This is a genomic window from Mesorhizobium sp. LNHC232B00 (assembly GCF_000502435.1).
Lineage (GTDB): Bacteria > Pseudomonadota > Alphaproteobacteria > Rhizobiales > Rhizobiaceae > Mesorhizobium > Mesorhizobium opportunistum.
Window position 1 is genome coordinate 1 of sequence record NZ_AYWP01000003.1, and the last position, 55,345, is coordinate 55,345.

A 55,345-nucleotide genomic window follows, 5' to 3' on the forward strand; every position below is an offset into this window, starting at 1 on the left:
CTTTCCTTCTATGCCCATCCCCTGGGCATCATCGACACGAGGCGCATGAAGCTCGTCCGCCGCAGCGCCGCGCCAGCCAAACCGCTTGGCGCTGCGGCGGACGAATAGAGGGGAGAAGTGTTACCTATGTATCCGGTTCAAAGTGTTACCTATCTATCGGCTGGACAGCCTGCCGCCAAGGGTTTCGCCAAACTACGCTCGATCGATGATCACATGCGTGGCAAGCGCTGTCGCCACCTGCTCCGTGCACCGATAGCCAAGCTTCACCATATCCAGGCCCGCGAAGAGGTTCTCGCCTGTTCCCAGCAGCACCGGCGAGATCGCCAGGTGCATGGTGTCGATAAGCTTCTCCTGCAGGTATTGCCGGATGGTCGAGACACCGCCGCCGACCCGCACGTCCTTGCCGCCAGCCGCCGACCTTGCCCGCTCGAGCGCCGAATGGATGCCGTCGGTGACGAAGTGGAAAGTGGTGCCGCCCTCCATCGTGATGGGTGCTCGCTTGAAGTGTGTCAGCACGAAAACCGGCACATGGTAGGGCGGGTTGTCGCCCCACCAGCCCTTCCAGGTCTCGTCGGGCCACTCACCGCGGATCGGTCCGAACATGTTTCGTCCGAGGATCCACGCGCCGACATTCTCGAAGCTGCGTGCCGCGAATGCCTCGTCGGCGTCAGTGGTGCCGCCGTCTTGCCCGAGCACCATCTTGCGGAAGGTGCGGGTGTCGACAAACCACTTGTGCAGGGATTCCCCACCAATGCCGAGCGGATTTTGCAGATCCTGGTCGGGACCAGCGCCATAGCCGTCGAGCGATAGGGTGAAAGCGTTGACACGCAGCTTGGACATGAAACCTCCTCGATAACCAGTTGTATTTTGCAAGTGGTTGCCTTGTAGCAAACCGATTGCGAATTGCAAGTGGTATTTTCTACGGCGAAGAAACACGTACCCCGGACCTCTCCGCCATTTGGCGGGAAGTCCTTGCCTGTAAGTTCCTTATGGAAGTCGCGGATGCCGTTCATGGACGACCATGTCGCTGACTTGGCCGAGGGAGGGCGAGAACCTACCCCTTCAGCATCGTCGCCACTTCAGGTGCGAAATAGGTCAGAATACCGTCGCAGCCGGCGCGCTTGAAGGCAAGCAGGCTCTCCAGCATCGCTTTCTCGCCGTCGATCCAGCCATTGGCGCCCGCCGCCTTGATCATCGAATATTCGCCCGACACCTGGTAGGCGAAGGTCGGCATCTGGAATTCGTCCTTCAGCCTGCGGATGATGTCGAGATAGGGCAGGCCGGGCTTGACCATCAGCATGTCGGCGCCCTCGGCAATGTCCTGCTCGGCCTCACGTACGGCTTCGTCCGAGTTGGCATGATCGATATAGTAGGTCTTCTTGTCGCCCTTGAGCAGCCCGGCGGTGCCGACCGCCTCGCGGTAGGGGCCGTAGAAGGCCGAGGCGAATTTGGTCGCGTAGGACATGATCGCCACGTCCTGAAAGCCGTTGGCATCGAGCGCGTCGCGGATGGCGCCGATACGGCCGTCCATCATATCGGACGGCGCGATGATGTCGGCGCCGGCCGCCGCCTGGATGACGGCCGCCGCCGCGACCTGATCGACCGTCTCGTCGTTGACGATGATGCCGTCGCGCAAGATGCCGTCATGGCCGTGGCTAGTGAACGGGTCGAGCGCGGCGTCGGTGATGATGCCGATCTCGGGCACCGCGTCCTTTATGGCGCGGGTGGCGCGGTTGATGACATTGTCGGGGTCTAGGATATGCGAGCCGGTCTGGTCGCGTAAGGCCAGATCGACGTTGGGGAAGGTGGCGAGCGCCGGAATGCCGAGCTTGGCGGCGCGTTCCGCCTCCCTGACAGCCAGATCCACTGACAGGCGGAAGACGCCCGGCATGGCCGCAATCGGCTCGCGCACATTTTTCCCCTCGACGACGAAGATCGGCCAGATCAAATCATCGACGGTGAGCCGGTTCTCCTGCACGAGCCGGCGCGACCAATCGGCCTTGCGCATGCGGCGCAGGCGGCGGCTGCCGGTGACGTCGTCGACGCTGCGCGCGCCGGCTGGCTTTGTCGGGGTGAATCTGTTCATTGCCAAAACTCCGGATCAACGGCTTTTACCACGAGCCCTCGATGCTGACCAATGCGACACGTTTGTGCCAGCGGTCGAAGCTGACAATTTCCCCCCTTGTGGAGAGATGCCCAGCAGGGCAGAGGGGCGCGCTATCCCTCCTGCCTATCCAGTCAAGGCTGCCCATTACCCGAAAGAATCTGCACCGCGCCTCTGATGGCCACACGAAACGCCTCGTCGAAGCTGACGCCACGCGCCTGCCAGCGATAGGTCTTGCCGCGGTCGGCTAGCCGCCAGTCGGCGATCCAGCCGAGCTCCTTGTCGCTCCATACGATGCTGCCGGCGAGCGCTTGCGCGCCACCTACTTGTTTGGCTTGCCGATCCAGCCTCGCCATGTCGGCGGCGCGCAGCGCTTTTTCGCCCAGGCCGGCAAGCTGCGCAGCCTTCGGAAATGCGACATGGATCAGCATTGGACCGGTAGCATTGACGAAGGATTCGCGCATCGTTTCGCTACGCTGCTCCTCGGCGCTTAGGACGAAATGTCGGGCACCCTGTTCGGCAACGAGAAAGACCGCGAGCGTCGGCCGGTCGCCCAGCCAGGGCCTGCTGCCCAGCGACGCCAGCACCTTGTCGATCACCTCAGGCTTGTAGAAGCAGGTCAGATCATGCGGCCGGTCATGTGTGCCTTGCTCGTCATGGATCGGAATGCCCTCCAACCGGTCATGGTAGCGGAAAGCATCGACGAAACTGCCGGCTTTGTCGCGCAGATCCGCTATCTCTGGTTTGTCGAGCAACCGCTGATCGCCCGAAACCCTGACCAGGACCCTGTCCAGGCAATCCCTGAAGCCTGTCTGGCGGTTCTCCTCGCCTTGGCCGGTGACGATGGTCTGCGACTGGTAGATCTCGTCCAGCGTGGTTGCCAGCACAGGATGGGCGGCCAGACATCGACCGATCAGCCCGATTGCCACCAGCGCAAGGCGTAAAAATCGAGCCATGAACAACGTCCGCCGTCCAGCATTTGCCGGTCGATTTCTAACATCGACCACGGACGCGAGCCAAGAGGCGGTACCGGCCGTGTGGCGTTGACGCGTCCTTGCGGCACGCTAGGTCCGCATGGCGACGGAAGGAGCAAGCCATGGTTTTCGTCTGGTCCATCTATGCCGCCTGGCTCGTGCTGATCGTCTATCTGACCGTTTCGGCGTTCGGTGTGAAACAGGATACCGAGGAGCACATGCCGCAGCGACTGGGGCTGATGGTCGCCATGATCGTCGCTTTCCTGCTTCCGCGTGTGCCGATGTTCCGGTTCGTCAACTTCGCACCCGTGAACGCCGTCTTGAGCAGCATCGGTGTCATCGTGGCCGTTGCCGGAATGGCCTTCCTGGTCTGGGCGCGGCAAACCCTCGGCAGCAATTGGAGCCAGATCGTCTCCGCCAAGCACGGCCATGAACTGGTGACGTCAGGCCCTTATCGGTATGTCCGCCACCCCATGTACACAGGCGGCCTCGTCGCATGCATCGGTTCGGCGATCGTGGTGGGCGGTGGTTTCGTCTTTCTGCTGATCTTGCTGGGCGTGATCTTCCTATGGCGTGTCGGTGCGGAAGACAGGCTTCTGGCACGGCAATTTCCCGACGAATTCCCAGACTATGCGCGTCGCACGAAGGCGTTGATCCCGTTCGTGTGGTAGCAATTCCAACCGATCATGCTTCTTGTCCCGGCACACGACAATTGACGTTCGCCCGGTCGCCGCTTAGCACTTCAGTCCCGCAGGCGCGGGGGAGGGATTCTCTGGCGATGGATTTTGGTGGAGGCGACGAAATTCGCTTCGAACGGTTGGGCAGGGCTGGTGTCGTCACGCTGACGCGGCCGCAGGCGCTCAATGCCGTCACCCATCGCATGGTCAAGGCGCTGGGCAAAGCCCTGCGTTCCTGGGAGCGCGACGACGGTGTCGACATCGTGGTCCTCAAGGCCGAGGGCAGGGCGTTTTCGGCCGGAGGCGACATCCTGGATATCTACGAAGCCGGCCGGGCCGGAGAGCCGCCGGTCGCATTCTTCGCCGACGAGTACCGGCTCAACGCCTACATAGCGCGCTTCAAGAAACCCTACGTGGCGCTCATCGACGGCATCGTCATGGGCGGCGGCGTCGGCATTTCGTTCCACGGCTCGCATCGGGTGATGACCGAGAATGCCCAGTTCGCCATGCCGGAGGTCGGCATCGGGTTTTTCCCCGATGTCGGCGCCAGCCATCTGCTGCCCGATCTTGGCGGCTCTTTCGGCATGTATCTGGCGCTGACCGGCAACCGCATCCGCTATGGTGACGCGCTGTGGTCGGGGCTGGCCACTCATACCATCAAGGCCGAGGACCAGGCGAGCTTCCTCGATCGGCTGGTACTGACCGGCGATCCGGAATCGGTGCTGCGCGGTTTCTTCGTCCAGGCAAAGCGGGAGACCGACAGGCCGATCCTGGAAGCGATATCGCGTCATTTCGCCCAACCATCGCTGCAAGATGTCGTCGACAGCCTGGAACGCGCGGCGGGCACGGACGAATTCGCGGCAAAAACGCTGGCGACGATCCGCATGCGCTCGCCGACCAGCCTTCGTGTCGCCTGGCGGCAGATCAACGCCGGGCTGACATTGTCGATGGACGATTGCATGAAGATGGAATTCCGCATTCTCAACCGCATGCTAGCCGGACACGATTTCTATGAAGGCATCCGCGCCGCCATCATCGACAAGGGGTCAAAGCCGCAATGGCGGCCGGCAAGTCTCGACGCGGTCAGCGAGGCCGATGTCGATCTCTATTTCGCCCCACTCGGTGAACGGGAACTCCCGGTATGAGCGAGGTGACTTCGAGACGCGTGGTGCTTCAGCCCTCGACGGTCGAGGTCATCTTCGCCTGGTTCCAGCGCGTCATCGCCGGCTACTGCCTGTTGTTCGGCATCCTGTACTGGGTCAAGCTGATCGGCTTCTATCCAGGTTCGCTGTGGCGCTTCGACCTCATGCCGGTGCACTGGCAGGTGGCGGCGGTGATGCTCGCCGTGTTCTTCCCCTTTGCCGCGGCGGGGCTGTGGATGCTGGCCTCCTGGGGGCCGGTGATCTGGTTCATTTGCGCGGTCACCGAGACAGTCATGTATGCCGGCTTCCCCGAGCTTTTCGGCCATCGATTGCTGATTGTCGTCTCGCATGCGGCGGTGGCGCTGCTCTATATCGTCTTTCGCGTCGTCATCTGGCTGCAGAAACGCCCCGTACGGCACTAAGCCGTTGAGGGCATTGATGACTTCGTGACCGCCCCGAACCGGCCCCACGAGAGGCGCCTAAGCCTTTAGGTTAATTATCCTTACTCGGGTGACCGTTCGTTAAGCCTCTTCCGAAACCTATTACCGGTAAGCTCTTGTTAGCCCTAGCGTTTAAGTCGAATTTTATGAGTATTCGATAGTGTCGCGATCAAGGTGAAAAACAAAAAATCACCAGGGCGACAAACGAGAGGCAAAGACAATGATCAATTCGCGTCCGGCGGCGAAGACCGCCAACGTATCCGACGATCGCCGCGAGGCTATCCGTTCCCTGTACATGGAATCGCTGCAGCTTGTTGAGCGGCTGCACCGCCGCCTGCTTGATGTGATCAAGGACGAATTCGACCGCAACGGCCGTTCCGACATCAACGCCATCCAGGCGCTGCTGCTGTTCAACATCGGCAATTCCGAACTGACCGCCGGCGAACTGCGCTCGCGTGGCTACTATCTCGGCTCGAACGTGTCTTACAATCTGAAGAAGCTGGTCGATCTCGGCTTCATCAACCACCAGCGTTCGCGCATCGATCGCCGTTCGGTCCGCGTCTCGCTGACGCCGAAGGGCAACGAAGTGGCCGATGTGGTCGCCGGTCTCTATGAGCGCCATGTCGGCTCGATCGAGCAGGTCGGCGGCATCAACACCGACGAGTTCAAGCAGATGAACCGTGCCCTGCAGCGGCTCGACCGCTTCTGGAACGACACCATCGCCTATCGCATGTAAGGCGTCCGTCGCATCGGATCTGGCCCGCGCCAAAGAAGCGCGGCCGCAAGAGCGACCTTCAGTCAGGGCCGGTGCCGAAAGCACCGGTCCATTTTCTTGTGGCGGACGGCCGTCCCGGCCCAAGCTTTGCTTTCGCCTCCGCAGTGCCTAATGTCACCACACGAGGGAGGCATGATGGGACGAGAGGGGCGTTTCAGGATCTGTTCTGTCGCTGCGGCGCTTGCGATGGTGTCGCAAATGGCTTTCGCCGAGGACTGGTGGAAAGATTCCTTCGCCACCGAGGGCAGCAGTCCGTGCGACAACAATGACTCGATCGTGACAATTACCGACAAGTCCGTGGACATGTGGGAGGTCGGCTGCAGGCTGGACAAGGTTCAGAAGATCAATCGCCTGGATGCCGTCATTCTGGACATGACCTGTACGGACGATGAGCAGGGCGCTGAAAAGAGGCGGGAATTGCTGCTCAAACTGGACAACAAAGTCCTGCGTTATCCTCAAAACGAAGTGTTGCAGCGCTGCTCGGAACTGAAGGCGCAGCCAGGTCTGACGCCAAAGCCAGGTCTGGATCCAAAAGCACGTCCGGACCCAAAAGGCTGAGGCTTCTCGCACGACGGTGACGGTCGAGGACGAGGTTGGCTTCGGACTGGATATCTGCGGATCGGGATATCTGGATTGTCACCGGTGCCGAAAAGCACCGGTTCTTTCTTTTCGCGGTGTCGCCCGAAGCATATTGCGGGCCAAGGCCACGTTGCCGCCATAATCGCGGTGGAAGCGAGGATGCGGGTGATGCTGCCGGCCAGCGCTTGCGCTCACTTGAACCCGCATCGCGACAGCGCCTTTGACGCCTGTGCGATGCAGGTCATGGTTGGCTAATTCTTAACATTGCCAACCCTAGACTGCGGGCTCAATCGCCCGTTGAGAGCAAACCGAGCGAGATCGAACACAGCAAGAATGTCTGGAACGTCCATGAGAACCAGCCGCCGTTTTTTCCTTTCTGGAGCCTCAGCGCTCGCCGCCGCCATGGTGGCCGGCCGCGCGAGTGCGCAGGATGTGATTGGGGATATCCTGAAATCCTCGGCTCGCGGCAATTGGGATGATCAGTTCGACGCCCGCGCCAGCGAAGGCGGCAAGGTGGCCTCGACACTGCCGATCTTCAGCCTGCAGACCGTTGCATTCACCGAACAGGCTGTGGCGCAATACCAGAACATTGTCGGTCAGGGCGGCTGGGTAGATGTTCCCGCCACCAAGAAACTGGAACTCGGCGTCGATGACCCGGACGTCGTGCCGCTGCGCAAGCGCCTTATGATTGCGGGCGACCTGTCGCAGAGCGCCGGCATTTCGACGGCCTTCGATTCCTATGTCGACTCCGCGGTCAAGCGCTTCCAGTTGCGCCATGGCCTGCCGGCTGACGGCTCGATGGGCAAATACACCTATGCCGCGATGAATGTTTCGGCGCAAATCCGGCTAGGTCAGTTGCAGACCAATCTGCAGCGGCTGAAGGAGAAGGCCGGCACGCTCGGCAGCCGCTATGTGCTGGTAGACATTCCGGCGGCGCAGATCGAAGCGGTCGAGAACGACCGCGTCGTGCTCCGCCACACGGCAATCGTCGGCAAGATCGATCGCCAGACGCCGATCGTCAATTCCAAGATCAACGAGATCATCGTCAACCCGTATTGGAACGCGCCGGTCTCGATCGTGCGCAAGGACATCATTCCCCTGATGCGGAAGGATCCCGACTATCTGAAGAACAGCCATATCCGCCTGTTCGCGCCGGATGGCAGCGAAGTCGATCCGATGAACGTCGACTGGTCGACGGACGATGCCGCCAAGTACCGTTTCCGCCAGGATCCGGGTTCGGAAAACGCCATGGCGTCGGTGAAGATCAATTTTCCGAGCCCGGATGGCGTCTATATGCACGATACGCCGCAGCAGAGCCTGTTCGGCAAGATGATGCGTTTCGATTCCTCAGGCTGCGTGCGCGTCCAGAACGTGCGCGACCTCGTCACCTGGATCCTGCGCGACACACCCGGCTGGGACCGCCAGCATTTCGAGGCGGCGATCAAGACGGGACAGAACACGCCGATCCAGGTCACCAACCCGGTCCCGGTGCACTTCCTCTATCTGTCGGCCTGGTCGACCGGCCCCGGCGTCGTCCAGTTCCGCGACGACGTCTATGCGCTCGACGGCAACAGCGAGCTGCAGATCACGTCTTCGCTCTAAGCGCCTGATAATTTTGACGAAAAGCCGCCTTTGAGGCGGCTTTTCTGTTTGCGGCGCAGCCGCTGATTGGCCAGCGGCGCCAAAGCTTCCGCACGATTGACGGCGCCGAGCTCGGGGCTGGCCTTTGGTCATCTCGGTGCCGGCGCGGCCTGGCTGGACGCGGCGCCGGCGATTGCGCATGGTCCCCCGACAGCCGGAATCGCGCCATGCAAACCGCCATCTTCATCCTTATCGTGCTCGTCTTCGTCGCCGTTTCCGGCGCGCTGGTGCGCCTGGTGCGGGTGCCGCTGCCGGTGCTGCAGATCGCCATAGGCGCAGCACTTGCCTGGCCGGTGCGCGGCATCCATGTCGAGATCGATCCGGAACTGTTCCTGCTGGTGTTCATTCCGCCGCTGCTGTTCAGCGACGCCTTTGGCGCGCCCAAGCGCGAACTCATCGCCTTGCGCCGGCCTATACTCGATCTCGCCATCGGCCTCGTCTTCTTCACCATCGTCGGCTTCGGCTATGCCTTGCACTGGCTGGTGCCGAGCATTCCGCTGGTCGTGGCCTTCGCACTCGCCGCGGTGCTGTCGCCAACGGATGCGGTGGCTGTCTCCTCGATCGTCGACAGGAACGTGGTGCCGGCGCGGCTGATGCACATCCTGGAGGGCGAGTCGCTGCTCAACGACGCGTCGGGCCTGGTGATGTTCCGCTTCGCCGTCGCGGCGGCATTGACCGGCAGTTTCTCCTTCGCCGCCGCCTCGCTCAGTTTCCTCTATGCCGTGGCGGTCGGCATCCTGGCCGGGGTAGCGGCCCTGTTCGTCGCCGCCAAGATGCTGCAACTCTTGAACCGCATTGGCGGCGTGCCGGCCGAGGCACAGGTGCTGATCACCATCCTGCTGCCCTTCGTCGCCTATCTCGCGGCCGAGCATTTCGGGGCTTCGGGTATCCTGGCCGCGGTCACCGCGGGCCTTTTGACCGGGAGCACGGGCGTATTCCGCTTCCTTGGCGTCTCGGCGCGCATGCAGACCATCTCGTTGTGGACGACGTTTTCCTTCGTCTTCAACGGCGCGCTGTTCATTGTGCTCGGCCTGCAGCTTCCCGAAATCATCCGCAACGTGCCGGCGGAACTCACCGGCCACTATCCCGTCCTCCAGCCGGTGCTGACTGTTCTGGCGCTGACACTGTGCCTGATCGCGCTTCGCTTCGTCTGGATCTGGATCGGCGACATCACGGCGGGGATCGCGGCGCGGCTCGGCAAGCGCGAGGCCGAGCCATTCGGCCTGCGCGTGCGGTTGGCCGGATCGGTGGCGGGCGTGCGCGGCGCCATCACGCTGGCCGGCATCCTGTCGCTGCCGCTGGCCTNTGTCGCTGCCGCTGGCCTTGCAGGACGGCTCGCCATTCCCCGCGCGCGACCTGGTCATCTTCCTCGCCGCCGGCGTCATCATCTGCTCGCTGGTGATCGCCAGCCTTGCCTTGCCGGTGATCGCGCGCGGGCTGGTCGAGCCGGGAGAAGATGCCGGCGCTGCCGAGGAACGCATGGCGCGCGTCGGCGCGGCGAAGGCGGCAATCGCCCACCTCGAGAGCATCACGCAGACGGACGAGGAGGAGGGCGACGTGCCTGGCATCAGGCTCGCCGCCGCCAACGGCATTGTCGCCGCCTATCGGCGGCGCATCGCGGCGGCCGACGAGGCCGACGAGGCGCGCGCCGAAGTGCGGGAGGCTGGCAGGCTGGAGATCGACCTCAGGCTTGCTGGCATCGCCGCCGAGCGCGATGCCCTGCGCGCCATGCTGCGCCGTGGAGAGATCAACGACCACACGGCGCGGGCGTTGTTCACCGAGATCACCCTCACGGAAGCCCTTTTGAACGGCAGACAGACACGGAAGTAGGAATTGCGGAAGCCTGAAGCCGCGGATTTGCAGTCCCTGCCGCAAAACGGCCAGCAAATTTCGCGCTGCAAACGTGGCGAGGCCAAAACAACTGTGTTAATGGCGCGGCAATGCGTGTCGCCCGGAACTGCGCAGCGATTTTGGGGCAACGACATGCAGAAACAAATTGCCCCGAACCAGAGGATTTTTCAGGCCATGGCAACTGCAGCGGCAGCGTCGAACAAATTCGAATCTTTCTTCGAGACCACGCTTGCCGATGCCGATCCGGAGATTTTCGGCGCCATCCGCAGCGAACTCGGTCGCCAGCGCCACGAGATCGAACTGATTGCCTCGGAGAACATCGTCTCCCGCGCGGTGCTTGAGGCGCAGGGCTCGATCATGACCAACAAATACGCCGAGGGCTATCCGGGCAAGCGCTACTATGGCGGCTGCCAGTTCGTCGACGTGGCCGAGGAACTGGCCATCGAGCGGGCGAAAAAGCTGTTCGGCTGCAACTTCGCCAACGTACAGCCCAATTCCGGCAGCCAGATGAACCAGGCGGTGTTCCTGGCGTTGCTGCAGCCCGGCGACACCTTCATGGGCCTCGACCTCAATTCCGGCGGCCATCTCACGCACGGCTCGCCGGTCAACATGAGCGGCAAGTGGTTCAAGGTCGTGTCCTATGGCGTGCGCAAGGAAGACCATCTGCTCGACATGGACGCGATCGAAAAGACCGCGCACGAGACCAAGCCGAAGCTGATCCTGGCCGGCGGCACCGCCTATTCGCGCATCTGGGACTGGAAGCGTTTCCGCGAGATTGCCGATGCGGTCGGCGCCTATCTGATGGTCGACATGGCGCATATTGCGGGCCTCGTCGCCGGCGGCGTGCATCCGTCGCCCTTGCCGCACGCGCATGTGGTGACGACCACCACCCACAAATCGCTGCGCGGCCCGCGCGGCGGCATGATCCTGTGCAATGACGAGGACATCGCCAAGAAGATGAATTCCGCGGTGTTCCCCGGCTTGCAGGGCGGACCGCTGATGCATGTCATCGCCGCCAAGGCGGTCGCCTTCGGGGAAGCGCTGAAGCCGAGCTTCAAGATCTATGCCGAGAGCGTCGCCGCCAACGCCAAGGCTCTGGCCTCCAGCCTTCAGGAAACGGGCCTCGACATCGTGTCCGGCGGCACCGACAACCATCTGATGCTGGTCGACCTGCGCCCCAAGAACGCCACCGGCAAGCGCGCCGAGGCAGCCCTTGGCCGCGCCAACATCACCTGCAACAAGAATGGCATCCCTTTCGACCCGGAAAAGCCCTTCGTCACCTCGGGCGTGCGGCTCGGCACGCCGGCCGGCACCACGCGTGGCTTCGGCCAAGCCGAATTCCGCGAGATCGGCAAGCTGATCGCCGAGGTGCTGGACGGTCTCAAGGTCGCCAATTCCGACGATGGCAACGCCGCGGTCGAGGCGGCCGTCAAGGCCAAGGTGGTGTCGCTGACCGATCGTTTTCCGCTCTATCCTTATCTCGGTTGACCATCCTTATCTCGATTGACCAGCCCCTTATCTCGATTGACCAGACCCTTATCTCGATTGACAAGACCCTTATCTCGATTGACCAGACGCGAAGCGTCATCTTTTATCCGCCGGCAGCGCGTCACCCCTGGTCGGGTGGCGCATGGAACTGGAGAATTGATGATGCGCGATTTTCGTCTTGCCTCACTCGGCGCTCTGGGCTGGCTGGCTGCTTGCGGGTCCGCCTTGGCGCAGACGCAGCCGGCCCCCGACATGCCTGCCACCAGCACGTTCGGTCTATGGACAACCATGGTCGATACGCTCGACACCGGCCAGGATGCGCGCAAGACCTGCGCGGCTTCGACGGCGTTCTACGATGCGGGTGGCAATTCGGGCACGCTGACCTTGTCGATCTCGAACGGCGATGCGCTGCCGCCGGATGCCTATCCGGCCGTCATGATCACCATCGACAACAGGAGCCTGCAGACCGGCAAGAAGATCGCGGCGATTTTCGGCGATCCCGGCGTCAAGGTTTCGACGACTGTCTATTCCAACGACGCGGTCAACGGTCGTCCGACCTGGACGGTCGACAATCAGCCCAAGACCAGTCTCGCGCTGCTGCGTGCCATGCGCCAGGCCACCTCGCTCGACGTGACTTTCGGCAAGCAGGCTATCGCCAGCATCCCGATGGACGGCTTTACCAAGGCCTATCGCAGCCTTGGTGTATCCTGCGGCTTCCCGACCAAGGACGTTGCGCCGTGACACGGACAACCGGATCGGCATAGGCGCCGCTGGCAATCTTCCTCGTGCCTCGCTATCTCTGACGCAGCAGGCCGTCGAAGACACGGAACCGCTTCAATCCCGGCCGGAAAGGCTCTAAGCCTTTCGCCTCACCAGATTCGCGAACCCAAGGCTCTCCATGCGCTGTCCCTATTGCCAGTCCGAAGATACGCAGGTGAAGGATTCGCGCCCCGCAGAGGACGGCGCGGCGATCCGCAGGCGGCGTGTCTGCCCCGATTGCGGTGGCCGATTCACCACCTTCGAGCGCGTGCAGCTGCGCGACCTCGTCGTGGTCAAGAAGTCGGGGCGAAAAGTGCCGTTCGACCGCGACAAGCTGCTGCGCTCGGTCGAGATCGCGGTGCGCAAGCGCAATGTCGATCCCGAGCGCATCGACCGCGCGGTGACCGGCATCGTGCGCCAGCTCGAAAGCTCCGGCGAGACGGAAGTGGCCTCGGGCGAGGTCGGCCGACTGGTCATGGAGGCGCTGAAGTCGCTCGACGATGTCGCCTATGTGCGTTTCGCCTCAGTCTACCGCAATTTCCGCGAGGCCAAGGATTTCCACGAGTTGCTGGGCGAACTGAAGGGCGACGAAGACAAGAGTGAAGAGGAAGCCGGCTGAGCATGGCAGGATCGCGACAGGGCGAGGCCGCACAAGCGGCCCTTGATCACCGTTTCATGGCCGCTGCGCTACGGCTGTCGCGCAGGAATGCCGGCAGGACCTCGACCAACCCTTCCGTCGGCACGCTGATCGTGCGCGATGACGGCGCCGGACCGATGATCGTCGGCACCGGAGTCACGGCAGTCGGCGGCCGGCCGCATGCCGAGACAGAGGCGCTGGCCGAAGCGGGCGAACTCGCGCGTGGTGCTACGGCCTACGTCACCCTGGAACCTTGCGCTCATCACGGCCGCACGCCGCCTTGCGCCAATGCGCTGGTCAATGCCGGCGTCGCGCGCGTCGTCGGTGCCGCCAGCGATCCTGATCCGCGCGTCTCCGGCAAGGGCTATGCTATTCTGCGAGCTGCTGGCATCGAGGTGGTCGAAAAGGTACTGGCGGCGCAAGCCGCCGAGCAGATGGCCGGCTATCTCATTCGATCACTCAGAAAACGTCCGGAAGTGATTCTGAAGCTTGCGCTTTCCAGTGACGGCAAGATCGGCAGGGAGGGCGCCGGCCAGGTCGCGATCACCGGCGACATGGCCCGCCGCGAAGTCTATCTGATGCGGGCCGAGGCGGACGCTATCCTGGTCGGCATCGGCACGGCGCTGGAGGACGACCCGGCGCTGACGGTCCGCTTGCCCGGGCTGGAGAACCGTTCGCCGGCGCGCATCGTGCTGGACCGGCAGATCAGGCTGCCGGAGGCTTCGAAACTGGTTTCGGGCGTGGATCGCGTGCCGCTTTACGTCGCGGCTTGCCTGGAGGCCGATCCGCAGCGCAGGGCGGCCCTCGAGCGCGCCGGCGTGCGCTTCATCGGCACGGAAACCCATGAAGGCGGCGTCGCATTGCCGGAGCTGCTCGAGGATCTGGCGGCGCTCGGCATGGCAAGCGTGCTGGTCGAGGGCGGCGCCAGGGTGGCGAGCGCCTTCCTGGCCGACGGGCTGGTGGACCGTATCGTGCTGTTCCAGGGACCGGAAGCGATCGGCGAGGGCGGCATTGCATCGCCCATCGACGCTGACCATATCCCGGCAGGCTTTCACAAGCTGCGCGAGATGCGCTTCGGCGAAGACGGTTACGCCGAGTGGATTAGAGACCTCTAGACCATGATCCCGAAAAGTGGGACCCGGTTTTCGGACAAGATCATGGCCAAACAGGATAGACCATGATCCCGAAAAGTGGGACCCGGTTTTCGGACAAGATCATGGTCAAACGGGATAGACCATGATCCCGAAAAGTGGGACCCGGTTTTCGGACAAGGTCATGGTCAAAACGGGAAGACAACATCGATGTTTACCGGAATTGTCACCGATATCGGCACCGTCGCGGCTATCAAGTCGCTGAGCGAAGGCGTCGGCTTGCGCATCGACACCGCCTATGATCCCGCGACCATCGCCATCGGCGCGTCGATCTCCTGCGGCGGCGTTTGCCTGACGGTCACGGCTTTGCCCGACAGCGGCTCGAACGCGCGCTGGTTCGAGGTCGAGGCGTGGGAGGAAGCCTTGCGGCTGACCACCGCCTCTGGCTGGAAATCCGGCACCAAAGTCAATCTCGAACGGGCGCTGAAGATCGGCGACGAACTTGGTGGCCATATCGTTTCGGGCCATGTCGACGGCACCGCCGAGATCGTGGAACGTAAGGATGAGGGCGACGCGGTGCGCTTCACGCTGGAAGCGCCGCGCCATCTGGCGAAATTCATCGCGCCGAAAGGCTCCGTCGCGCTCGACGGCACCTCGCTCACCGTCAACAAGGTCGAGGGGACCCGCTTCGACGTGCTGCTGATCCATCATTCGCTGACCGTGACCACCTGGGGCGAGCGCAAGGTCGGTGACCGCGTCAATCTCGAGATCGACACCATGGCCCGCTATGCCGCGCGGCTGGCGGAAGCGGCGAAAGAGGGACTTTGAGTGCTGCCTGCTTGAACCTCGACTTAGTCAGTATTAATCGCTATGATTAAGTCTGATTGTGAGGCTCAGATGGACACAAAAGTAATCACCGCTCACGTTCCGCTGCCGCTAGCAGAAAAGGTGGATCAGCTAGCTGCTCGCCTCGATCGCCCGCGCGGCTGGATCATCAAACAAGCTCTTTCCGCGTGGGTGGATTTGGAGGAGGAGCGCCGACGTCTCACGCTTGAAGCACTGGCCGATGTGGATGCAGGACGGGTCATCGATCACCAGGCCGTGCAGGCGTGGGCTGAGAGTCTTGGCACCGACAAGCCACTACCGGTGCCTCGTTGATGGAGCTGAAATGGACCAATAAGGCTTTGTCCGACTTGGTCCGGCTCCACGATTTTCTCGCGCCAGCAAATGGCCCGGCGGCCGCACGCGCCGTGCAGGCGCTTGCTGCCGCGCCGGCACGGGTAGTCGAGTATCCGCGCATCGGTGAGAAACTAGAAGAGTTCGAGCCACGAGAAGTGCGCCGCATTTTGGTAGGCAGCTACGAAATTCGTTACGAAATACAGAACGCGACAATTTCTGTGTTGCGCCTGTGGCATACGCGAGAGGATCGATAGGCCCGGCGGCCCTCCGCCAATCTTCCGCTTGCGATCAACCCGGCTTCGGCCTAAGTCACCGGCAACCCCCCGGAGACTTTTATGGCTGGTACCTCCCAATACGGCAAAGCCTTCATTCGCCCGAAGGCGAAGGCGCACTTGCTTATCATCGAAGCGCGCTTCCACGACGGCCTTGCCGACGCGTTGCTTGATGGCGCGACAAGCGCGCTCGATGAAGCGGGCGCGACCTACGACGTCGTCACCGTTCCAGGTTCGCTGGAGATTCCCGCGGTCATCACCTTCGCGCTGGACGGCGCGGCGGAAGGCGGCACGAATTACGACGGCTTCGTTGCGCTCGGCACCGTCGTTCGCGGTGATACATATCATTTCGACATCGTCGCCAATGAATCCAGCCGCGCGCTCATGGACCTGTCCGTGCAGGATTCGGTCTGCATCGGCAACGGCATCCTGACCACCGAGAACGATGCGCAGGCGTGGACGCGGGCCAAGCGCTCGGAAGGCGACAAGGGCGGCTTTGCCGCACGTGCGGCGCTGACCATGATCGCGCTCAAGGAAAAACTGGGAGCGCAATCGTGAGCGAGCCCACTTCGCCCGGCCAGCCGGCGGTGCGCCACGCCAACAAGCGCGGGGCTGCCCGTCTCGCCGCGGTGCAGGCGCTCTATCAGATGGATGTCGCCGGCAGCGGCGTCTTCGAGATCACCGCCGAATATGAGGCATTCCGCCTTGGTAAGGAAGTGGACGGCGCGCTCTACCGCGAGGCGGATGCCCAATGGTTCCGCGCCATCCTGACGGGCGTCGTAGAGGACCAGAAGACCATCGATCCGATCATCCGCCAGTCGCTGACCGAGGACTGGCCGTTGTCGAGGCTGGATTCGACGCTGCGCGCCATTCTGCGCGCCGGCGTCTATGAACTGATGAAGCGGGAAGACGTGCCGGTGGCGGTGATCGTCTCGGAATATGTCGACATCGCCAAGGCCTTCTACGAGGAAGATGAGCCGAAGCTGGTCAATGCCGTGCTCGACCGCGTGTCACGCCGGGTGCGCGGCGAGGGACGCGGCAAGGACGCATCGTGACAGCCATCGCCGTCGAGGTGGGCAAGGGTGGGCGGCGCACAGCGCTGATCCTCGCCGCCTCGCAGGCGATCATCGGCTCGGCGGCACCCATTGCCATCTCCATGGGCGCGCTGGCCGGGCAATATCTGCTCGGTGCCGACAAATCGCTGGCGACGGCGCCGATCACCGGCTTCAACCTTGGCGTGGCGCTCGGCGCTCTGCCCGCCGCGGCCATCATCCGCAAGATGGGCCAGCGCGGCGGCTTTATGACCGGAACCGTCGTCACCGCGCTTGGCGGCCTGGTTGCCACCTTCGCGCTTTTCCATGGCAGTTTCTGGCTATTCGCGTTCGCGCTGCTGGTGATCGGCATCGGCGGTGCCTTCGTCCAGCAGTTCCGCTTCGCCGCCGCCGACAACGCACCACCGGAGTTCAAGGCGCGCGCCATCTCCTTCGTGCTGGCGGGCGGCATCATCACCGCCATCCTTGGGCCGCAGATCGTCATCTTCACCCGCGAACTGTTCGCGCCGGTGATGTTTGCCGGATCGTTCGCCGCCATCCTGCCGCTTGCCGCGGCCGGCGCCATCATCCTGTCCTTCCTGCAACTGCCGGCGAGGGCGCCCGGCAGGGTGGAAATCGTCGACAGCGACGCAAGACCGTTGGCGGAAATCGTGACCGAGCCGCGTTTCGTCGCGGCGCTGTTCTGTGCGGTCGGCAGCTATGCGCTGATGAGCTTCGTCATGACCGGCGCACCGCTGGCCATGGTCGGCTGCGGCCTGTCGGAGGATGATGCGACGCTGGGCATCTCCTGGCACGTCATGGCGATGTTCGCGCCTAGCTTCTTCACCGGCTCGCTGATCCATCGTTTCGGCGCCGAACGCATTGTCGCCATCGGCCTGCTGCTGCTGATCGGCTGTGGTGCCGTAGCTTTGTCGGGCCTGGCATTATGGCAGTTCTGGACGGCGCTCATCCTGCTTGGCCTCGGCTGGAACTTTGCCTTCATCGGCGCCACCGCGATGGTGGCGGCCAGCTACCGGACGTCGGAAAAGGGCAAGGTGCAGGGCTTCCACGACTTTGTCCTGTTCGGCTCCGTCGCCTGCGCTTCGCTGATGTCGGGCATGGTCTACAACGCCTGGGGCTGGACCATGCTGAATTGGATGATCTTCCCGGTTGCCGTGCTCTGTTTCGTGGCGCTGGGCGCGCTGAAGATGACGAGCGCGCGCCCGACCTGAAGCCGAACGCTATGCGTCCGGCGGCAGAACCTGAAGCACCCGCGCTATGAACATGTGGAACTCAGCCATGTAGTTGCGCAGGAAGTCCTCGGTGGATTCGACCGTCACTTCGCCGTCGTCCGTTATCAGTCCGGGGGTGAACTGGATATAGGCCTCCGGGGCATTCATCTGGGGTGAGTTGCAGAAGCTCAGGACGCTGCGCAGGCTTTGTTGGGCGACAGCGGTTGCGATGGCGCCCGGCGATGTTCCGATGACGGCGGACGGTTTGCGTGCGAATGAATTCTTTCCATAGGGGCGGCTGGCCCAATCGATCGCGTTCTTCAATCCGCCGGGGATCGAGCGATTGTACTCCGGCGTGACGAACAGCACGGCCTGGACGGACGCGATCGCCTGCTTGAAATCTAGGGCGACCTGCGGGAAATCGGCGTCGTAGTCGTAGCTGTAAAGGGGCAGATCCCTGAAAGGGATTTCCGTCATCTCAAGTTCCGGAGGAGCCAGTTGAACGAGCGCCTTCGCTAGCTTGCGGTTGATGGATCCCCGGGCAAGACTGCCGATGAGGTAACCGACTTTGTGTATGGCCATGACACGCTCTCCGTGTTTGCCACCCGCACCGTCACTGCATTATCCGCCAGATGGCGCCAGATCGCCAGCGTCGCCTCGAAATTGACTTTCCCAACAAAAATATTGCGCCTGTGCCCATTGTTATGAAACCGTGTGCCCCGACTGGCCGTTGAAGCCATGCTCATATGCGGCCGCCGCATCACGGTTCACAGCAAGGGATTTTCACGATGTTTTCAGTCAAGGTTCTGGCCAGCGCGGCGTTGGCGCTAGGCATCACCATGGCATCCGCCAGCGCCCAGGTGGTTGTCTCCTCGAAGATCGACACCGAGGGTGGCGTGCTCGGTAACATCATCCAACTCGTACTCAACGCCAACAATATCAAGACGACCGACCGCATCCAACTCGGCGGCACGCCGGTGGTGCGCAAGGCGATCACCGCCGGCGAGATCGACATCTATCCCGAATACACCGGCAACGCCGCCTTCTTCTTTGAGAAGGCCGACGACCCCGCGTGGAAGGATGCCGCCAAGGCCTATGAGACGGCCAAGAAGCTCGACTACGACGCCAACAAGATCGTTTGGCTGTCGCCGGCGCCCGCCAACAACACCTGGGCGATCGCATTGCGCAAGGAAGTGGCCGACACCAACAAGCTCGCCTCGCTCTCCGACTTCGGCAAATATGTCGCTGGCGGCGGCCAGGTGGTGCTGGCGGCATCCGCGGAGTTCGTCAATTCGGCGGCAGCCTTGCCGGCCTTCCAGACCACCTACGGCTTCAAGCTGAAGCCCGAGCAACTGATCACGCTCTCCGGTGGCGACACGGCTGCGACCATCGCCGCGGCCGCCAACCAGACCAGCGGGGCCAACGCCGCCATGGTCTACGGCACCGACGGCGGCATCGCGCCGTCCGGTCTTGTCGTGCTCGAGGACGACAAGGGCGTGCAGCCGGTCTACCAGCCGGCGCCGATCATCCGCGAATCCGTGCTCAAGGAACATCCCGAGATCGAGACGCTGCTGAAGCCGGTCTTCGCCAAGCTCGATCTCGTCACCCTGCAGGAACTGAACGGCCGCGTGCAGGTCGGCGGCGAGCCGGTCAAGGGCGTCGCCGAGGACTTTTTGAAGAAGAACGGGTTCCTGAAGTAGTCAGCGCACCCGGAAGCGACGTTGGTGCGAGGCGCCCCTCTCTGTCCTGCCGGACATCTCCCCCTCAAGGGGGGAGATTGGCAGCATCGGCGTCGGCACTCACCTTGCATCGCTGGAGATTGGCGAAAGCCGTTAGGATATCCGATCTCCCCCCTTGAGGGGGAGATGGCCGGCAGGCCAGAGGGGGGCGCCTCGCGCAAAGGGGCCGCCGCTCTGCACGGCCGCGTACCATGACCCTGCGCTTCGACAAGCTCGGCGTGGTCATCGCCGCGATCGCGGCCTACGCGGCGTTCCTTGCCCCCTTTGCCACGTTCCGCGCCAACCGCATCGTCCCCGGCCAGGCGCGCTCGATTCTCGAAGCGCTGCCGGCAATCACCGGGCCATTGCTTTTGGCAATCGTGGTCGCGGCAGCGCTCATCGCACTATTCAGGACGCCGCTCGTGCTGCGTCTTGCCGCCAGCGTGGTGGCGCTAGCCGCGCTCGCGGTGCTTGTCGGCGTCGCCGGCACGTTTCTCACGCCGGCCGGCAACACGTTTGCGCGGGTGTCGCCGGCCTCCGGTTTCTGGATACTCATCTTCGCCTTCACGCTTTTGCTGGCGGACGTCCTGACGCGCCTGAACCTGTCGCCCTCGGCCCGTGTTGGCGTGCTGGTCGCCGCCACCGCGGCCATTGGCCTGCTTTTGGTGTCGGGGGCCTGGAACGACCTTTCAATCCTCAAGGAATACGCCAACCGCGCCGACAGTTTCTGGGCCGAAGGCTCCAAGCATGTGACCTTGGCGCTCGGCTCCCTGCTTGCCGCTGTGGTCGTCGGCCTGCCGCTCGGCATCCTCTGCCATCGCGTCGAAAGGCTGCGGGCCGGCGTGCTCAATGTGCTCAACATCATCCAGACCATTCCCTCGATCGCGCTGTTCGGCCTGCTGATCGCGCCGCTCGGCTGGGTCGCTACGCATGTGCCGGGGGCTGCCGCGCTCGGCATCCGCGGCATCGGCACGGCACCTGCTTTCGTCGCCCTGTTCCTCTATTCGCTGCTGCCGGTGGTGGCCAACACCGTGGTCGGCCTCGCCGGGGTGCCGCGAGCCGCCAACGATGCGGCGCGCGGCATGGGCATGACCGAACGCCAGCGCCTGTTCGGCGTCGAGTTTCCACTGGCCTTTCCGGTGATCCTGACCGGCATCCGCATCGTGCTGGTGCAGAACATCGGCCTCGCCACCATCGCCGCACTGATCGGCGGCGGCGGCTTTGGCGTGTTCGTCTTCCAGGGCGTCGGCCAGACGGCGATGGACCTTGTGCTGCTCGGCGCGGTGCCGACCGTGGCGCTCGCCTTCGCCGCCGCCATCATCCTCGATGCGGTGATCGAAATGACCGCCACCAAGCGCAGGGTTGAAACGGCATGATCGAGATCGAAGGCATTACCAAGCGCTACGATGCGACAACGGTGGTCGACGACGTGTCGATGGTCATCGAGCCGCGCACCATCGCGGTCATTGTCGGCACCTCCGGCTCCGGCAAGACGACGCTGCTGCGCATGATCAACCGGCTGGTCGAACCGACCGCCGGCATCATCAAGCTCGACGGCGCCGACAATCGCTCGGTGCCCGGTTACGAACTGCGCCGCAGCATCGGTTATGCCATCCAGGGCCATGGCTTGTTTCCGCATCGAACCGTGGCCCAGAACATAGCCACCGTGCCGGTGCTGCTCGGCTGGGACAAGGCCCGTATCGATGCGCGCGTGGACGAGTTGATGACGCTCTACCAGCTCGATCCGCGGGAATTCGGGCCGCGCTACCCGCACGAATTGTCCGGCGGCCAGCAGCAGCGCGTCGGCGTTGCCCGCGCGCTCGCCGCCGAACCCAACGTGCTGCTGATGGACGAGCCATTCGGCGCGCTCGACCCGATCATCCGCACCAAGGCGCAGGAAGACCTGCTGGCTATCCAGAAACGCTTCGGCACCACCATCATCCTCGTCACCCATGACATGGAGGAGGCCGTACACATGGGTGACAAGATCGCCGTCATGGATGCCGGCAAGCTCGTGCAATACGCCAAGCCCGCCGAGATCCTCGCAAACCCGGCCAGTAGCTTCGTCGAGACCCTGGTCGGCGCCAGCGAACGGCCATTCAGGCTGTTGTCGCTCGGGCGGGTGCGCGACGCCGTGGAGAAGGGCGCCGCCGATGGCGAGGCGATCCCCGGCGATGCCAGCCAGCGCGATGCGCTGGCTGAACTCCTCTGGTCGGGCCGGCCGGCGCTGCCGGTGAAAGGCGCCGACGGAAAGCCGCTCGGCCGCGTCACGGTGGACGGGCTGGTCAAGCGCGCGGCGAGGCCGGCATGAAGGCCTGGCTGCCTTTGCTGCTCAGGCTTGCCCTGGTGGTGCTGCTCGTTGCCTTCGTCACCAGCCCTGGATGGTTCGAGCCGCTGCTGAAACCGCTGACGGAAAACAACGCTCCTGTGATCTACAACCAGGGCAGCCTGCTGACGCTGACGCTTTTGCATCTGCGCACCGTGCTGATCGCCACTGCCGCTGCGACCATCGTCGCGGTGGCCCTGGCTATTCTCGTCACCAGGCCGGCCGGCGCCGAATTCCTGCCCTTGTCGCGCAGCCTGGTCAACATCGGCCAAACCTTCCCGCCGGTGGCCGTACTGGCGCTCGCCGTGCCGGCGGTCGGCTTCGGCGAGAAGCCGACCCTGATCGCGCTGTTTCTCTACGGGTTGCTGCCGATCTTCGAGAATGCGCTCACTGGGCTGACGACGCTCCCAGCCAACGTCGTCGAGGCGGCGCGCGGCGCCGGCATGACCGGCTGGCAGCGGCTGACCAAGGTCGAACTGCCACTCAGCGCGCCGATCATCCTTGGCGGCATCAGGCTGTCGGTGGTGATCAGCCTGGCCACGGCCACCATCGGTTCGACCGTGGCCGCCAGGACGTTGGGGGAGGTCATCATTGCCGGCCTGTTGTCGAACAACCTGGCCTTCATCCTGCAGGGCGGCCTGATCGTGGCCGCACTGGCCGTGCTGATCTATGACGGACTGTCGGCCGTCGAGCACTACGCGGCACGCCGCATGGGACGCGAGGCGGAGTAGCTCTTGAGGGGGCCGGCGGCCTCGTCGCAATGATTCCCTTGCGTCATTTCAATCGATCTAAATGAAAGACCACACGCGCGGGACCGTCGCGGCTTTTGTCTTTTGGGCGAAAGCCGGGCAAAAAACGAACAATATCTTGACGTTCGCGACCCTGTTTCGCATACACCGCTGCGAAGAGGCGGATTCCGCTCGCGGATCCGGTCTTTGTCTCAACGGCCCAGGGAGGGGTTCTTTTGGGCCATCAATCGAGGAAAATCCGGCAATGACAATTATTTCCGCCGTCATCGCCTGCGGTCTGCTTTCTGTCCTTTACGCCATCTGGGCGACACGTTCGGTTCTCGCGTCCGATCAGGGCAATGCACGCATGCAGGAAATCTCCGCCGCCATCCGCGAAGGCGCGCAAGCCTATCTGGCACGCCAGTACACAACCATTGCCATCGTCGGCGTGGTCGTGCTCGTGCTCGCCTGGTGGCTGCTTTCCATCACCGCCGCGATCGGCTTCCTGATCGGCGCCGTGCTGTCGGGCGCCGCCGGCTTCATCGGCATGCACGTTTCGGTGCGGGCCAATGTGCGGACCGCGCAGGCGGCATCGAACAGCCTCGCCGCCGGCCTCGACATCGCTTTCAAGTCGGGCGCCATCACCGGCATGCTGGTTGCGGGCCTCGCCCTGCTCGGCGTCTCGATCTACTATCTCATCCTGACCCACTTCATGGGCCTTGAGCCCAACGACCGTATCGTCATCGACTCGCTGGTCTCGCTCGGTTTCGGCGCGTCGCTGATCTCGATCTTCGCCCGTCTCGGCGGCGGCATCTTCACCAAGGGCGCCGACGTCGGCGGCGATCTGGTCGGCAAGGTCGAAGCCGGTATTCCGGAGGATGATCCGCGCAACCCCGCCACCATCGCCGACAATGTCGGCGACAATGTCGGCGACTGCGCCGGCATGGCCGCCGACCTGTTCGAAACCTACGCGGTGACGGTCGTCGCCACCATGGTCCTCGGCGCCATCTTCTTCGGCGGCACCGCCATCCTGGGTGCCGCGATGCTCTATCCGCTCGCCATTTGCGGCGCCTGCATCCTGACCTCGATCGTCGGCACCTTCTTCGTCAAGCTCGGCTCCAACGGCTCGATCATGGGCGCGCTCTACAAGGGCCTGATCGTCACCGGCCTGCTGTCGATCGTCGGCCTCGCCGTAGCCACCTCGGCAACGCTCGGCTGGGGCGAGGTCGGCACCGTCGCCGGCATGACCATCACTGGCAAGAACCTGTTCATCTGCGGCCTGATCGGCCTCGTGGTGACCGGCCTTATCGTGGTGATCACCGAGTACTACACCGGCACCAACAAGCGCCCGGTCAACTCGATCGCCCAGGCGTCGGTGACCGGCCATGGTACCAACGTCATCCAGGGCCTCGCGGTCTCGCTGGAATCGACGGCGCTGCCGGCAATCGTCATCGTCGGCGGCATCATCTCGACCTACCAGCTCGCCGGCCTCTACGGCACCGCGATCGCCGTCACCACAATGCTCGGCCTCGCCGGCATGATCGTCGCGCTCGACGCCTTCGGCCCGGTCACCGACAATGCCGGCGGCATTGCCGAAATGGCTGGCCTGCCCAAGGAAGTGCGCCACTCCACCGACGCGCTCGACGCGGTCGGCAACACCACCAAGGCCGTGACCAAGGGCTATGCCATCGGTTCGGCCGGCCTTGGCGCGCTGGTGCTGTTCGCCGCCTACTCGAATGACCTGAAGTTCTTTGCCGCCAATGGCGACAAATATCCTTACTTCCAGGGCATGGGCGAAATCTCCTTCGACCTCTCCAACCCCTACGTGGTCGCGGGCCTCATCTTCGGCGGCCTGATCCCGTATCTGTTCGGCGGCATCGCCATGACGGCCGTCGGCCGCGCGGCGGGCGCCATCGTCGAGGAGGTGCGCAAGCAGTTCCGCGAGGATCCGGGCATCATGGCCGGCACCTCCAAGCCGAACTATGCACGCGCGGTCGATCTCCTGACCAAGGCGGCGATCCGGGAAATGATCATCCCGTCGCTGCTGCCGGTGCTGGCGCCGCTCGTCGTCTATTTCGGCGTGCTGCTGATCTCGGGTTCGAAGGCGTCCGCCTTCGCAGCTCTCGGCGCTTCGCTGCTCGGCGTCATCGTCAACGGCCTGTTCGTGGCCATCTCGATGACTTCGGGCGGCGGCGCCTGGGACAACGCCAAGAAGTCGTTCGAGGACGGTTTCACCGACAAGAACGGCGTCAAGCACCTGAAGGGCTCCGAGGCACACAAGGCCTCGGTGACCGGCGATACCGTCGGCGATCCCTACAAGGACACCGCCGGCCCGGCGGTCAATCCGGCGATCAAGATCACCAACATCGTCGCCCTCTTGCTGCTGGCCGTGCTCGCGCACGGCTGAGCGGCCAGCGTTTTGAAAAGAAGATCCGCGGGGAGCGATCCCCGCGGATTTTTATTGGGAGAGCCTGTCGGGTGTCACGGTTTGCCGATCGGGTGTGCGGGTAGGCCATCCAGCCGTCTGGTGCTTGCCCGGTTGTTGGCACCAAAACAAAAACCCGCAGGATCGCTCCCGCGGGCTTTTGGTCGCCTGAGATGGTGCTGCCCTCCCAAAGGGAAGGCAGGATCTGAAGATCAGGGAGTACCGCCGCCGGGAATGCCGGGCGCCAGCTTGCTGGCGCCGTTGATGATCTGGCTGAGGAAGTTCTGGTCCTTGCCGCCAGTCGGCGTCGTGCGGGAGATGAAGTCGAAAACCTTGCCGTCCTTCAAGCCGTAATTGGCGATCTGGGTGACGCGGCCATCATCGCCGAAATAGACCGCCAGCACTTTCTGGTCGATCAGTCTCGGCTTGTCGAAGGCGACATAGCGTTTGCGGGTTTGCGAGATGTAGTAAAACGCCTCATTGTCGAAAGTGGCCGTGGTCGATGGCGTGCCTAGCGCCAGAAGCACCTGCTCGCGGCTGGACCCGACGGGCACCGAATCGACCGCCTGCTGATCGTAGACATAGCCTTGCGTCAGCGTCTCGCTCGGACTGAGATCGCCGATCATCTTGTTGGTGTGGCATGCCGACAATGCCGAAACGACAAGCAGCAGCGAGATCGCGCCGGCGGGCCCGGAAGTGAAGGTCGACTTGAAATTCAGCGCGCGCAACAACAATTCTCCATTACATCGCCGCAACTTGCGCTGGGCCGCAAAACCGGTAAACCAGCTTGCTTGCCGTTGCAACAAGGCCATTCAACAAACGGTCCCCGGAGACCATCCCCATGTTCCAGCGCCTTTTTGGCCGCGAACGCCACGCCAACCGCGCCATCACCGACGCGCTTTACGCACAAATCGTGGCGGCGGCGCGGCAGACTGCATTTTATTCCGAGTGGAATGTGCCGGACACGCCTCTCGGCCGGTTCGAGATGCTTTCGCTGCACATGTTCCTGTTCCAGCATCGGTTGCGCGGCGAGGGCGGCGCGGCGCAAGAGGTCGCGCAGGTGCTGATCGACGAGTTCTTCCTCGACGTCGATCATTCGCTGCGCGAACTGGGCATTGGCGATGTCGGTGTGCCCAAACGCATGAAGAAACTGGCCAAGATGTATTATGGCCGCACCGCCGCCTATGACGATGCGCTGGAGAGAAACGATCACGACGGGCTGACCGCGGCACTTGCCCGCAATATCCGGCCCGATGCCGGCACGTGGCCGCAGGCATCGCAACTGGCCAACTATGTCGCCGATGTCCGTCGGCAACTGGCCGCGCAGCCATCCGAATCAATCGTTTCCGGCACGGTGGCTTTTCCGCTCGCAAGGGAGGTTGATCGATGAAACATGCCGATCCGCAAAGCCCGGTTTCCTTCCGCGCAAATGTCGCCCGTCTGCCGCATAAGGGGCTGCCCGTGGTGATCGAGGCCGACGCGGCGCAGCGCGCCGCGCTCGCCGAGGAGCACGGGCTGCTATCCGTCCAAGCCTATCGCGCCGAGCTACTGGTCGTCTCCTGGAAGCGCAATGGCGTGAAGGTCAGCGGCCGTGTCGAGGCCGACATCACCCAGGCCTGCATCGTCACCCTCGAGCCCGTCGAGGCCCATATCGATGAACCGGTCGAGGCACTGTTGCTGCCCGAGGACTCCAAGCTTGGACGGCAGGGGTTCGAAGGCGGCGGCGAAATACTGCTCGATGCGGACGGACCCGACAGTCCCGAAACGTTTTCCGGCGACACCATCGATGTCGGGGCTCTCGCCGAACAGTTCTTCGGCCTGGCGATCGACCCCTATCCGCGCAAGTCGGGCGCGGCGCTGGATGCCGGCGGCGATACCGAACCGGCGGAGAACGAATTTCAGCAAAAACTGCGATCCTTGCTGGGAAAATCCTGAAAACCGCGACGGCGACGGAAAAGTCGGTTGTGTGAAAGCCCAAAACCGCTATTTTCGCCGAACCTTTGCGACCACTAAAGCGACCTGCCGGATAACCGTGAGATGAATAACGCGTGATCAGGATTTCCATCGATGCCATGGGCGGCGATCACGGACCAGCCGTGGTCATTCCGGCGCTCATGACGGTCGCGACCCGCCGTCCCGACATCCGTTTCGTCATCTACGGGCGTGAGGAGTTGGTGCGTCCCGAACTGGCCAAATTTCCTAAGCTGGCCGAGGTCAGCGAGTTCATCCACTGCGAAATCGCGGTCAGGATGGACGACAAGCCGAGCCAGGCGTTGCGCCATGGCCGCTGGAAATCGTCGATGTGGAAGGCGGTCGAAGCGGTCAAGTCGGGCGCCGCGGACGCCTGCATCTCCGCCGGCAACACCGGTGCGCTGATGGCGATGTCGAAATTCTGCTTGCGCACCATGGCCACTATCGATCGCCCGGCGATCGCGGCATTGTGGCCGACATTGCGCGGCGAGAGCGTGGTTCTGGACGTTGGCGCCACCATCGGCGCCGATGCGCACCAGCTCATTGATTTTGCCATTCTGGGCACCGGCATGGCGCGCTCCGTGTTCGGCGTTGCCCGGCCGACGGTTGGCCTGCTCAATGTCGGCGTGGAAGAGATCAAGGGCCAGGAAGAGGTCAAGGAAGCGGGGCGCATGCTGCGCGAGGCCAACATGGCCTCGATGAACTATCATGGCTTCGTCGAAGGCGACGATATCGGCAAGGGTACGGTCGACGTGGTGGTGACGGAAGGCTTCGCCGGCAATATCGCGCTGAAGACGGCCGAGGGCACCGCGCGCCAGATTGCAGGCTATCTTCGCGCCGCCATGAGCCGTACCCTGATGGCCAAGATCGGCTACGTCTTCGCCAAGGGCGCCTTCGATCGGCTGCGCGAAAAGATGGATGTCGGCCGCTCCAACGGCGGCGTTTTCCTGGGCTTGAACGGCATCGTCGTCAAAAGCCATGGCGGTGCTGATTCGGACGGTTTCGCCGCCGCGATCGAACTTGGCTATGACATGGTCCGCAACAATCTGCTCGACCGCATCGAGGCCGACCTGGACCTGTTTCATGCGCGCAACCCGCATGCCCTGACATCTAGGAAATCCGACGTCGTTATCGACGCGAAGGAATAGGAAAGAACTTTGATCAGATCAGTCGTGCGCGGCACCGGTGCCGCGCTGCCCCACCGCATCATGAAGAATGCCGATTTCGAAGGCATGGTCGAAACCTCGGACGAGTGGATTGCCCAGCGCACCGGCATCCGCCAGCGCCACATCGCGGCCGACGACGAGACGACGGCTTCCCTGGGTGAGGCCGCGGCGCGCGCGGCACTAGCCGATGCCGGGCTGACGCCGGACGATATCGACCTGATCGTGCTTGCGACCTCGACGCCCAACAACACATTCCCTGCCACCGCGGTCGACATCCAGAACCGGCTTGGCATGCATCACGGCTTTGCCTTCGACATGCAGGCGGTGTGCTCCGGCTTTGTCTATGCGGTGACGACGGCCGATCTCTACATCCGTGGCGGCCTGGCCAAGCGCGTGCTGGTGATCGGCTCGGAGACTTTTTCACGCATTCTCGACTGGAGCGATCGCTCGACCTGCGTGCTGTTCGGCGACGGCGCCGGCGCGCTGGTTCTGGAAGCCGGGGAGGGCAGCGGCACGATCGCCGACCGCGGCGTTCTGGCGGCCAGCCTGCGCTCCGACGGGGCGCACAAGGACAAGCTTTTTGTCGACGGCGGCCCATCGACCACGGGAACGGTCGGCCACCTCCGCATGGAAGGCCGCGAAGTCTTCAAGCATGCGGTCGGCATGATCACCGACGTCATCGAGGCGACCTTCGCGGACGCCGGCATCACGGCCGCCGACCTGGATTGGTTCGTGCCGCATCAGGCCAATAAACGAATTATTGACGCTTCCGCCAGGAAGCTCGGGATAGATGACCAAAAAGTGGTGGTTACCGTCGATTTGCACGGTAACACCTCGGCTGCTTCCGTACCGCTGGCGTTGTCGGTGGCCGTTGCCGATGGCCGCATCAAGAAGGGTGACCTCGTGCTCCTGGAAGCGATGGGCGGCGGCTTCACCTGGGGCGCTGTTCTGGTTCGTTGGTAAGTTGCCAAACGGTCCGGTTTCGGTCCTTGACCTTGCCGGATCAATTACTTAGGCTCTGCGGCTGTTGTGCCGATTTTATGTTTGAACTGATGGGACGGTCGCATGGGGGGAAAGACACTTACGCGCGCCGACCTTGCCGAGGCCGTCTACCGAAAGGTCGGTCTGTCGCGGACTGAATCCGCGGAGCTCGTCGAAGCGGTGCTGGATGAAATCTGCGAAGCCATCGTTCGTGGCGAGACGGTGAAATTATCGTCATTCGCGACATTCCATGTCCGCTCCAAGAACGAGCGTATCGGGCGCAATCCCAAGACGGGCGAAGAGGTGCCGATCCTGCCGCGCCGGGTAATGACCTTCAAGTCGTCGAACGTGCTGAAGAACCGCATCCTGCGTTCTCACCAGAACAGCAAGGCCAAGGGCGGCAAGTAGGCCTCCCAAGGTGCGTCCATTGTACGGTTGAAAACCGGCCCCGCCATGACACCGGGCTTGAATATTGTTTCACAAACCGCTGAAATAAGGCCCGATTCGGCAGCATGGCCGGATTGGTGTTCTGCGTAAGATCCATTCCGTGCAAACGGAATGAGCTTTCTCTTGGTTGAGCGTGATCCCGTCTGAAGACCGTTCCGGATCACGCTCCAGCGTGAGGATTTCGCCCATGGACAAGAGCCCTGACGCCTTCCGGACCATCAGCGAGGTCGCCGAAGATCTCGACCTGCCACAGCATGTGCTGCGTTTCTGGGAGACGCGCTTCAACCAGATCAAGCCGATGAAGCGTGGCGGCGGCCGCCGCTACTACCGCCCGCAAGACGTCGAACTGATCAAGGGCATCCGTCACATGCTCTACGATCAGGGTTACACGATCAAAGGCGTGCAGAAGCTGCTGCGCGAAAACGGCAATCATTTCCTGGTCGCCATCGGCAATGGCGACATGGCCGCCGTCGAGGCGATCTCGCAGCGCAAGCAGGCCGACCAGGTGCCGCTGACGCCGGCGGCGCAGCCACGCGGCGGGGACGATGAACTGGTTGGCCAGCCAAGGGTCAAGCCCAGCCGGCGCTTCTTCGGCCTCGGCAAGGGCGATGAGGAAGGTCCGGTCCAGCCGGACGCGTCGAAACTCTCGCGCGACAACCGCGCGCTGCTCCAGGAGGCGCTGTTCGACCTCCTGGAATGCAAGCGCCTGCTCGACCAGGTGCGCTGACCGGCGCACGAGGGCTCCGGTGGGCAAACCGGAACCCGCCTGCGGGTGAGGCGTTACGTTTCCTTCTGCAAATGAAGGAAGCACGTCATGGCATCGTTCTCGACCCTTTCGGACATTGACCTCGACAGGCAGGTCGCGGCCCTCTCCAGGGAATTGGCGGCGTTGAAAAAGGCCGTCTCCCAACGGAGCGGCGCTTATTACGAAGACGGTCGTGACGCCGCGCTCGACACCTATTCAGATCTGGCCGGACGCCTGCGCGAAGCCATGCCGGCGATCCGCAAGCAGGGCAGGGTGATCGAAAAATCGGCCCGTGACCATCCGGCGGCGGCCGCGGCGGTCGGTCTTGTGGTGCTCGGCCTGGTAGCCAGCCTGCTGTTCAGCCGGCGCTGATGCGCGTCCACGCAAGCCGAGCGCGAAGTGCGTCGGCATAGAGGGCCACGGCACCTTTGTGGCGCCGCCGCAGGAACGCGGATCGGTCGAACCGCCAGAGCCGCCCGATCTCGCCGGCGAACGCCGGATCGATACGGCCCGCAATCGAGCCTCTTGAACCAGGAGAAGACCAGCCTTGAACAAGCAAGCCAAGGCCGGTCTTCTCATTGGCAATCCCGGTACTTAGGCCTTGTTGCCCATCTTCTTCATGTGGTGGTGATGGTGGTGGTGGCGGTGATAGCGATGGTGGTGGCGATGATGATGGTGATGACGATGATGCTTTGCCATCGGGGCCGCATCAGCGCTTGTTGCACCGATTACCGGCACCGTGAAAGCAAGCGCGACTGCAAGCCCGAGGGCGGAGAGGAGGGACTTCTTCATGGATCGTTTCCTTCTTTTCGCGGACAGGTATGAAACGGGCCGACAACCCGACCGCCGCGATGGCGATTACGCTCCCTGATTTTTTCGTCAGTATTTCCCGATTGTAGAATCTTGTTTCTGGACTATTTCCAGGAAATCCAGGCTTTCGCCGTCTTCATCGCGCAGGCCTAAAGCCGCGTTTTGCTGCGGGTTTCCACTACATCGGCGGTACCACGCCTTTGTTTCCCACCACGACGCGGCTGGAGCTCAGCGTGCCGTCAGTCTCGCGCTGCGCGGTGACGAAGACCGTTGCGCCTGGCTTGAGATCGGTCGGCGTGGCCGGGGCGAAGGTCACGACAGGCGTGCTGTCGGGTATAGAGATCTTCTTGGTCTGCCCGTTGTCGTAGGTCAGCGTGACGGCTCGTCCGTTGATGTCGGTGACGTCGGCGACGGTGCCGTTGGTCATGCGGCTGTTCGGCTGCAGGTCCCATGGCCGATCACCCTCGCCGGTGCCCTTCAGGGCCGCCGGAAAGACCACCACTTCCAGCGCGCCGCTGCCGCCATCCGCCTTCGAGACGGAGGCGATGCCGAGGAAATCGCCCTGTTTGATGTCCTTCATGGAGGCGCTGGCGACGCCTGAAACCTTCCAGCCGGCATTGAGCTTGATCGCCGAGGTTTCACCCTGGCGGGTTTTGACCGTGAGCAGCGATGGTTCGAAACTGACGACCGTGCCGCGCACGCGCAACGCATCCGCTGCCTGGGCGGCAGCCACGCCAGCGCCGGAAAGCATGGAAATCGTGCCGAGCACGAGGAGGGATGTCTTGAGCTTCATTTGCGTATGTCCTTCTAGGAAAAGGCTGGCCAGGAAAAGGCTGGCAGGAGCCGATCGGCTTTCATGCCAGCAACGCCAGGACAACGAATGGGCGTGGCCAAAATGCCGAGCAAAAGGGTGGTTCGGCGTTCAAAACAACTTGATCGGGACGAGGTGGCCGGGGCGCCGCGCGGACCCCCTGCTTCACGATAGCGTGACGGTCTTTTTGGGACTTGGCAAATCGCCGTCGAGCGGGCATCTTCCCATCGTCTCAGGCAACATCCCATTTTGATCAAACTCTTTCAGCCAACGGAGTTGCCAATGCCCAAAAATGCAAAAAGCCATGCCCTCTCCGAACCGTTAGCCAGTGAGATCGGGCAAGATTACAGTGCCCTCAAGGCCATGCGGGAAACCCGCGGATACAGTTTGGAAGAGCTTTCCTTGACGTGCGGCCTGTCGGTCGACGAAATCGAGGACATCGAGAACGGCAGGGCAGCCGATCCGGCGAAGCTGCGTCGTATTGCGTCCGCGCTTCGGCTTCCTCAGGACACTCTCATTGCTTCGGCAGCCACCACTCCGGCCGCACAAGGCCGACCCCTGGCATAAACCAGTGCCAGGCATGCCCGAGAAACCCGCCAAGGCCCCTTGGCGGGTTTCTTGCTGATGCCATAGGGGTTTTGCCGCCGACCGGGCTTGCCGACTTGCAAATCGCACGTGTTTATACGCGCGGCATCCTTGAACCCTGGGGGTTTTCGATATGAGCCTGGAATCCGTTCGTGCGTTCTTCGCCGCTCATGCGCCCGATATCGAGGTCATCGTCACCGAAGCGAGTTCGGCGACCGTGACGCTGGCGGCGCAGGCGCATGGCGTCTTGCCGGCGCAGATCGCCAAGACGATCTGCCTTCGCGTCGGCGACCGCACCATGCTGGTTGTGACCAGCGGCATCGCAAGGCTGGACAACCGCAAATTGAAGGATCAGTTCGCCGGCAAGCCGCGCATGCTGGACGCGGAGGAAGTCGTCGCCGCCACGAGCCATCCGGTCGGCGGTGTCTGCCCGTTCGGCCTGCCGGCGCCGCTGCCGGTCTATTGCGACGTGTCGCTGCGCGAATTCGAAGAGGTCGTGCCTGCAGCCGGCGCCACCAACGCCGCCGTGCGGATTGCGCCGCGGAGGATGGTTGAGCTTACAGGCGCAGAGTGGGTCGATGTCTGCCAGGGATAGAGTGGCGACGGGCAGAGCTGTCGCATCAACCGTATGAGCATGATGGTCGCCGAATTTCGGTTGACCCGAGCGGGGTTATCACGATACATCGCGACCGGTCCGGAGTGTAGCGCAGCCCGGTAGCGCACTTGACTGGGGGTCAAGGGGTCGTCGGTTCGAATCCGGCCACTCCGACCATTTTCGAAGCAGGACTTCCCCCAAAGTCCGCCCTGGCCATCGCCGGCCAGATCAGCCAAATTTCAAATCGCCGCGACCCTTGCCGTCTTGCGTCCGCAATACCGCCCGCAACAGCCGCTGATGGCGGTATTCGAGCGCGATGGCGCCCCAGATCAGGCCTAGCAGCAGGTACATATGGCGCCAGTGGTCGATGTCGATGAAGGTGCCAAGCCCGACATTGCCGATGAAGGCGACATAGGCGCACAAGAGATAGGGCTGCCACGGCCGGTCGCGCAGCAGGATGCGGAACCCGGCTGCGATCGTCCACAGGACGAGCGTCAGGAACGACACGAAGCCGATCCAGCCATAGTCCATCAGCATCTTCAGCCAGATGTCGTGGGTGTCTTCGCCGAAGATCGTGCCGAAGACCAGCGGCCCGATGCCGAACGGATGCTCCATCGCCATCTGGAAACCGATCGCGTAGCGGGCGAAGCGGCCGAGGCGGGCGGTGTCGTAGCTCTGTTCGAGGTGCGCGCGGTTGGAGAACATTTCCGACACCCCGGGCAGCTGCAGGATGACGATGATGGCGATCGTCAGCAGCGACAGCGCGGCGACGGTCATGATCACCACGCGCAGCCGGAACATGCCGCTGGCGCTCTGCAGAAACAGGCAGCCGGTGAGCAGCACCGCCGAAACCGCGAACATGCCCCAGGCGCCGCGCGAGAACGAGAAGAAGATGCCGGCGGTGATGATCAGCAGCGGCACCGCCAGCAGCGGCATGCGCGAAACGGAGCCGGTCAGGATCAGATAGAGCAGGTAGATGCCGGGCAGCACCAGGAACGGCCCGAACACGTTCGGGTCCTGGAAGGCGCCGGCGGCACGGTCGTATTTGGTGAACATCTCGGCGCCGGGGAAGGCGTGGAAATAGCCGGCTATGCCAAGCAGCGAGGTCATCACCGCGGAGATCACATAGGCAATGAAGATCGGCCGGTAGAGGCCTGGCTGCGTGGCTGTCACCGAGGCGAAGAACACCGCGCTGAAGGCGAGGAACAGCGACACGGCGAGGTAGAGCGGCGTGTTGGCGAGATCCGCCATCTGCGACATCGAAATCATGCCGCCGATGTTCATCGTCACCAGCAGCACCAGCAGCGGCAGGGCCGCACGGGAAATCCTCAGGCCGAAGAGAGCCCAGATGGCGATCAGCCCGGCCATATAGAGTTCATAGGGCGCCGGTTCGCTGATGACGAAACCGGACAGCAGGATGCCCAGCACGACCGCCCCCGAAGAGATCATCGCGATCAGCTTGGCGTTGACGGCAGCCTGCGGCAGCTCGAAGGAGGTCGCGCTCAATAGGCGTTTTCCGTGTTGAGCAAGCGGATCGGTGTCAGGAAAAGGATCCTGAGATCGAACAGCAGCGACCAGTTCTCGATGTAGTAGAGGTCGTATTCGGTCCGCATGCGGATCTTCTCGTTGGTGTCCATCTCGCCGCGCCAGCCATTGATCTGCGCCCAGCCGGTGACACCGGGCTTGACCTTGTGGCGGGCGAAATAGCCGTCGACCACTTCGTTGTAGAGAAGGTTGTGCGACTGCGCGGCGATCGCATGCGGGCGCGGACCGACCAGCGACAGCGAGCCCAAAAGCGAGTTGAAGAACTGAGGCAATTCGTCGATCGAGGTCTTGCGGATGAAGCGGCCGACACGAGTGACGCGCGGGTCGTTGCGGGTCACCGTCTGCTTGGCGGTCGGGTCCGACCGGTCCGTGTACATCGAGCGGAACTTGTAGACCTCGATGATCTCGTTGTTGAAACCATGCCGCTTCTGGCGAAACAGCACCGGCCCCTTGCTGTCGAGCTTGATGGCGATCGCGGTGGCCAGCATCACCGGCGAGAACACGACGATGCCGATCAGGCTGAAGATGATGTCGAAGGCGCGCTTGGCGACCGAATCCCAGTCGTTGATCGGCTTGTCGAAGATGTCGAGCATCGGCACCGAGCCGATGTAGGAGTAGGCGCGCGGGCGAAACTGCAGCGCGTTGGAATGCGCGGACAGGCGGATATCGACCGGCAGCACCCACAGTTTCTTCAAAAGCTGCAGCACGCGCGATTCGGCGGTCAGCGGCAGCGACACGATCAGCATGTCGATGCGCGCGATGCGGGCGAATTCGATCAGCTCGGAAATGGTGCCGAGTTTGGGATAACCGGCGACGAGCGGCGGCGAGCGCTTGTCGTTGCGGTCATCGAAGATGCCGCAGATGCGGATGTCGTTGTAAGGCTGCTTCTCGACCGAGCGGATCAGGACTTCCGCGGCCTTGCCGCCGCCGACGATGACGGCGCGCCGCTCCATGCGGCCATCGCGTGCCCAGCGCCGGATCAGCCTCGACATCACCAGCCTGAGGCTGAAGAGGCAGACGAAGCCGACGACGAACCACGTGCCGAACAGCAGGCGCGAATAGTCCTGCGACATCTTCATGGCGAAGGCCGTCAAGGCCATCAGCGCGAAGGCGCCGGCCCAGACCAGCAGGATGCGGCCGAAATTGGCGATGGGCCGCATCAGGGACACGACCTGGTAGCAGTCGGTGACGTCGAGCAGCACCACGGCCAGGAATGACGCGGCGGCGATCGTCAGCGGATATTGCCAGGCGAGATAGTTGAAGAACCCGACATAGTGGAAATAGACGCAGAGCCCCGAAACCAGAAGCACCCCGAATTCGACCATGCGCAGGACACCGCTGACCATGATCGGCGACATCGTGTCCCGCCGGTACTGCGAGGCGACCTGCCGGGCAACGTCGTTCATGCCGCCGGGCACATTGCCATCGGCCGGGATGTCGAGTTTACGCACTGCTTCTGGTGAAAAGCGGCGCGCGGGGTCGATCTCATTCATGGAACAGTCCGCAAGCTTCCCCAGGGTGATTAGCAAAAGAGAGCTAAGAAACCCTTGAAACAACGCATGGCTTTGGAAGGGCCTGAGCCTACTTGTCGAGCGCGGCGAAGTAGGCCTTCTCGATTTCGGCGGCCATGACGTCGGCTCCGAAGCGCGACCTGAGGCTGGCATTGTCGGGCATCAGCTTGCTGTAGGCGGCAAGATCGGTCAGCGCCTGGCTCATCTTGTCGGCGAGTTCGGTCGGGTCGGGTCGGATCAAGGCAGGGGAGTTTGAACCGAAAATCTCCGGTATGCCACCGACGGAGGTCGCGATCATGGGTCTTGCCGCGGCAAGCGTTTCCAGCACGATGTAGGGCATGGCTTCGGCGCGCGAGGGAACCACGACGAGCGCCGCCAGCAAAAACGCCTCCCGGGCCGGCATCGGCGGCAGGAAGCGGACATGGGCTTCAAGGCCGAGACGCTTCACCTGTGCGTGGTAGCGCGGCAGGTCGTCGCCGTCGCCCACCATCACCGCGCTCAGCGCGCGGCCGAGCCGGGGGCCGGCGAGGGCGAGGGCATCGATGAAGATGTCGGGTCCCTTGAGATCCCGCATCATGCCGATATAGAGCAGGTCCGCCGCGTCGGCGCTGGGGACAACTGGCTCGAATTCGGTGGCGCGGAGTCCATTGTAGGCCAGCGTGTTCGGGATCGGCGGCTCGCCGACCTTCCTGCGATAGGTCAGCCGCTCGTAGTCGGAGACGAACAACAGGCAATCGGTGAAGCGCGCCATGATGCGCTCCAGCGCGAAGAACAGCTTTCCGGTGACGGTGCTCTCGTCATAGTGGAGAGAGCCGCCATGCGGCGAATAAAGGCGGGCTACGCGAGACCTTGATACCCGCAACAATGAGCCGAACAGACGGGCATAGGCACCACCCTTGGCGCCATGCCCGTGCAGAACGTTCGGCTGCAATTCCTTGATGATCCTGTAGGTGCGCCGGGCCGAGGCGAGGTCGCCCAGGCCGACATGGCGCTGCATCGGCGTGCGATGGATGCCGAGCGCCAGCACGTCCTTCATCTGCTCGAACAGGCGCTCCTCGAATTCGCCGCCGGTGGTCGAATCGCAGACGATGCCGACCATATGGCCGGCGGCGACCTGGGCTTCGGTCAGGTCGCGCACATGCCGGAAAATTCCTCCAACGGGTGAACGAAAGCAGTGGACGATCCTGAGCTTGTCCGCCACGTGGTGCCGGTCAGAACAGGCGTTCGCGGACGTAGACGGTATCTCCGGGCAGCAGTGGATCCGAGGTGACCACGCGGCCGGTCATCACCTTGCCGTTGATGTCGCGGGTGATGTCGACGCTCTCCTGGTTGGCGCGTGGTGTGAAGCCTCCGGCAATGGCGATGGCCTTCTGCACGGTCAGGCCGGGCACGTAGGAATACTGGCCAGCGGCGCCCACTTCGCCCATGACGAAGATCGGCCGGTAACGATCGATCTCGACGGAGACATCGGGATCGCGAAGATAGCCTTGCCGCAGCTTGTCGGCGATCTCCTTTTCCATCTGCTGCGCGGTGTGGCCACGGGCGGGTATGGCGCCGACAAGCGGGAAAGAGAGATAGCCGGACTGGTCGACGCTGTAGGTGTTGGTCAGCCCGTCCTGTTCGAACACCGTGACGCGGACGCGGTCGCCGGCGCCAAGACGATAGGGTTGGTCGAGAACCTCGTGGAAGGCCGCCGGCGTCGGCCGGTAGCTGGAGCAGCCGGCAAGCATCGATACGGCAAGCAGCGCGCGAAAGAGGGAAGCAGTGCTTTTCATGACCGGACACGTACCTTCGACTGGCCGCTGCGGCGTCGCAGCAAACATCTGATATCGAGGCTCGTTATCATCCTGTTAGGGTTAATGGCCGGTAAAGGAGCCGGCCGATACCGTCCGCGCCGACAGGGATTTTGGTATTTTATCGTTTTTTTCTTGCCGCTCGCCAGCAAGTCCTAACGAGAGCTTACCTTGGTCTTAACGGCTGAGTTACCATAGTTGTTTACGGTGCATCCTGATCCAGTTTCGGAGTAGGGATGCATGTCCGTTCAGTCCGCGGCCGCAGATGTCGATGTTGACCTCAAGCAGCTCTTCGCCAGCCTGGCGAGGCGCTGGCTGCGTACAGTGCTTGTCGTTCTGGTGGTGACGGGGCTGGCCTTCGCCTTGGCGTCGCTGGCAACCCGGCACTACAAGGCGGAGACTCAGGTGGAGATCGTGCCGCGCGAATCCGTGTACACGCGGCCGGCCAGCAACAACAGCGACCCCGACAAGCCGATTCTCGATGAACAGGGCGTCGCCACCCAGGTCCAGATCATTTCCTCTAACGAAATCCTCAAGCAGGTCGCGCAGAAGCTTGGCCTGGAGAAACTGCCAGAGTTCAACGATGCGCTCGACATGTCGCCGCTGAGCCGCCTTTTGGTGCTGGTCGGATTGAAAAGCGACCCGATGGAAATTCCGACGGAAGAACGCGTGCTCAAGAAAATGCACGAAAAGCTCAACGTCTATGGCGTCGAGAAGACCCGCATCATCGCCATCGAGTTCTCATCGGAGGATCCAAAGCTCGCGGCCGCCATACCCGATGACATTGCCGCCGCCTATATTGCCGGCCAGGGCGCGGCAAAGCTCGAATCGAACAACGCCGCCGCCGACTTCCTGGCGCCGGAGATCGCCGCCCTGCAGCGGCAGGTCAAGGATGCCGAGGCGAAGGTCGCGTCCTATCGCGCGCAGTCCGATCTTTTGATGGGCGGCAACAATTCGGTGCTCGCCACCCAGCAGCTTTCGGAACTGTCGAGCGAACTGTCGAAAGTGCGCGCCAATCGCGCCGCGGCCGAAGCGACAGCCGACGGTGTGCGCAAGGCGCTGCAGAATGGCGGCTCGCTGGATGCCGTGCCGGAAGTTCTGTCATCCGACCTGATCCAGCGTCTGCGCGAGCGTCAGGTCGAACTGCGCACCAACATCGCCGATCTGTCGACGACGCTGCTCGACAATCATCCGCGCATTCGTGCGCTGAAATCGCAGCTGTCCGATCTCGACGCACAGATCCGCAGCGAGGCCCAGAAGGTGATGAAAGGGCTGTTGATGCAGGCCGAGACCGCCAAGGCCCGTGAGAACCAGCTTGTCGCCGACGTCAACACGTTGAAGGCGGCGTCGGCCCAGGCCGGTGAACAGCAGGTCGATCTCGACGCATTGCAGCGCGATGCGGCGGCCAAGCGCCAGCAGCTCGAACTCTACCTGACCAACTACCGCGAAGCGGCTTCGCGCCAGGATCGCAAATACCTGCCGGTCGACGCCAGGATCGTCTCGAAAGCCTCGGTGCCCTCGGAAGCCTATTTCCCCAAGATCGGGCCGATCGTCGGCGCGGCCTTCGCGGCCTCGTTGCTGCTGATGGCGGTGCTCACGCTGTTGCAGGAACTCTTTTCGGGCCGTGCCATGCGCCCGGCCAGTGGCGCCCGCTTCGAGCCGATCGATGAGGTGGCGATGCCGGCGACGGCTCGCTCCGAGCCATCCGGCCGCCTGGAACCGCTAATCCCCAACGAGCCCGCCAACCGTGCCGCCGAGACGCCATGGCCCCCCGAAACGATCTCGGATCCGGAGGCGCGGCCAGCTGCCGAGCCTGTCGCCGAGACTGAATCCGTGCCAGAGCCCGAGCCTGTTGTGGCGGCGCGGCCGCGCTCGGTGCTTGGCGAGATCGACATCGAGAAGGCCGCTGAAAAGCTGATCGCGAGCGGGGCCGCGCGCGCCATATTCGTTTCGCCCGAAGGCGACGAGGCGGCCGCATCGGCGATCCTGGTGGCGCGCGAGGTTTCCGACGCCGGCCTGCGCGTCCTGCTGCTCGACCTTACCGCCTCGGGCGCCGCCTCGCGGCCGATGCTGGACAGCGGGCTTTTCCCCGGCATCACCGATCTGCTCGCTTCGCAGGCGCAGTTCAGCGACGTGATCCATGCCGATCTCTATTCCGACTGCCACGTCATTCCGGTCGGCACCGCCGATCCAGTCCGCGCCATGCGCGCCGCCGACCGGCTGCCGATCATCATGCAGTCGCTGACCACGGCCTATGATCTGGTGGTGGTCGAATGCGGACCGGCCGACGCACAAGGCATCAGCCGTCTGGGCGGCGATGCCACCGAGGTGTTCCTGTCCATGCTCGAGCCCGACGACGAGGTGGCGCAGGCCGCGGTCAAGCTGATCGAGAACGGCTACCCGGATGTGACGCTGGTGACGCCGATCGGCCACGAACCGCCGGGTACCCCGGGACGCCGTTCCGCCGCCTGAAGGAACCGCTGTCCGGAGGCAGGCTTCCGACTATCCCAGTTCGAGCGTCGTCACGCCGAATATCCTGTTGGCGTCGAGCTTCGGCGGCGGGCCCTTGTACATGCGGGCGGTGGTGAAGGTCGGTGAGAAACCCGCCGCGGCGAGTGCCGCGATGAAATCCACCTGGGCGGCCGGTACGTCGATGTTCAGGTCGCCATCCTCGCATATGCTCGCCAGGTCCTCGAGCAATCCGACCGCGGTCTGCATGTCGTCGGCGAAAAGCGGGCCGATCTTGAAGCCGCTGCGGCAGGATCGCGCCACCGCATAACCCGCCATTCCTCGCGGCGTGATCGCCGCCAGCGCATGGTGCGGCGGCTGCATCCATCGCCGCAGGAAGGAACTCCGGGATGCGGGAAAGCAAAGTGCGTCATAGGCGATGATGTCGGGCATCAGTTGCGCCGTCACCATGCGAGGCCGCTCGGTGCCGATGAGCGCGGCTGCGGGGCGCCCGCTGTAGCGGATGGTTTCGTAGACCGGCGTGAATCCCTTGCTCTGGTAGTTGGCCTGCTGCTCCTCGACGCCATCGAGCCCGATGGTGCGCCCGGCCAGCCGGTCGATGCCCGCGGTCCACACCATCTTGCCGTAACCCTTGCCGCGCATGTCCGGACGGCAGATGTAGAGACCGATGAAACCGAAATCGTGCCCATAGGCCACGGCCGAGATCGCGGCGGCCATTTCGTTGCCGACAAAGGCACCGATGAAACCCTCCGGATCCGCTGCCTGGAACATCGCGGCATCTTCAAGGCCGGGATTCCAGCCCTCGGCAGCCGCCCAGTCGACGAGGACCGCCAGTTCTTCAAGCGACAGCGCGCGGATGATCGGCTTCATGATGTTCATTTCGCGGCGACGGTTGCGGTCGAAGGATTTCAGCAGAGATGACCGGTCTTGGCCAGTCGCTTGCATCGGCGCCGCGCTTCGAGGTCGAGGCCTGCCGAAAGCAAGCCGCGGCAAGCCTAGCTGTCGTCTTCGACGGGGGCGGGCGCCGGCTGCCCAGCGGCCTTGCGGCGCAGCATCTTGGTCAGCTTCCAGACCATCGGGCTGTTCTTGACGAAAGCCTTCAGCCGCGTGCCCTGGCGAAGCCCCTGTGCCAGCGCGCGGCCCTTCAGCGTCAGCGGGACCAGCACCTCGAAATGCCGGGTTTCGATATCGCACCACAGCCGCTTGTAGGGCTCGTCGCCGACCGAGAAATCATAGACCTCAAAGCCGGTCTCGCAGGCTTCCTGGATGTTGTCGAAGAACAGGAAGTCGCCGGGACTGGTGTGAGCGAGATCGTCCTCGGAGATCGCTCCGAACTCACAGATCACGCGTTTGCCCAAAAAGCTCGATCCGGTGACGGCGCGCAGCCTGCCGGCAACCTCCAGCCCGTGCAGCACGAAGGAGGGTTTTTGTTCGGCCAGGGCTTGGCCGAACAATGCTCGGAAGAAAGCGCGCGTGCGGTCGTCGCCGAAGACGTTGGCAATGCCCATCTTGCGGAAGCGGGATTCCTTCATCTCGAAGAAGGCGTCGAGCAGCCTGTTCACCTCTTCCGGCGTGGCGGCCGTGATGCGCCGATGGCTGCCGACGGCCTCGAACTTGCGTGTCTGCGAGCGATGCTTCTTGCGTTTGCGCTTGCCGCTCGCACGCGCCAGCAACGCGTCGAAGCCGCCGTCGAGATCGACGGCCAGCGCAAGATTGGGGCTGGCAAAATGATCGAACGATGCGAAGGGATTGGCGACGCCGTCGAGATCGGGCAGCAGTCGTTCCAGCGCGATGAGATCGATGTCGGGGCGCGCCCTGGCAATGGCGGCAAGCAACGTCCGGATGGCCGCGACATCCGCCCTGGCCAGCCATTGCGGGTCGGCGGCGGCAAAATTGCCGTTGGCGTGCCTGCCGCCCATGAAACGGGCGACCCGGAACGGGCCGCGGCGGGTCACCTCCAGCGCCAGCGCCAGCACCGGTTTGCCTTCGAGAGCGAGCGTCGCGACGATCGGATCGGGCCTGACCTGCGCGGCCCAGTTCAGGATCCATATCGCGCCCTGTGCCGGAGCGCAGAGCGCAGAGCGGCAGAACCCCGCATAGGCCGCGAGCGCTTCGGCGCCGGCAACCCAGACCGACAGCCCCGCGGCATCTTTCGGCAGGGCCCGTGGCGAGGCTTCAGTCGCCGTGAGCCGATTGCCGTCAAATGACGCCGATGCGTCAACCATACCTCAATCCTTAGGGCGTATTGATCCCGATTTGGGGGTTCGCTCAGGCGTATTCTGTGCTTGGATCAGCCTAGGCGCAAAAGGTGAATGAATGATCGACGGCGGGGAGGCAATCCGGAAACTGGCGCTCAACGTCGCCCGCTATACCGGCCTCGCACCGCTGGCCAGGCCGTTTGTCGGCGGCATCGGCGCCATCTTGATGCTGCACCGCGTGACGGCGACGCCGGAAAAGCCCCACAGCGTCAACCGGCACCTCAACATCTCGCCCAGCTTTCTCGACGCCATGATCGCCGACATGAAGGCGGGCGGCTATGCCTTCGTCTCGATGGACGAGGCGATCGAGCGCATCAAGGCAGGCGGCAAGGGTGGCCGGTTCGCCACCATCACCGCCGACGACGCCTACCGGGACAATTTGACCGAGGCTCTGCCGGTGCTGGAAAAGCACGGCGCGCCGATCACCATCTATGTCGCGCCGGGGCTGATCGACGGCACCGCCGATCTGTGGTGGGACGTGGTCGAGGACATCGTCAACGCGTCCGACAGCCTGACCTTGGCGACCTCGAACGGCCCGGTGCTGATCGCTTGCAAGACCCCCGCCAGGAAACACCAGGCCATCGCCCGGCTGCACACCTACTTCACCACCGAAGTTCGCGAGGAAGACTTGCGGACCGTGCTGCGCGAACTGGCCAGTGCAAATGGCATCGACGTGGATGCGTCGCGCCGGCGCATGTTGATGAACTGGGATGAGATCCGCACCATCGCGGCGCACCCGCTGGTGACGATCGGTGCCCACACCATCAATCACAGCAATCTGAAGCGGCTTTCCGAGGCCGGCGCACGGCACGAGATCGGCGCTGTGAAGGACATGTTGGGGGCTGAGCTTGGCGCCGAGCCCCGTCATTTCGCCTATCCCTATGGCTATGCCAGTGCCGTCGGCTGCCGCGAAGTGGGCTTTGCCCGTGATGCCGGCTATGCCTCCGCGGTGACGACCCGCCACGGCGTGCTGCGCGCCGAGCACGCTGGCTTCCCGCATGCCTTGCCGCGCCTCTCGGTCAACGGCCGCTACCAGAGCCTCGCCCACATCCGCACCATGCTGTCGGGCGTGACGACGCCGCTCGCCAATGCCGGCAAGATGGTCGTGACGATCTGAGGGTTTGCCTGGCTAGGCCAGGCCAAGTCTCAGCGCTTGGCCCGCGGCTCCAGCATCAGCCATTTGATGATGCCCATCGCCGGCAGCACCCAGAGCAGGCCGCTGAACAGGAAGAACAGGAACTGCACCAGCGCGCCGGACTCCGACAGCCGGGCGACCGCGAAGATCGAGGCGACCAGCGCATAGATGATGACCAGTGCCACCAGCAGGAACATTCCGATCAGCTTTTTCAGGCGAATGGGCATGGCTTGGCCTCGTTGATTGCACTCGCTTAAGCCGAACGCGGGGCACGCGCAACCCGCGGCGGACGGCGCGACGGCGTGCCGCGCCGGACGGCCTTGCCAGCACGGGTGCGATGGTCCACCAATCCGCGACCTCAACCTGCCGGGAATAGATCATGGCTGCCATTTCAGCCGCCGCGCCGTACGTGGCCCGCGACCGCGACCTGCACAACCGCGCACTGCTGCGCGGCTGGCTTTATGTCGTGCTTCTGGTTCTGTTCGCGCTGGTGCTGGTCGGGGGCGCCACCCGCCTTACCGAGTCCGGCCTGTCGATCACGCAATGGCAGCCGATCCATGGCGTCATCCCGCCGCTCAACGATGCCGAGTGGCAAGAGGAATTCCAGCGCTATCAGCAGATCCCGCAATACACCGAGCTCAACAAGGGCATGAGCATCGAGGCGTTCAAGTCGATTTTCTGGTGGGAATGGGCGCATCGCCTCCTGGCACGCAGCGTCGGCCTGGTCTTTGCGGTGCCGCTGCTGGCCTTCTGGGCAACGCGCCGCATCGAGCGCGGCCTCGGCCCCAAACTGGTCGGGATTCTGCTCCTCGGCGGTTTGCAGGGCGCCATCGGCTGGTGGATGGTGGCCTCGGGCCTGGTCGACCGCGTGTCGGTGAGCCAGTACAGGCTGGCGACGCACCTGACGCTGGCAGCGCTGATCTTCACCGCCACCATGATCGTGGCGCGTGGGCTGGCGCCGCATTCCGAACCCGCTGCCGATCGCTCGACGCAGCGCCTGGCCGGCTTCATCGTACTGTTGGCGCTGATCCAGATCTATCTCGGCGGCCTGGTCGCCGGCCTCGATGCCGGCATGAGCTACAACACCTGGCCGCTGATGGACGGCAGGATCATCCCGGGTGATCTGCTGATCCTCGAGCCGGCATGGCGCAATTTCTTCGAGAGCCCGAAGACGGTGCAGTTCGTCCACCGGCTCGGCGCCTACACGGTCTTCGCCGTCGCGCTCTGGCACATGATCGCGACGCGTCGGCGGCTGCCGGGCTCAACCCATGCGCGCCGCGCGACGCTGCTGTTTGTGCTGGTGTTGGTGCAGGCCTCGATTGGCATCGGCACGCTGCTGATGCAGGTGCCGCTGCATATGGCGCTGACGCACCAGGGTTTTGCGCTGATCGTGCTGGGCTTTGCCGCCGCGCATTGGCGCGGCACCAAGGGTGCTTACCCCCTGCCGCACCAGGTTGCGCTCCGGACCTGATCGCGAGCCGATCGGTCGATCACATCCAGAATTCGTTGGACTGCGTGGTCTTCTCGCCGTCGAATTCCGCCTGGCGCAAGGTGGCGGCGGATGGGGTGGACTGGCTCTGGGCTGCCTTGGCAGCCTTGTCGGCGTCGGCAAGCGATTACCGCTCCCGTCCACGGACTTAGAAAGTGGCCCGCACCGTCCGGATCGCCGCGGCTATCGACAGTTCGCGGTTCTCCTCGACCGCGTTGTCGTCCTCGTGATGCCAGGCCGCGGACAGGCAGCCATAGGCGATGGCGTGGTCCAGCATCGCTGCGGGTGTCTGCTTCAGCGTCGTGGCAAAGACTTCGGCCATATGCGCGATCCGCTCCGGATCGAGGCAGAGTGCATCACGATCGAGCGGATTGTAGAACATGTTGGCGGCGTCGAAGCCGGGGTCGCCGAGCACGCCCTTCGGATCGATAGCAGCCAGCCGCGCGGGCCATGCAGCATGTTCTCGTGGTGCAGGTCGCCGTGGAGCGGCCTGACATCGTGAGGGTTGGACAACAGCCGTTCGGCAATTTCGCCAGCAGGCGCACCGCGCCTTCGTCGCGCCGCCAGGCAAGGAAGTGCTCGCCGCGCAACTCGTCGGCGACGTCGTCGAAAGGCTTGAGCGCCTTGACGACGGCCGGCGAGCCGTCCTCGCGCCGCACCTTCCAGATGCGGCTCGAAAACGTCTCGGCGATGAGTTCTGGCGCGCTGACGTTCCAGCGCGCCGGGAAGGCTGGTGCGTCCATTAATGCATGTCGCTCAAAAGTGGCCCCGGTTTTGAGAGAACGACATGCATAGACACAAAGATCTAAAGCGCGTCGCCTGAATCCGTTCAAACGCGACGCGCTTTAGAGCCCGAGCATCAGGTCCATGTTCTGGACGGCGGCACCCGACGCGCCCTTGCCGAGATTGTCGTAGACCGCCAGCAGCAGTGCCTGCGCGCGTTTGTCGTTGGCAAAGACGTAGACCTTCATGCGGTTGGTGCCGTTGTAGATCTCGGGGTCGATTTCCGGCATGCGCTCCAGATGCGCATAAGGCGCCACCTCGACCAGNCGTTGTAGATCTCGGGGTCGATTTCCGGCATGCGCTCCAGATGCGCATAAGGCGCCACCTCGACCAGGCCGCCCTTGATCGCGGCGAAATGGTCGGCAATCGCGGCATGAAGCTCGGCACCGGTCGGCACATGATCGAGGCCGCCGAGCTGCAGCGGCACCACGGTGATCATGCCTTGGGCGAAATTGCCCACCGCCGGCTGCATGATCGGGTCATGCGACAGCTTCGCATAGGCTCGCAGTTCCGGCACGTGCTTGTGCTGCAGGGTGAGGCCGTAGGGCAGGAACTCCGAGGCATCCTCGCCCTTGGCGACATAATCCTCGATCATCGGCCGCCCGCCGCCCGAATAGCCCGAAATGCCGTTGACGGTGATCGGGAAATCCGCCGGCAGCAGGCCGGCGGTGACCAGCGGCCGCAGCGTCGCGATCGGTCCCTGCGGCCAGCAGCCGGGGTTGGCGATGCGCTTGGCCGAGGCGATCGTCTTCGCCTGATCCTTGTCCATTTCAGCGAAACCATACGCCCAGCCCTCGGCAACGCGATGCGCGGTCGACGCATCGATGACCTTGGTGCTGTCATTGGTGATCAGCGAGACGCTTTCCTTCGCCGCATCGTCCGGCAGGCACAGGATCGCGATATCGGCGGCATTGAGGAATTCGGCGCGTGCGGCCGTTTCCTTGCGGCGCTCGGTGGGAATGGAAATGATCTCCAAGTCGCCGCGCTCGGCAAGCAGCGCCCGGATCTGCAGGCCGGTGGTGCCGTGCTCGCCGTCGATGAAGATTTTCGGTTTCATTGCCTGATCAAATTCCCTGAAATCTCAAGACTATATGCCGTTACCATGATTCACCGCGGCACCGTTGTGGTTGCCGTTGTTCAGCTCTTCGAGCCGGGCCTTCCGCTCCGCCAGCAGGCCGAGATACTGCATGGCCACCATCGAGCCGGCAATCGCCGTTATATCGGCGTGATCATAGGCCGGCGCAACCTCCACGACATCGGCGCCGACAATATCGACCTGGTTGAGCTGCCGCAGCGTCGACAGGATCTTCGCCGAGGACGGCCCGCCTGCAACCGGTGTGCCGGTGCCGGGCGCATAGGCTGGATCAAGGCAGTCTATGTCGAATGTCAGATATGTCTTCTTGCCGCCGGTGCGGTCGACGATGGCGTAGGCGATGTCGGATGCACGCATCTCCTCGATTTCATGGCCGTAGAGGATCTTGATGCCGAACGTGTCGGGCGCATGGGTGCGGATGCCGATCTGGATCGACCGGTCGGGATCGATGATGCCTTCCTTGACCGCGCGGCCGACGAAGGAGCCGTGGTCGATGCGCTTGCCGTCGTCCTCCCACGTGTCCTGATGCGCGTCGAACTGCACCAAGGCGAGCGGCCCGTGGATGGCGGCATGCGCCTTGAGCAGCGGCCAGGTGACGAAATGGTCGCCGCCAAGCGTCAAAAGGAAGGCGCCGGACTTCAGGATCTTGGCCGCTTCGCGTTCGATCGTGCCCGGCGTCTTCTGGTGGTTGCCTGAGTCGAGCAGGCAATCGCCATAATCGATCACCGCGAGGTGCTCGAACAGGTCGCGCGAAAACGGGTATTGGGGATCGTTGTCGAGGATCGCCGAGGCACGGCGTATAGCCTGCGGCCCGAAGCGCGCGCCTGGCCGGTTGGTGACGGCGGCGTCGAACGGAATGCCCCACACGACCGCGTCCGCGCCCTTCACGTCCTTCGTGTATTTGCGCCGCATGAACGACAGCGCGCCGGAATAGGTCGGCTCGAACGCAGCGCCCGTTTTGGAGCGGGCTGTGAAGGCATGGTCGATGGTCTTGGTCGCCATTACTGGTCCTCGGTTTTCATCGGGGTGCAACAACTACAGAACCGGCACGGAAGATGCCAGTCACAGCTTGGGGAGACGAAACCGCGCCGCCCGGGTGCCACGGCAAGACAGGATTTGTACCATCATGACGCAAACGGCGTTTCTTAATCCGTCCCGTGCCGTGGTGTCGACCCACGCCGGCACGATCGCCGGCGAACGCTTCCTGGTTCTCGATTCGTGGCGTGGCATCTGCGCCCTGCTGGTGGCGCTGTTTCACTTCCCGACCGCTTCGGTGATCTCGCAGAGCCGTTTCATCGGTTCGTCCTATCTTTTCGTCGACTTCTTCTTCGTCCTTTCCGGCTTCGTCATCGCCAGCAGCTACGCCGACCGCCTGAGCCAACCCGATGAGGTCGCTCGCTTCGCGCTGGTGCGTTTCGGCCGCATCTATCCCCTGCATCTCATCATGCTCGCGGCCTTTGCCGGGTTCGAACTGCTGCGGCTGATGCTGCCGCAACTGCATGGCACCGGCGCTGCTCCGTTCACCGGCGGGTTCGACCTCAAAAGTCTGCTTGCCAATCTTTTCCTGCTGCAAGGTGTCGGCTTCGAGGATCGACTGACCTGGAATGCACCGAGTTGGAGCATTTCGGCGGAGTTCTTCGCCTATCTCCTGTTCGCTGGCGTCGTCTTCGTCGCCGGCGCGCGTGCCTGGATATGGTTCGTTGCCGCGGCCGTCACCGCGCCCCTGTTCCTGCTCGGCTTCTCCACGCATCATATGGATGTGTCCTATGATTTCGGCTTCATCCGCTGCCTCTACGGCTTCTCGCTCGGCGCCGTGCTGGCCTGGTTTCAGCATGATTCCATTGCAGGGGCGCGACAGGTTCTCGTCAGCAGCGGCCCACGGATGAACTGGACCCTTGCCGAAATCGTCATGGTGGCGGTCATCGTTCTTTTTGTCTCGCTGGCGGGCAGCAATGATTTTGGCATCGCGGCACCGCTGGTGTTCACGCTGGCGCTGTTTCTGTTCGCCCACGAAGGCGGCTGGATTTCAGCTCTGCTGAGGGCGCCGTTCATGCTGGCGCTCGGCGCGCTGTCCTACTCGATCTACATGGTCCATATCCTCGTCCAGGCGCGGCTGATCAATGTCGCCGGGCTCGTCGAGCGCAAGCTCGGCCTCGGCCTTGTCGGCGACATCGTGCTGCGCGGCCAACCTGCGACCGGTTTCGGTGCCGGTTGGGTCGGGATAGCCGCGATCGTTCTCATGCTCGCTGCCACCATCGCGCTATCCTGGATCACCTGGCGCTTCGTCGAGATGCCGGCGATGGCATGGTTTCGCCGGCGAGCGAAACGCCTCTGACGCACCGGCCAGCACGCATTCCGCTAGCCGGCTTCGTTCACCTGGATGTCACGGGCATCGCTTATCCGGATCTCGATCCGGCAAGGAGCGATTCTCGATGCGGACCATCTGGCTGAGCGTTCTGTTTTCCACGGCACTCGCGGCCGCCTGCGGCCAGGCCTTGGCCGGCGAGACCCGCGCCAGGCAGATCCTCGACCGCTTCGAACACGCCAATCAGTGGCGCGACCACGTCATTGTGGCCGCGCATCGCGCCGGCAGCATGCAGGCCGGCAAGACGCTCTATGCGGAAAATTCGCTCGCGGCTGTCGAAGGCTCGATCGCCATGGGCGCCGAGATCGTCGAGGTCGACATCAGGCGTTCGAAGGACGGCGAGTTCATCGTCATGCACGACAGCTGGCTCGACCGCACCACGACCTGCAAGGGCGAGGTGGTCAACTACACGCTGGCTGAACTGAAGAGCTGCCGGCTGGTGATCGAGGGTACCCGCGCCGTCACCAGCGAGACGGTCTCGACGCTGCGCGAAATGCTGATAGCGACCAGGGACAGGATCCTCATCAACCTCGACAACAAGCTCGAGATCGGCGACCTGCCGGGCATGATCGCGGTGGCCCGCGATCTCGGCATGGCGGATCAGGTCATCGTCAAGGAGAACCTGTGGAACCAGGGCAGGATCACCGCGGTAAAGGCCGCCATGGCTGCGATCGGCGGCGTCCAGTTCATGCCGATCATCGCCGATGACGCGGTGCATGATGCCGGTTTCGCCGAGACGGTCGACCAGGCTTTTGCGCCGCGCGCGATCGAGCTGATCAACTGGCGGGCAGGCGCGCAGACCCTGACCGAGACCGGCGGGCCGCTGTTCAGCACGCGCATGCGGGCGGCGGCGGTGCGCGGCAACTGGCACATCTGGGCGGACACCTATGCCATCGTTGGCAAGCCGGGCGGCTTCCTGGCCGGCGGCCGTGGCGACGAGCTGGCGGTGCAGGCCAGCCTGCCGCGCGAAGCCTGGGGTTTTTGGGCCGACCGCGGCGCCACCATCATCCAGACCGACGAACCGAAGGCGGCAATCGGCTGGCTGGCGGCGAACGGCTACCGCGTGCCTTATGCCGATGAGGTACGGCCGGTTGAAGCCTCCAGCACTGCCAGCATCAACTAGGAAAAACCAGGAAATCCGACGCTGGCGCCATCACCCCACCCGGCGCTACGCGCCGACCTCCCCATCAAGGGGAGGTAGGGCGCCAGGTTTTTGGACGGTCACGAATCCCGACACGCGCTCTTCTACCTCCCCTTGATGGGGAGGTCGCGCCGCAGACGCGGGTGGGGTGACTGCCGAGCCGCAAACAAAAGGGCCGCCCGGAGGCGGCCTTTTCGATTGTCCAAACTGCGGAGCGCTTAGCGCTTCGAGAACTGGAAGGAGCGGCGGGCCTTCGCCTTGCCGTACTTCTTGCGCTCGACGACGCGGCTGTCGCGGGTCAGGAAGCCGCCCTTCTTGAGCACGGCGCGCAGCGCAGGCTCATAGTAGGTCAGCGCCTTGGAGATGCCGTGACGCACAGCACCGGCCTGGCCGGAGAGGCCGCCGCCGACGACAGTGGCGACGATGTCGTACTGGCCCGCACGGTTCGAAGCGATGATCGGCTGGTTGAGGATCATCTGCAGGACCGGACGCGCGAAATAGGTCGCGAATTCCTTGTCGTTGATGACGATCTTGCCGGAACCCGGCTTCACCCAGACGCGCGCGATGGCGTTCTTGCGCTTGCCGGTGGCATAGGCGCGGCCCGACTTGTCGAGCTTCTGGACGTGGACGGGTGCCGCAGCCTGCGTATTGGTGTTGCCGGTGGCGGCGCCCAGTTCTGCGAGCGAGGAAAGCTCAGCCATCTTATGCGACCTTCTTGTTCTTGGAATTCAGCTTGGCCACGTCGAGGACTTCTGGCTGCTGGGCGACATGCGGATGCTCGGTACCTGCATAGACGCGCAGGTTCTTCATCTGGCGACGGCCAAGCGGGCCACGCGGCACCATGCGCTCGACGGCCTTCTCGACGACACGCTCGGGGAAACGGCCCTCGAGCAGCTGGCGCGCGGTGCGCTCCTTGATACCGCCGGGGTGGCCGGTGTGCCAGTAATAAACCTTGTCGGTGAACTTCTTGCCGGTGAACACCACCTTGTCGGCATTGATGACGATGACGTTGTCGCCGTCGTCGACATGCGGGGTGAAGGTCGGCTTGTGCTTGCCGCGAAGATGATTGGCGATGACAGTGGCGAGACGGCCGACGACGAGACCCTCGGCGTCGATCAGGATCCACTTCTTCACCACATCCGCAGGCTTCTGCGAAAAGGTTGTCATGTTTTCTGCTCTCGGTTTGGACCTTCCCCAAAAATAGAGAAGGCGTTTCTTGTTGCTTGGATTGGCGATGAGCACCTGCCCGCCGCCAATATCAAAACGGCGGCCTTTGCGGGCCGCTGCTTCGTGACGGCTTATAGGCGAGGGTGGGGAGCGCGTCAAGGCGATCAAAAAGGCGAATATCAAGAAAAATTAAACAAAAACAGTCACTTGCGCAAAAGGTACTATTTTACCACATCAATTTGCGATCGATTCCCCGGACGATCTCAATGCTTTGCTTCGATTTCCCTGCGAGCGGCGCTTGAAAGGAACGCCGATCGCGTAATGCCACGCTCGCGTGCCGCGGCGTCGATCGCCCGCAAAACGCCGCGCTCGAAAGTCACGTTCGCCCTGACGACTGCGCTATCATTGTCGATGAGGGGGACCGAGACCAGATAACCGCCTTCGGCAAGCGCATTGCGGATATTGGGAAGGGCGACAATCGCTTCGTGGCTGGACGGTTCTGGAACAGGCATGTCCTCCGCCCATAACTGCAAGGCTTCGACGGCGTTGGGTACGATGTCTTCCGCTGCATCCGCGGCGGAAAAACAGCCGGGAATGTCAGGGAAGCGTATGCCGAAGGCACTGTCCGGATCTTTGTCGACCAGTGCGAAATAGTTCTTCATTGCGATCCCCTTACCTGATCCAACCAGCCTGCTTGGCTATGGCGCGAGCTGTACCTGTCGGCAGATCCTTCTCAGGGTGCGGAACAATCAACACGATCTCGCCTTTCCGAAATTTGTTGTGCGAGCCGCGTATAGAAATGAGCTCGAACCCTTCCTCCTTGAGGCGCTTCACGATTTTACGACTGTCTCGCTCGAGCAAAAATCACTATGCGCATATATATACACATTGAATGGAATTCAATCGTCAGGATCGCTTCGGCGGGATCGAATAGGTCCCCGTCGCGTGCGCGATCGTGTGTCCTTCCGGCCCGGCGACGATGTCGATGTCGAACGCCATCAGGCTCTTTCCCAGCTTCAGGATTCGACAGTGGCCATCGATCGGTCCTGTCCCGGCCTTGCGGACGAAGTTGATGTTGAGGTTGGTGGTGACCGAGAGTGCATCCGGCCCGGCATGGCTGAGCACGCAGACATAGCCGCCTATGTCGGCCAGCGTGAACAGGGCAGGGCCGGACACCGTGCCGCCTGGACGAAGATGCCGTTCGCCGGCATTGAGCCGCACGATGCAGCCGCCCGGGAAAACATCGATCGCCTCATAGGCCGCGACTCTTTCGTTAAGCTGCGGAAACTCGGTTTCCATCAGCGTATTGACTTGTGCTGCGTTCAGCACCGGCTTGAGGTTGGTCTGGGCGGGCATATCGGTCTCTCGTTTTGCGCCGGACCCTGTATGAGCGCAGCCGCCCGTTTCTTGCAACACCTCCGTCCCTCTGGCGCAAGCAATCGGTGTTGGACGAAACCCGATCCGATATTAGATAGTCCGGTACCTGATACTCAGGCAGCCCGAGCGGAATCGCGGAGACCTCAACCATGGCCGAAATCCTTGCCATCAAGCCTGCCGCTGTCGAGGGGCCGGTCGCGACCCGGCTGGACAAGGGCGTGCTACGCCTCATGCTGGCCAACCCGCCCGCCAACGCCCTGTCGCTGGCGGTGATGGCGGCGCTGACGGCGGAACTCGAACGCGCCAAGGCCGACAAGGCCGTGCGCGTCATCGTTCTATCGGCGGCAGGCAAGGTGTTCTGCGCCGGCCATGACCTCAAGGAGATGACCGCGCGGCGTGCCGACGCCGATCGCGGCAAGGCCTTCTTCGAAGAGACGTTTGCCGCTTGCGCTACGTTGATGCAGACGATCATGCGGCATCCACTGCCTGTCATCGCCGAGGTCGACGGCCTGGCGACGGCCGCCGGGCTGCAACTGGTCGCCAGTTGCGACCTGGCGATCGCCTCGCACGAAGCGACCTTCTGCACGCCGGGCGTCAATATCGGCCTGTTCTGCTCGACGCCGATGGTGGCGCTGTCGCGCAATGTCTCGCGCAAGCAGGCGATGGAGATGCTCTTGACCGGTGAGACGATCGATGCGGCCACCGCCAAGGACTTCGGCCTGGTCAACCGCGTCGTGCCGCGCGAGTACCTGAATCAGATTGTCACCAAATACGCACAAATCATTGCTTCCAAATCATCTTTGGTGGTGAAGACGGGTAAGGAAGCCTTTTACGCACAGGCCGAGATGGGACTGGCGGACGCCTATGCCTATACCGGCCGCGTGATGGTCGAGAACATGCTGGCGCGCGACGCGCAGGAGGGCATCGGTGCCTTCATCGGCAAGCGCAATCCGGAATGGACGGACGAGTAAGGGAGACGCATTCATGGAACCGCGCATCTCCATCATCACCATCGCCACAGACGATCTCGATCGCGCGGTGCGTTTCTACGAGGCGATGGGCCTGAAACGGCATGCCGGCATCACCGAAGGCGTCGCCTTCTTCCAGATGGGGGGTGTCATTCTCGGCCTGTTCCCGCGCGAAAGCGCAGAGCAGGATTCCGGCGTCGCCTTCACCGGGGCGCCGTCCGCCGTCTATCTCGCCTACAACACCCGCTCTGATGCCGAGGTCGACGAAGTGCTCGCCATGGCGGAAAAAGCCGGCGGCCGCATCGTCAAGCCGGCCGGACGTGCTTTCTGGGGCGGCTGGTACGGCTATTTTGCCGACGCTGACGGCCATGTCTGGGAAGTGGCGCACAATCCGGCCTTTCCGATCGCGGAAGACGGCACGATTTCGCTGCCCGAATGATGCAGCCCCAGCGATGCTGACCAATTGATGGCCCACCGCAAGCAGCTGACGCGGCTCAAGGCCCCCTATCTCAAACGCGTCCTGCTCGATCCCGAGCGCGTGAACGATTGGGAAAAATACCCGTGGAACCTGCCGCTGTTTCGCGGCCGCGCCTTCGAGCTCGAATTCACCACGCCGATCACCATCATCGTCGGCGAGAACGGCACCGGTAAATCCACCTTGCTCGAGGCGATCGGCGCGCTGGCCGGTTACGACGAGGCCGGCGGTGGCAAGGGCTACAGGCCGGTCGACCATTCCGGCGCCATCGACAAGAGTGGCGCCGCGCTGGCGAACACGTTCCGTGGCCATTGGCTGCCGAAGGTCACCGCCGGCTGGTTCTTCCGCGCCGAATCCTTCTACTCCGTCGCCCGCTACCTCGACCAGGCAGCGCTGGAAGATCCATTCAAGCCGCCGCCGCCGGATTTCCTGTCATGGTCGCATGGCGAGGGGTTCATCCGCTTTTTCGAGGAACGCTGCCGCAGGCAAGGCATCTATATCCTCGACGAGCCTGAAAGCGCGCTCTCCCCGTCGCGCCAGATCGAACTGCTCAAGATGCTGCGGCGCATGGACCAGTCGGGCACCGCGCAGGTGAT

59 protein-coding genes, 1 tRNA gene and 2 pseudogenes (1 of these 62 cut by a window edge) are annotated in these 55,345 nt (G+C 63.3%); 40 read left to right on the forward strand and 22 right to left on the reverse strand.

Going from position 1 to position 55,345, the window contains the following annotated elements:
• Positions 1–192: 192 nt before the first annotated feature.
• From X743_RS164320 to X743_RS164310, 3 genes are all read right to left on the reverse strand, one after another.
• Positions 193–840, reverse strand: a complete 648-nt coding sequence (locus X743_RS164320; protein WP_023764058.1) for a dihydrofolate reductase family protein — start codon at positions 838–840, stop codon at positions 193–195.
• Between the two features lie 214 nt (positions 841–1,054).
• Positions 1,055–2,086 carry a porphobilinogen synthase gene (gene hemB, locus X743_RS164315; RefSeq protein ID WP_023764059.1) on the reverse strand — a complete coding sequence of 344 codons (1,032 nt, stop codon included), beginning with the start codon at positions 2,084–2,086 and terminating at the stop codon, positions 1,055–1,057.
• A gap of 152 nt (positions 2,087–2,238) precedes the next feature.
• Positions 2,239–3,060, reverse strand: a complete 822-nt coding sequence (locus tag X743_RS164310; RefSeq protein WP_023764060.1) for a DUF2066 domain-containing protein — start codon at positions 3,058–3,060, stop codon at positions 2,239–2,241.
• A 140-nt stretch (positions 3,061–3,200) separates the two neighbouring features.
• Here X743_RS164310 and X743_RS1000000169780 point away from each other — a divergent pair, with 140 nt between their 5' ends.
• The 17 genes from X743_RS1000000169780 to X743_RS164235 all read left to right on the forward strand — a co-directional run bounded on the left by X743_RS1000000169780 (position 3,201) and on the right by X743_RS164235 (position 17,872).
• Positions 3,201–3,749 carry an isoprenylcysteine carboxylmethyltransferase family protein gene (locus X743_RS1000000169780; protein ID WP_051508500.1) on the forward strand — a complete coding sequence of 183 codons (549 nt, stop codon included), beginning with the start codon at positions 3,201–3,203 and terminating at the stop codon, positions 3,747–3,749.
• A 107-nt stretch (positions 3,750–3,856) separates the two neighbouring features.
• A complete protein-coding gene (locus X743_RS164305) occupies positions 3,857–4,900 on the forward strand; it encodes an enoyl-CoA hydratase/isomerase family protein (protein WP_023764062.1) in 1,044 nt (347 codons plus the stop codon).
• On the forward strand, positions 4,897–5,319 hold the full coding sequence (locus tag X743_RS164300) for a DUF6163 family protein (RefSeq protein ID WP_013896003.1): 423 nt from the start codon (positions 4,897–4,899) through the stop codon (positions 5,317–5,319). The genes X743_RS164305 and X743_RS164300 overlap by 4 nt, the downstream gene beginning before the upstream one ends.
• 238 nt (positions 5,320–5,557) lie before the next feature.
• Positions 5,558–6,073, forward strand: coding sequence for a winged helix DNA-binding protein (locus X743_RS164295; RefSeq protein ID WP_013896002.1), 516 nt, complete (start codon positions 5,558–5,560; stop codon positions 6,071–6,073).
• Positions 6,074–6,244: 171 nt separating this feature from the next.
• Positions 6,245–6,670, forward strand: a complete 426-nt coding sequence (locus X743_RS01000000168610) for a hypothetical protein (protein WP_051508501.1) — start codon at positions 6,245–6,247, stop codon at positions 6,668–6,670.
• A gap of 369 nt (positions 6,671–7,039) precedes the next feature.
• Positions 7,040–8,293, forward strand: a complete 1,254-nt coding sequence (locus X743_RS164285; RefSeq protein ID WP_023764065.1) for a murein L,D-transpeptidase — start codon at positions 7,040–7,042, stop codon at positions 8,291–8,293.
• Positions 8,294–8,499: 206 nt separating this feature from the next.
• Entirely contained in the window at positions 8,500–10,179 is a 1,680-nt protein-coding gene (locus tag X743_RS01000000168615; protein WP_245264153.1) for a Na+/H+ antiporter, read from the forward strand.
• 178 nt (positions 10,180–10,357) lie between these two features.
• On the forward strand, positions 10,358–11,671 hold the full coding sequence (glyA, locus tag X743_RS164280) for a serine hydroxymethyltransferase (protein ID WP_023764066.1): 1,314 nt from the start codon (positions 10,358–10,360) through the stop codon (positions 11,669–11,671).
• Positions 11,672–11,833: 162 nt separating this feature from the next.
• Entirely contained in the window at positions 11,834–12,412 is a 579-nt protein-coding gene (locus tag X743_RS164275) for a hypothetical protein (RefSeq protein WP_023764067.1), read from the forward strand.
• A gap of 157 nt (positions 12,413–12,569) precedes the next feature.
• A complete protein-coding gene (gene nrdR, locus X743_RS164270) occupies positions 12,570–13,049 on the forward strand; it encodes a transcriptional regulator NrdR (protein WP_013895995.1) in 480 nt (159 codons plus the stop codon).
• Between the two features lie 2 nt (positions 13,050–13,051).
• The gene (gene ribD, locus X743_RS164265; protein WP_023764068.1) at positions 13,052–14,182 is read left to right on the forward strand and encodes a bifunctional diaminohydroxyphosphoribosylaminopyrimidine deaminase/5-amino-6-(5-phosphoribosylamino)uracil reductase RibD; all 1,131 of its coding nucleotides are present in this window, start codon (positions 13,052–13,054) and stop codon (positions 14,180–14,182) included.
• Positions 14,183–14,368: 186 nt separating this feature from the next.
• A complete protein-coding gene (locus X743_RS164260; protein WP_023764069.1) occupies positions 14,369–14,986 on the forward strand; it encodes a riboflavin synthase in 618 nt (205 codons plus the stop codon).
• Positions 14,987–15,055: 69 nt separating this feature from the next.
• The gene (locus tag X743_RS164255) at positions 15,056–15,316 is read left to right on the forward strand and encodes a ribbon-helix-helix domain-containing protein (protein ID WP_023764070.1); all 261 of its coding nucleotides are present in this window, start codon (positions 15,056–15,058) and stop codon (positions 15,314–15,316) included.
• A complete protein-coding gene (locus X743_RS164250; protein WP_023764071.1) occupies positions 15,316–15,591 on the forward strand; it encodes a type II toxin-antitoxin system RelE/ParE family toxin in 276 nt (91 codons plus the stop codon). Before X743_RS164255 ends, X743_RS164250 begins: the two co-directional genes overlap by 1 nt.
• A gap of 81 nt (positions 15,592–15,672) precedes the next feature.
• Positions 15,673–16,167 (forward strand): 6,7-dimethyl-8-ribityllumazine synthase, encoded by a 495-nt coding sequence (ribH, locus tag X743_RS164245; protein WP_023764072.1) that lies wholly within the window; start codon positions 15,673–15,675, stop codon positions 16,165–16,167.
• Positions 16,164–16,664 carry a transcription antitermination factor NusB gene (gene nusB, locus X743_RS164240; RefSeq protein WP_023764073.1) on the forward strand — a complete coding sequence of 167 codons (501 nt, stop codon included), beginning with the start codon at positions 16,164–16,166 and terminating at the stop codon, positions 16,662–16,664. Before ribH ends, nusB begins: the two co-directional genes overlap by 4 nt.
• Entirely contained in the window at positions 16,661–17,872 is a 1,212-nt protein-coding gene (locus tag X743_RS164235) for an MFS transporter (protein WP_023764074.1), read from the forward strand. Before nusB ends, X743_RS164235 begins: the two co-directional genes overlap by 4 nt.
• Before the next feature lie 9 nt (positions 17,873–17,881).
• Here X743_RS164235 and X743_RS164230 read toward each other — a convergent pair whose 3' ends face one another.
• Positions 17,882–18,454, reverse strand: a complete 573-nt coding sequence (locus tag X743_RS164230) for an NADPH-dependent FMN reductase (RefSeq protein WP_023764075.1) — start codon at positions 18,452–18,454, stop codon at positions 17,882–17,884.
• 257 nt (positions 18,455–18,711) lie between these two features.
• Between X743_RS164230 and X743_RS164225 the strand changes: the two genes are divergently transcribed.
• The 5 genes from X743_RS164225 (at position 18,712) to X743_RS164205 (ending at position 25,051) form a co-directional block, all read left to right on the forward strand.
• Positions 18,712–19,572 (forward strand): ABC transporter substrate-binding protein, encoded by an 861-nt coding sequence (locus X743_RS164225; protein ID WP_245264174.1) that lies wholly within the window; start codon positions 18,712–18,714, stop codon positions 19,570–19,572.
• A gap of 230 nt (positions 19,573–19,802) precedes the next feature.
• On the forward strand, positions 19,803–20,966 hold the full coding sequence (locus tag X743_RS164220) for an ABC transporter permease (RefSeq protein ID WP_023764077.1): 1,164 nt from the start codon (positions 19,803–19,805) through the stop codon (positions 20,964–20,966).
• Positions 20,963–21,901: an ABC transporter ATP-binding protein gene (locus X743_RS164215; RefSeq protein ID WP_013895984.1), complete on the forward strand. Its 939-nt coding sequence runs from the start codon at positions 20,963–20,965 to the stop codon at positions 21,899–21,901. The genes X743_RS164220 and X743_RS164215 overlap by 4 nt, the downstream gene beginning before the upstream one ends.
• A complete protein-coding gene (locus X743_RS164210; RefSeq protein ID WP_023764078.1) occupies positions 21,898–22,647 on the forward strand; it encodes an ABC transporter permease in 750 nt (249 codons plus the stop codon). The genes X743_RS164215 and X743_RS164210 overlap by 4 nt, the downstream gene beginning before the upstream one ends.
• Positions 22,648–22,909: 262 nt before the next feature.
• Complete coding sequence (locus X743_RS164205) at positions 22,910–25,051, forward strand: sodium-translocating pyrophosphatase (RefSeq protein WP_013895982.1); 2,142 nt, start codon at positions 22,910–22,912, stop codon at positions 25,049–25,051.
• A gap of 230 nt (positions 25,052–25,281) precedes the next feature.
• On the opposite strand, the gene X743_RS164200 is transcribed toward X743_RS164205, so the two are convergent.
• Positions 25,282–25,797 carry an outer membrane protein assembly factor BamE gene (locus tag X743_RS164200; RefSeq protein ID WP_023764079.1) on the reverse strand — a complete coding sequence of 172 codons (516 nt, stop codon included), beginning with the start codon at positions 25,795–25,797 and terminating at the stop codon, positions 25,282–25,284.
• A gap of 113 nt (positions 25,798–25,910) precedes the next feature.
• Here X743_RS164200 and X743_RS164195 point away from each other — a divergent pair, with 113 nt between their 5' ends.
• The 7 genes from X743_RS164195 (at position 25,911) to X743_RS164165 (ending at position 30,751) form a co-directional block, all read left to right on the forward strand.
• Complete coding sequence (locus X743_RS164195) at positions 25,911–26,459, forward strand: ubiquinol-cytochrome C chaperone family protein (RefSeq protein ID WP_023764080.1); 549 nt, start codon at positions 25,911–25,913, stop codon at positions 26,457–26,459.
• Entirely contained in the window at positions 26,456–27,004 is a 549-nt protein-coding gene (locus tag X743_RS164190) for a DUF177 domain-containing protein (RefSeq protein ID WP_023764081.1), read from the forward strand. Before X743_RS164195 ends, X743_RS164190 begins: the two co-directional genes overlap by 4 nt.
• 113 nt (positions 27,005–27,117) lie before the next feature.
• Positions 27,118–28,188: a phosphate acyltransferase PlsX gene (plsX, locus tag X743_RS164185; RefSeq protein ID WP_023764082.1), complete on the forward strand. Its 1,071-nt coding sequence runs from the start codon at positions 27,118–27,120 to the stop codon at positions 28,186–28,188.
• Positions 28,189–28,197: 9 nt separating this feature from the next.
• Entirely contained in the window at positions 28,198–29,169 is a 972-nt protein-coding gene (locus X743_RS164180) for a beta-ketoacyl-ACP synthase III (RefSeq protein ID WP_023764083.1), read from the forward strand.
• Between the two features lie 102 nt (positions 29,170–29,271).
• Positions 29,272–29,595 carry an integration host factor subunit alpha gene (locus X743_RS164175; protein WP_010915609.1) on the forward strand — a complete coding sequence of 108 codons (324 nt, stop codon included), beginning with the start codon at positions 29,272–29,274 and terminating at the stop codon, positions 29,593–29,595.
• Positions 29,596–29,821: 226 nt separating this feature from the next.
• Positions 29,822–30,361, forward strand: a complete 540-nt coding sequence (locus tag X743_RS164170) for a MerR family transcriptional regulator (protein ID WP_013895974.1) — start codon at positions 29,822–29,824, stop codon at positions 30,359–30,361.
• Positions 30,362–30,448: 87 nt separating this feature from the next.
• Entirely contained in the window at positions 30,449–30,751 is a 303-nt protein-coding gene (locus X743_RS164165) for a hypothetical protein (protein ID WP_023764084.1), read from the forward strand.
• 222 nt (positions 30,752–30,973) lie between these two features.
• Here X743_RS164165 and X743_RS1000000172710 read toward each other — a convergent pair whose 3' ends face one another.
• On the reverse strand, positions 30,974–31,171 hold the full coding sequence (locus X743_RS1000000172710) for a hypothetical protein (RefSeq protein WP_084555431.1): 198 nt from the start codon (positions 31,169–31,171) through the stop codon (positions 30,974–30,976).
• 196 nt (positions 31,172–31,367) lie between these two features.
• On the reverse strand, positions 31,368–31,982 hold the full coding sequence (locus X743_RS164155; RefSeq protein ID WP_023764087.1) for a hypothetical protein: 615 nt from the start codon (positions 31,980–31,982) through the stop codon (positions 31,368–31,370).
• Positions 31,983–32,282: 300 nt separating this feature from the next.
• Here X743_RS164155 and X743_RS164150 point away from each other — a divergent pair, with 300 nt between their 5' ends.
• The 3 genes from X743_RS164150 (at position 32,283) to X743_RS164140 (ending at position 33,357) form a co-directional block, all read left to right on the forward strand.
• A complete protein-coding gene (locus X743_RS164150; protein ID WP_023764088.1) occupies positions 32,283–32,567 on the forward strand; it encodes a helix-turn-helix transcriptional regulator in 285 nt (94 codons plus the stop codon).
• A gap of 151 nt (positions 32,568–32,718) precedes the next feature.
• A complete protein-coding gene (locus X743_RS164145) occupies positions 32,719–33,180 on the forward strand; it encodes a YbaK/EbsC family protein (RefSeq protein ID WP_023764089.1) in 462 nt (153 codons plus the stop codon).
• A 100-nt stretch (positions 33,181–33,280) separates the two neighbouring features.
• A tRNA-Pro gene (locus X743_RS164140) sits at positions 33,281–33,357 on the forward strand.
• A 51-nt stretch (positions 33,358–33,408) separates the two neighbouring features.
• On the opposite strand, the gene X743_RS164135 is transcribed toward X743_RS164140, so the two are convergent.
• The 4 genes from X743_RS164135 to X743_RS164120 form a co-directional block, all read right to left on the reverse strand.
• Positions 33,409–34,686, reverse strand: coding sequence for an O-antigen ligase family protein (locus tag X743_RS164135; protein WP_023764090.1), 1,278 nt, complete (start codon positions 34,684–34,686; stop codon positions 33,409–33,411).
• Entirely contained in the window at positions 34,683–36,218 is a 1,536-nt protein-coding gene (locus X743_RS164130) for an undecaprenyl-phosphate glucose phosphotransferase (protein ID WP_023764091.1), read from the reverse strand. Before X743_RS164130 ends, X743_RS164135 begins: the two co-directional genes overlap by 4 nt.
• Positions 36,219–36,306: 88 nt before the next feature.
• Positions 36,307–37,437, reverse strand: a complete 1,131-nt coding sequence (locus X743_RS164125; RefSeq protein WP_023764092.1) for a glycosyltransferase — start codon at positions 37,435–37,437, stop codon at positions 36,307–36,309.
• A gap of 10 nt (positions 37,438–37,447) precedes the next feature.
• Positions 37,448–38,011, reverse strand: a complete 564-nt coding sequence (locus X743_RS164120) for a polysaccharide biosynthesis/export family protein (protein ID WP_013532220.1) — start codon at positions 38,009–38,011, stop codon at positions 37,448–37,450.
• Positions 38,012–38,269: 258 nt separating this feature from the next.
• Between X743_RS164120 and X743_RS164115 the strand changes: the two genes are divergently transcribed.
• Complete coding sequence (locus X743_RS164115) at positions 38,270–40,501, forward strand: exopolysaccharide transport family protein (protein WP_023764093.1); 2,232 nt, start codon at positions 38,270–38,272, stop codon at positions 40,499–40,501.
• Between the two features lie 30 nt (positions 40,502–40,531).
• On the opposite strand, the gene X743_RS164110 is transcribed toward X743_RS164115, so the two are convergent.
• Together X743_RS164110 and X743_RS164105 are read right to left on the reverse strand one after the other, a co-directional pair.
• Positions 40,532–41,368 carry a GNAT family N-acetyltransferase gene (locus tag X743_RS164110; RefSeq protein ID WP_023764094.1) on the reverse strand — a complete coding sequence of 279 codons (837 nt, stop codon included), beginning with the start codon at positions 41,366–41,368 and terminating at the stop codon, positions 40,532–40,534.
• Positions 41,369–41,493: 125 nt separating this feature from the next.
• Positions 41,494–42,723: a GNAT family N-acetyltransferase gene (locus X743_RS164105; RefSeq protein ID WP_023764095.1), complete on the reverse strand. Its 1,230-nt coding sequence runs from the start codon at positions 42,721–42,723 to the stop codon at positions 41,494–41,496.
• A 91-nt stretch (positions 42,724–42,814) separates the two neighbouring features.
• Between X743_RS164105 and X743_RS164100 the strand changes: the two genes are divergently transcribed.
• Positions 42,815–43,873, forward strand: a complete 1,059-nt coding sequence (locus X743_RS164100; RefSeq protein ID WP_023764096.1) for a polysaccharide deacetylase family protein — start codon at positions 42,815–42,817, stop codon at positions 43,871–43,873.
• A gap of 29 nt (positions 43,874–43,902) precedes the next feature.
• Here the strand turns inward: X743_RS164100 and X743_RS164095 are convergent, their stop codons facing one another.
• Positions 43,903–44,118, reverse strand: coding sequence for a DUF2842 domain-containing protein (locus tag X743_RS164095; RefSeq protein WP_023764097.1), 216 nt, complete (start codon positions 44,116–44,118; stop codon positions 43,903–43,905).
• Between the two features lie 152 nt (positions 44,119–44,270).
• On the opposite strand from X743_RS164095, the gene X743_RS164090 reads away from it, so the two are divergent.
• Positions 44,271–45,362, forward strand: coding sequence for a COX15/CtaA family protein (locus tag X743_RS164090; RefSeq protein WP_023764098.1), 1,092 nt, complete (start codon positions 44,271–44,273; stop codon positions 45,360–45,362).
• A 166-nt stretch (positions 45,363–45,528) separates the two neighbouring features.
• Here X743_RS164090 and X743_RS01000000168620 read toward each other — a convergent pair.
• From X743_RS01000000168620 to speB, 3 genes and pseudogenes are all read right to left on the reverse strand, one after another.
• Positions 45,529–46,123: pseudogene (locus X743_RS01000000168620) on the reverse strand (aminoglycoside phosphotransferase family protein).
• A gap of 102 nt (positions 46,124–46,225) precedes the next feature.
• Positions 46,226–47,220: pseudogene (gene argC / locus X743_RS01000000168625) on the reverse strand (N-acetyl-gamma-glutamyl-phosphate reductase).
• 30 nt (positions 47,221–47,250) lie between these two features.
• On the reverse strand, positions 47,251–48,258 hold the full coding sequence (gene speB / locus X743_RS164085) for an agmatinase (RefSeq protein ID WP_023764101.1): 1,008 nt from the start codon (positions 48,256–48,258) through the stop codon (positions 47,251–47,253).
• 124 nt (positions 48,259–48,382) lie between these two features.
• On the opposite strand from speB, the gene X743_RS164080 reads away from it, so the two are divergent.
• Both X743_RS164080 and X743_RS164075 read left to right on the forward strand, forming a co-directional pair.
• Positions 48,383–49,591 (forward strand): acyltransferase, encoded by a 1,209-nt coding sequence (locus X743_RS164080; RefSeq protein WP_023764102.1) that lies wholly within the window; start codon positions 48,383–48,385, stop codon positions 49,589–49,591.
• Positions 49,592–49,688: 97 nt separating this feature from the next.
• Positions 49,689–50,744, forward strand: a complete 1,056-nt coding sequence (locus tag X743_RS164075) for a glycerophosphodiester phosphodiesterase family protein (RefSeq protein WP_023764103.1) — start codon at positions 49,689–49,691, stop codon at positions 50,742–50,744.
• A 236-nt stretch (positions 50,745–50,980) separates the two neighbouring features.
• Here the strand turns inward: X743_RS164075 and rpsI are convergent, their stop codons facing one another.
• The 5 genes from rpsI to X743_RS164050 form a co-directional block, all read right to left on the reverse strand.
• Positions 50,981–51,463: a 30S ribosomal protein S9 gene (gene rpsI / locus X743_RS164070; protein WP_023764104.1), complete on the reverse strand. Its 483-nt coding sequence runs from the start codon at positions 51,461–51,463 to the stop codon at positions 50,981–50,983.
• 1 nt (position 51,464) lies between these two features.
• Complete coding sequence (rplM, locus tag X743_RS164065; RefSeq protein WP_023764105.1) at positions 51,465–51,929, reverse strand: 50S ribosomal protein L13; 465 nt, start codon at positions 51,927–51,929, stop codon at positions 51,465–51,467.
• Positions 51,930–52,192: 263 nt separating this feature from the next.
• Positions 52,193–52,591, reverse strand: a complete 399-nt coding sequence (locus X743_RS164060) for a type II toxin-antitoxin system HicB family antitoxin (protein ID WP_023764106.1) — start codon at positions 52,589–52,591, stop codon at positions 52,193–52,195.
• 10 nt (positions 52,592–52,601) lie between these two features.
• Positions 52,602–52,790 carry a type II toxin-antitoxin system HicA family toxin gene (locus tag X743_RS164055; RefSeq protein WP_023764107.1) on the reverse strand — a complete coding sequence of 63 codons (189 nt, stop codon included), beginning with the start codon at positions 52,788–52,790 and terminating at the stop codon, positions 52,602–52,604.
• A gap of 45 nt (positions 52,791–52,835) precedes the next feature.
• Positions 52,836–53,285: a PaaI family thioesterase gene (locus X743_RS164050; RefSeq protein ID WP_023764108.1), complete on the reverse strand. Its 450-nt coding sequence runs from the start codon at positions 53,283–53,285 to the stop codon at positions 52,836–52,838.
• Between the two features lie 170 nt (positions 53,286–53,455).
• Here X743_RS164050 and X743_RS164045 point away from each other — a divergent pair, with 170 nt between their 5' ends.
• The 3 genes in view from X743_RS164045 to X743_RS164035 are tightly spaced (at most 27 nt apart) and all read left to right on the forward strand, a layout consistent with a single transcriptional unit that may run on beyond the window.
• On the forward strand, positions 53,456–54,277 hold the full coding sequence (locus tag X743_RS164045; RefSeq protein ID WP_023764109.1) for an enoyl-CoA hydratase: 822 nt from the start codon (positions 53,456–53,458) through the stop codon (positions 54,275–54,277).
• 13 nt (positions 54,278–54,290) lie between these two features.
• Positions 54,291–54,713 (forward strand): VOC family protein, encoded by a 423-nt coding sequence (locus X743_RS164040; RefSeq protein WP_023764110.1) that lies wholly within the window; start codon positions 54,291–54,293, stop codon positions 54,711–54,713.
• Positions 54,714–54,740: 27 nt separating this feature from the next.
• Positions 54,741–55,345, forward strand: partial view of an AAA family ATPase gene (locus X743_RS164035; protein WP_023764111.1) — the 5' portion only. The gene runs 178 nt beyond the window's last position; the window shows 605 of its 783 coding nt (coding positions 1–605); it begins with the start codon at positions 54,741–54,743; its stop codon lies beyond the right edge, outside the window.

Bases quoted from the DNA above. Each gene is read 5' to 3' on its own strand.
- X743_RS164320 (WP_023764058.1), bottom strand. From the start codon at position 840: ATGTCCAAGCTGCGTGTCAACGCTTTCACCCTATCGCTCGACGGCTAT.
- hemB (WP_023764059.1), bottom strand. From the start codon at position 2,086: ATGAACAGATTCACCCCGACAAAGCCAGCCGGCGCGCGCAGCGTCGAC.
- X743_RS164310 (WP_023764060.1), bottom strand. From the start codon at position 3,060: ATGGCTCGATTTTTACGCCTTGCGCTGGTGGCAATCGGGCTGATCGGT.
- X743_RS1000000169780 (WP_051508500.1), top strand. From the start codon at position 3,201: ATGGTTTTCGTCTGGTCCATCTATGCCGCCTGGCTCGTGCTGATCGTC.
- X743_RS164305 (WP_023764062.1), top strand. From the start codon at position 3,857: ATGGATTTTGGTGGAGGCGACGAAATTCGCTTCGAACGGTTGGGCAGG.
- X743_RS164300 (WP_013896003.1), top strand. From the start codon at position 4,897: ATGAGCGAGGTGACTTCGAGACGCGTGGTGCTTCAGCCCTCGACGGTC.
- X743_RS164295 (WP_013896002.1), top strand. From the start codon at position 5,558: ATGATCAATTCGCGTCCGGCGGCGAAGACCGCCAACGTATCCGACGAT.
- X743_RS01000000168610 (WP_051508501.1), top strand. From the start codon at position 6,245: ATGATGGGACGAGAGGGGCGTTTCAGGATCTGTTCTGTCGCTGCGGCG.
- X743_RS164285 (WP_023764065.1), top strand. From the start codon at position 7,040: ATGAGAACCAGCCGCCGTTTTTTCCTTTCTGGAGCCTCAGCGCTCGCC.
- glyA (WP_023764066.1), top strand. From the start codon at position 10,358: ATGGCAACTGCAGCGGCAGCGTCGAACAAATTCGAATCTTTCTTCGAG.
- X743_RS164275 (WP_023764067.1), top strand. From the start codon at position 11,834: ATGCGCGATTTTCGTCTTGCCTCACTCGGCGCTCTGGGCTGGCTGGCT.
- nrdR (WP_013895995.1), top strand. From the start codon at position 12,570: ATGCGCTGTCCCTATTGCCAGTCCGAAGATACGCAGGTGAAGGATTCG.
- ribD (WP_023764068.1), top strand. From the start codon at position 13,052: ATGGCAGGATCGCGACAGGGCGAGGCCGCACAAGCGGCCCTTGATCAC.
- X743_RS164260 (WP_023764069.1), top strand. From the start codon at position 14,369: ATGTTTACCGGAATTGTCACCGATATCGGCACCGTCGCGGCTATCAAG.
- X743_RS164255 (WP_023764070.1), top strand. From the start codon at position 15,056: ATGGACACAAAAGTAATCACCGCTCACGTTCCGCTGCCGCTAGCAGAA.
- X743_RS164250 (WP_023764071.1), top strand. From the start codon at position 15,316: ATGGAGCTGAAATGGACCAATAAGGCTTTGTCCGACTTGGTCCGGCTC.
- ribH (WP_023764072.1), top strand. From the start codon at position 15,673: ATGGCTGGTACCTCCCAATACGGCAAAGCCTTCATTCGCCCGAAGGCG.
- X743_RS164230 (WP_023764075.1), bottom strand. From the start codon at position 18,454: ATGGCCATACACAAAGTCGGTTACCTCATCGGCAGTCTTGCCCGGGGA.
- X743_RS164225 (WP_245264174.1), top strand. From the start codon at position 18,712: ATGGCATCCGCCAGCGCCCAGGTGGTTGTCTCCTCGAAGATCGACACC.
- X743_RS164220 (WP_023764077.1), top strand. From the start codon at position 19,803: ATGACCCTGCGCTTCGACAAGCTCGGCGTGGTCATCGCCGCGATCGCG.
- X743_RS164215 (WP_013895984.1), top strand. From the start codon at position 20,963: ATGATCGAGATCGAAGGCATTACCAAGCGCTACGATGCGACAACGGTG.
- X743_RS164210 (WP_023764078.1), top strand. From the start codon at position 21,898: ATGAAGGCCTGGCTGCCTTTGCTGCTCAGGCTTGCCCTGGTGGTGCTG.
- X743_RS164205 (WP_013895982.1), top strand. From the start codon at position 22,910: ATGACAATTATTTCCGCCGTCATCGCCTGCGGTCTGCTTTCTGTCCTT.
- X743_RS164195 (WP_023764080.1), top strand. From the start codon at position 25,911: ATGTTCCAGCGCCTTTTTGGCCGCGAACGCCACGCCAACCGCGCCATC.
- X743_RS164190 (WP_023764081.1), top strand. From the start codon at position 26,456: ATGAAACATGCCGATCCGCAAAGCCCGGTTTCCTTCCGCGCAAATGTC.
- X743_RS164175 (WP_010915609.1), top strand. From the start codon at position 29,272: ATGGGGGGAAAGACACTTACGCGCGCCGACCTTGCCGAGGCCGTCTAC.
- X743_RS164170 (WP_013895974.1), top strand. From the start codon at position 29,822: ATGGACAAGAGCCCTGACGCCTTCCGGACCATCAGCGAGGTCGCCGAA.
- X743_RS164165 (WP_023764084.1), top strand. From the start codon at position 30,449: ATGGCATCGTTCTCGACCCTTTCGGACATTGACCTCGACAGGCAGGTC.
- X743_RS1000000172710 (WP_084555431.1), bottom strand. From the start codon at position 31,171: ATGAAGAAGTCCCTCCTCTCCGCCCTCGGGCTTGCAGTCGCGCTTGCT.
- X743_RS164155 (WP_023764087.1), bottom strand. From the start codon at position 31,982: ATGAAGCTCAAGACATCCCTCCTCGTGCTCGGCACGATTTCCATGCTT.
- X743_RS164150 (WP_023764088.1), top strand. From the start codon at position 32,283: ATGCCCAAAAATGCAAAAAGCCATGCCCTCTCCGAACCGTTAGCCAGT.
- X743_RS164145 (WP_023764089.1), top strand. From the start codon at position 32,719: ATGAGCCTGGAATCCGTTCGTGCGTTCTTCGCCGCTCATGCGCCCGAT.
- X743_RS164130 (WP_023764091.1), bottom strand. From the start codon at position 36,218: ATGAATGAGATCGACCCCGCGCGCCGCTTTTCACCAGAAGCAGTGCGT.
- X743_RS164120 (WP_013532220.1), bottom strand. From the start codon at position 38,011: ATGAAAAGCACTGCTTCCCTCTTTCGCGCGCTGCTTGCCGTATCGATG.
- X743_RS164115 (WP_023764093.1), top strand. From the start codon at position 38,270: ATGTCCGTTCAGTCCGCGGCCGCAGATGTCGATGTTGACCTCAAGCAG.
- X743_RS164110 (WP_023764094.1), bottom strand. From the start codon at position 41,368: ATGAAGCCGATCATCCGCGCGCTGTCGCTTGAAGAACTGGCGGTCCTC.
- X743_RS164105 (WP_023764095.1), bottom strand. From the start codon at position 42,723: ATGGTTGACGCATCGGCGTCATTTGACGGCAATCGGCTCACGGCGACT.
- X743_RS164100 (WP_023764096.1), top strand. From the start codon at position 42,815: ATGATCGACGGCGGGGAGGCAATCCGGAAACTGGCGCTCAACGTCGCC.
- X743_RS164095 (WP_023764097.1), bottom strand. From the start codon at position 44,118: ATGCCCATTCGCCTGAAAAAGCTGATCGGAATGTTCCTGCTGGTGGCA.
- X743_RS164090 (WP_023764098.1), top strand. From the start codon at position 44,271: ATGGCTGCCATTTCAGCCGCCGCGCCGTACGTGGCCCGCGACCGCGAC.
- speB (WP_023764101.1), bottom strand. From the start codon at position 48,258: ATGGCGACCAAGACCATCGACCATGCCTTCACAGCCCGCTCCAAAACG.
- X743_RS164080 (WP_023764102.1), top strand. From the start codon at position 48,383: ATGACGCAAACGGCGTTTCTTAATCCGTCCCGTGCCGTGGTGTCGACC.
- X743_RS164075 (WP_023764103.1), top strand. From the start codon at position 49,689: ATGCGGACCATCTGGCTGAGCGTTCTGTTTTCCACGGCACTCGCGGCC.
- rpsI (WP_023764104.1), bottom strand. From the start codon at position 51,463: ATGGCTGAGCTTTCCTCGCTCGCAGAACTGGGCGCCGCCACCGGCAAC.
- rplM (WP_023764105.1), bottom strand. From the start codon at position 51,929: ATGACAACCTTTTCGCAGAAGCCTGCGGATGTGGTGAAGAAGTGGATC.
- X743_RS164060 (WP_023764106.1), bottom strand. From the start codon at position 52,591: ATGAAGAACTATTTCGCACTGGTCGACAAAGATCCGGACAGTGCCTTC.
- X743_RS164050 (WP_023764108.1), bottom strand. From the start codon at position 53,285: ATGCCCGCCCAGACCAACCTCAAGCCGGTGCTGAACGCAGCACAAGTC.
- X743_RS164045 (WP_023764109.1), top strand. From the start codon at position 53,456: ATGGCCGAAATCCTTGCCATCAAGCCTGCCGCTGTCGAGGGGCCGGTC.
- X743_RS164040 (WP_023764110.1), top strand. From the start codon at position 54,291: ATGGAACCGCGCATCTCCATCATCACCATCGCCACAGACGATCTCGAT.